Source organism: uncultured Psychroserpens sp., assembly GCF_947494225.1.
In the GTDB taxonomy this organism is placed as follows: domain Bacteria; phylum Bacteroidota; class Bacteroidia; order Flavobacteriales; family Flavobacteriaceae; genus Psychroserpens.
On sequence record NZ_CANLUG010000012.1, the window covers coordinates 1 to 42,011 of the forward strand.

At 33.9% G+C, this 42,011-nt stretch carries 45 protein-coding genes and 1 tRNA gene; 31 read left to right on the forward strand and 15 right to left on the reverse strand.

What is annotated here, in order from left to right; genetic code table 11:
* The coding region (locus Q0893_RS18865) for a T9SS type A sorting domain-containing protein (protein WP_299278709.1) at window positions 1-723 on the forward strand (723 nt) is incomplete at its 5' end.
* Between the two features lie 288 nt (window positions 724-1,011).
* Here Q0893_RS18865 and asnB read toward each other — a convergent pair.
* On the reverse strand, window positions 1,012-2,676 hold the full coding sequence (gene asnB / locus Q0893_RS18870; protein ID WP_299278712.1) for an asparagine synthase B: 1,665 nt from the start codon (window positions 2,674-2,676) through the stop codon (window positions 1,012-1,014).
* Window positions 2,677-2,926: 250 nt separating this feature from the next.
* Here asnB and Q0893_RS18875 point away from each other — a divergent pair, with 250 nt between their 5' ends.
* On the forward strand, window positions 2,927-3,457 hold the full coding sequence (locus Q0893_RS18875) for a DUF2911 domain-containing protein (protein ID WP_298904997.1): 531 nt from the start codon (window positions 2,927-2,929) through the stop codon (window positions 3,455-3,457).
* A 71-nt stretch (window positions 3,458-3,528) separates the two neighbouring features.
* On the opposite strand, the gene Q0893_RS18880 is transcribed toward Q0893_RS18875, so the two are convergent.
* Both Q0893_RS18880 and Q0893_RS18885 read right to left on the reverse strand, forming a co-directional pair.
* Window positions 3,529-4,161, reverse strand: a complete 633-nt coding sequence (locus tag Q0893_RS18880; protein ID WP_299278716.1) for a 7-carboxy-7-deazaguanine synthase QueE — start codon at window positions 4,159-4,161, stop codon at window positions 3,529-3,531.
* A gap of 29 nt (window positions 4,162-4,190) precedes the next feature.
* Complete coding sequence (locus tag Q0893_RS18885) at window positions 4,191-4,637, reverse strand: RidA family protein (protein WP_298904991.1); 447 nt, start codon at window positions 4,635-4,637, stop codon at window positions 4,191-4,193.
* A gap of 56 nt (window positions 4,638-4,693) precedes the next feature.
* Here Q0893_RS18885 and Q0893_RS18890 point away from each other — a divergent pair, with 56 nt between their 5' ends.
* The 14 genes from Q0893_RS18890 (at window position 4,694) to Q0893_RS18955 (ending at window position 18,924) form a co-directional block, all read left to right on the forward strand.
* Window positions 4,694-6,232, forward strand: a complete 1,539-nt coding sequence (locus Q0893_RS18890; protein ID WP_298904988.1) for a helicase HerA-like domain-containing protein — start codon at window positions 4,694-4,696, stop codon at window positions 6,230-6,232.
* Between the two features lie 40 nt (window positions 6,233-6,272).
* Window positions 6,273-6,836, forward strand: coding sequence for a hypothetical protein (locus tag Q0893_RS18895; protein WP_298904985.1), 564 nt, complete (start codon window positions 6,273-6,275; stop codon window positions 6,834-6,836).
* Window positions 6,837-6,848: 12 nt separating this feature from the next.
* Window positions 6,849-7,220 (forward strand): cupin domain-containing protein, encoded by a 372-nt coding sequence (locus Q0893_RS18900; RefSeq protein WP_299278720.1) that lies wholly within the window; start codon window positions 6,849-6,851, stop codon window positions 7,218-7,220.
* The gene (locus tag Q0893_RS18905) at window positions 7,221-8,048 is read left to right on the forward strand and encodes an alpha/beta hydrolase (RefSeq protein ID WP_299278723.1); all 828 of its coding nucleotides are present in this window, start codon (window positions 7,221-7,223) and stop codon (window positions 8,046-8,048) included.
* A gap of 17 nt (window positions 8,049-8,065) precedes the next feature.
* Window positions 8,066-8,818, forward strand: coding sequence for a pseudouridine synthase (locus tag Q0893_RS18910; RefSeq protein ID WP_298904976.1), 753 nt, complete (start codon window positions 8,066-8,068; stop codon window positions 8,816-8,818).
* Between the two features lie 4 nt (window positions 8,819-8,822).
* On the forward strand, window positions 8,823-9,692 hold the full coding sequence (locus tag Q0893_RS18915; RefSeq protein ID WP_299278727.1) for a LytTR family DNA-binding domain-containing protein: 870 nt from the start codon (window positions 8,823-8,825) through the stop codon (window positions 9,690-9,692).
* Window positions 9,693-9,923: 231 nt separating this feature from the next.
* Window positions 9,924-10,499, forward strand: coding sequence for a hypothetical protein (locus Q0893_RS18920; RefSeq protein WP_299278730.1), 576 nt, complete (start codon window positions 9,924-9,926; stop codon window positions 10,497-10,499).
* A gap of 6 nt (window positions 10,500-10,505) precedes the next feature.
* Window positions 10,506-11,258: a hypothetical protein gene (locus Q0893_RS18925; RefSeq protein ID WP_299278733.1), complete on the forward strand. Its 753-nt coding sequence runs from the start codon at window positions 10,506-10,508 to the stop codon at window positions 11,256-11,258.
* Window positions 11,259-11,267: 9 nt separating this feature from the next.
* Window positions 11,268-13,202, forward strand: coding sequence for a serine hydrolase (locus Q0893_RS18930; RefSeq protein WP_299278735.1), 1,935 nt, complete (start codon window positions 11,268-11,270; stop codon window positions 13,200-13,202).
* Between the two features lie 43 nt (window positions 13,203-13,245).
* Complete coding sequence (locus tag Q0893_RS18935) at window positions 13,246-15,375, forward strand: prolyl oligopeptidase family serine peptidase (RefSeq protein WP_299278738.1); 2,130 nt, start codon at window positions 13,246-13,248, stop codon at window positions 15,373-15,375.
* A complete protein-coding gene (locus tag Q0893_RS18940; protein ID WP_298904959.1) occupies window positions 15,368-16,273 on the forward strand; it encodes an alpha/beta hydrolase in 906 nt (301 codons plus the stop codon). The genes Q0893_RS18935 and Q0893_RS18940 overlap by 8 nt, the downstream gene beginning before the upstream one ends.
* A gap of 67 nt (window positions 16,274-16,340) precedes the next feature.
* Entirely contained in the window at window positions 16,341-17,429 is a 1,089-nt protein-coding gene (locus Q0893_RS18945) for an AraC family transcriptional regulator (protein WP_299278743.1), read from the forward strand.
* 71 nt (window positions 17,430-17,500) lie between these two features.
* Window positions 17,501-18,376: a hypothetical protein gene (locus Q0893_RS18950; RefSeq protein WP_298904954.1), complete on the forward strand. Its 876-nt coding sequence runs from the start codon at window positions 17,501-17,503 to the stop codon at window positions 18,374-18,376.
* A 125-nt stretch (window positions 18,377-18,501) separates the two neighbouring features.
* Complete coding sequence (locus Q0893_RS18955) at window positions 18,502-18,924, forward strand: VOC family protein (protein WP_298904953.1); 423 nt, start codon at window positions 18,502-18,504, stop codon at window positions 18,922-18,924.
* On the opposite strand, the gene Q0893_RS18960 is transcribed toward Q0893_RS18955, so the two are convergent.
* From Q0893_RS18960 to ffh, 3 genes are read right to left on the reverse strand one after another with little or no spacing between them, the layout of a single operon-like run.
* Window positions 18,910-19,620: a TIGR02206 family membrane protein gene (locus Q0893_RS18960; RefSeq protein WP_299278747.1), complete on the reverse strand. Its 711-nt coding sequence runs from the start codon at window positions 19,618-19,620 to the stop codon at window positions 18,910-18,912. The two genes, Q0893_RS18955 and Q0893_RS18960, sit on opposite strands and share 15 nt — an antisense overlap.
* 25 nt (window positions 19,621-19,645) lie before the next feature.
* Window positions 19,646-20,521 carry a bifunctional 5,10-methylenetetrahydrofolate dehydrogenase/5,10-methenyltetrahydrofolate cyclohydrolase gene (locus Q0893_RS18965; protein ID WP_298904947.1) on the reverse strand — a complete coding sequence of 292 codons (876 nt, stop codon included), beginning with the start codon at window positions 20,519-20,521 and terminating at the stop codon, window positions 19,646-19,648.
* A gap of 46 nt (window positions 20,522-20,567) precedes the next feature.
* Complete coding sequence (gene ffh / locus Q0893_RS18970; protein ID WP_298904945.1) at window positions 20,568-21,896, reverse strand: signal recognition particle protein; 1,329 nt, start codon at window positions 21,894-21,896, stop codon at window positions 20,568-20,570.
* Window positions 21,897-22,133: 237 nt separating this feature from the next.
* Here ffh and Q0893_RS18975 point away from each other — a divergent pair, with 237 nt between their 5' ends.
* From Q0893_RS18975 to Q0893_RS18995, 5 genes are all read left to right on the forward strand, one after another.
* A complete protein-coding gene (locus Q0893_RS18975; RefSeq protein ID WP_298904943.1) occupies window positions 22,134-22,649 on the forward strand; it encodes a sigma-70 family RNA polymerase sigma factor in 516 nt (171 codons plus the stop codon).
* Window positions 22,650-22,697: 48 nt separating this feature from the next.
* On the forward strand, window positions 22,698-23,594 hold the full coding sequence (locus Q0893_RS18980) for a FecR family protein (protein WP_299278753.1): 897 nt from the start codon (window positions 22,698-22,700) through the stop codon (window positions 23,592-23,594).
* 37 nt (window positions 23,595-23,631) lie between these two features.
* On the forward strand, window positions 23,632-25,902 hold the full coding sequence (locus Q0893_RS18985; RefSeq protein WP_299278756.1) for a TonB-dependent receptor: 2,271 nt from the start codon (window positions 23,632-23,634) through the stop codon (window positions 25,900-25,902).
* Between the two features lie 62 nt (window positions 25,903-25,964).
* On the forward strand, window positions 25,965-26,480 hold the full coding sequence (locus Q0893_RS18990) for a hypothetical protein (RefSeq protein ID WP_298904935.1): 516 nt from the start codon (window positions 25,965-25,967) through the stop codon (window positions 26,478-26,480).
* Window positions 26,453-26,998, forward strand: a complete 546-nt coding sequence (locus Q0893_RS18995; protein WP_299278760.1) for a YfiT family bacillithiol transferase — start codon at window positions 26,453-26,455, stop codon at window positions 26,996-26,998. Before Q0893_RS18990 ends, Q0893_RS18995 begins: the two co-directional genes overlap by 28 nt.
* Window positions 26,999-27,000: 2 nt before the next feature.
* Here Q0893_RS18995 and Q0893_RS19000 read toward each other — a convergent pair whose 3' ends face one another.
* On the reverse strand, window positions 27,001-27,684 hold the full coding sequence (locus Q0893_RS19000; protein ID WP_298904929.1) for a M15 family metallopeptidase: 684 nt from the start codon (window positions 27,682-27,684) through the stop codon (window positions 27,001-27,003).
* Window positions 27,685-27,714: 30 nt separating this feature from the next.
* Here Q0893_RS19000 and Q0893_RS19005 point away from each other — a divergent pair, with 30 nt between their 5' ends.
* The 10 genes from Q0893_RS19005 (at window position 27,715) to Q0893_RS19050 (ending at window position 35,318) form a co-directional block, all read left to right on the forward strand.
* Entirely contained in the window at window positions 27,715-28,314 is a 600-nt protein-coding gene (locus tag Q0893_RS19005; RefSeq protein ID WP_299278764.1) for an alpha-ketoglutarate-dependent dioxygenase AlkB, read from the forward strand.
* Window positions 28,315-28,692: 378 nt separating this feature from the next.
* Window positions 28,693-29,622, forward strand: a complete 930-nt coding sequence (locus Q0893_RS19010; protein ID WP_299278767.1) for an alpha/beta hydrolase — start codon at window positions 28,693-28,695, stop codon at window positions 29,620-29,622.
* A gap of 251 nt (window positions 29,623-29,873) precedes the next feature.
* Complete coding sequence (locus tag Q0893_RS19015; RefSeq protein ID WP_298904923.1) at window positions 29,874-30,734, forward strand: SPFH domain-containing protein; 861 nt, start codon at window positions 29,874-29,876, stop codon at window positions 30,732-30,734.
* Window position 30,735: 1 nt separating this feature from the next.
* A complete protein-coding gene (locus tag Q0893_RS19020) occupies window positions 30,736-30,933 on the forward strand; it encodes a hypothetical protein (RefSeq protein WP_298904920.1) in 198 nt (65 codons plus the stop codon).
* Window positions 30,934-30,942: 9 nt separating this feature from the next.
* Window positions 30,943-31,101: a hypothetical protein gene (locus tag Q0893_RS19025; RefSeq protein ID WP_298904918.1), complete on the forward strand. Its 159-nt coding sequence runs from the start codon at window positions 30,943-30,945 to the stop codon at window positions 31,099-31,101.
* A 1-nt stretch (window position 31,102) separates the two neighbouring features.
* Entirely contained in the window at window positions 31,103-31,609 is a 507-nt protein-coding gene (locus Q0893_RS19030) for a DUF1648 domain-containing protein (protein ID WP_299278773.1), read from the forward strand.
* Window positions 31,606-32,556 (forward strand): alpha/beta hydrolase, encoded by a 951-nt coding sequence (locus tag Q0893_RS19035; RefSeq protein ID WP_298904912.1) that lies wholly within the window; start codon window positions 31,606-31,608, stop codon window positions 32,554-32,556. Before Q0893_RS19030 ends, Q0893_RS19035 begins: the two co-directional genes overlap by 4 nt.
* Window position 32,557: 1 nt before the next feature.
* Window positions 32,558-32,737, forward strand: coding sequence for an Arc family DNA binding domain-containing protein (locus tag Q0893_RS19040; protein WP_298904910.1), 180 nt, complete (start codon window positions 32,558-32,560; stop codon window positions 32,735-32,737).
* A 544-nt stretch (window positions 32,738-33,281) separates the two neighbouring features.
* Window positions 33,282-34,541, forward strand: a complete 1,260-nt coding sequence (locus Q0893_RS19045; protein ID WP_298905006.1) for a DUF819 family protein — start codon at window positions 33,282-33,284, stop codon at window positions 34,539-34,541.
* A 51-nt stretch (window positions 34,542-34,592) separates the two neighbouring features.
* Window positions 34,593-35,318, forward strand: a complete 726-nt coding sequence (locus tag Q0893_RS19050; RefSeq protein WP_299278778.1) for a DUF4369 domain-containing protein — start codon at window positions 34,593-34,595, stop codon at window positions 35,316-35,318.
* Between the two features lie 53 nt (window positions 35,319-35,371).
* Here the strand turns inward: Q0893_RS19050 and Q0893_RS19055 are convergent.
* The 8 genes from Q0893_RS19055 to Q0893_RS19090 all read right to left on the reverse strand — a co-directional run.
* Window positions 35,372-35,445: transfer RNA gene (locus Q0893_RS19055), tRNA-Thr, on the reverse strand.
* Window positions 35,446-35,504: 59 nt separating this feature from the next.
* Entirely contained in the window at window positions 35,505-35,774 is a 270-nt protein-coding gene (locus tag Q0893_RS19060) for a hypothetical protein (protein ID WP_298904904.1), read from the reverse strand.
* 26 nt (window positions 35,775-35,800) lie between these two features.
* A complete protein-coding gene (locus tag Q0893_RS19065; RefSeq protein WP_299278783.1) occupies window positions 35,801-36,772 on the reverse strand; it encodes a type I phosphomannose isomerase catalytic subunit in 972 nt (323 codons plus the stop codon).
* A complete protein-coding gene (locus tag Q0893_RS19070; protein WP_298904898.1) occupies window positions 36,769-37,179 on the reverse strand; it encodes a 6-carboxytetrahydropterin synthase in 411 nt (136 codons plus the stop codon). Before Q0893_RS19070 ends, Q0893_RS19065 begins: the two co-directional genes overlap by 4 nt.
* A complete protein-coding gene (idi, locus tag Q0893_RS19075; protein WP_298904896.1) occupies window positions 37,179-37,703 on the reverse strand; it encodes an isopentenyl-diphosphate Delta-isomerase in 525 nt (174 codons plus the stop codon). Before idi ends, Q0893_RS19070 begins: the two co-directional genes overlap by 1 nt.
* Window positions 37,704-37,811: 108 nt before the next feature.
* A complete protein-coding gene (locus Q0893_RS19080) occupies window positions 37,812-39,785 on the reverse strand; it encodes an OmpA family protein (protein ID WP_299278787.1) in 1,974 nt (657 codons plus the stop codon).
* 10 nt (window positions 39,786-39,795) lie between these two features.
* Window positions 39,796-40,725 carry a type IX secretion system membrane protein PorP/SprF gene (locus Q0893_RS19085; protein ID WP_298904889.1) on the reverse strand — a complete coding sequence of 310 codons (930 nt, stop codon included), beginning with the start codon at window positions 40,723-40,725 and terminating at the stop codon, window positions 39,796-39,798.
* A 32-nt stretch (window positions 40,726-40,757) separates the two neighbouring features.
* A partial coding sequence (locus tag Q0893_RS19090; RefSeq protein WP_299278791.1) for a gliding motility-associated C-terminal domain-containing protein occupies window positions 40,758-42,011 on the reverse strand: 1,254 nt, incomplete at its 5' end.

Sequence of the window (42,011 nt, forward strand, 5' to 3'; positions counted from 1 at the left end):
TCATTTATTGGCGGACCGCTTAGTGATCTTAATGCTGCTGAATGTTCGGATATCTCTGATAATGCCGTAACTGTAATCCGTGAAGCTGCGGATGGTGGTACTGTTAGTCTTTCAAATGGAGATACTGAAATTTCAATTTGTGCTGGCGATGCAATCGCCGATCCATTGGAAGTTATACATGAAAATCCAGGTGCAGAAAATCTATCGTATAGATACGTCATTACAGATGCAAATACTGGTTTGATTTTAAACGTAGTGAATACGAACACAATAGACTTAGATGGTGCAGGTGCTGGTGTGTGCGAAATTTGGGGATGGTCTTATAGAGGCGTTCCTAATAATGGGCTCGATCAAATAGGTTTACCGCTCTCATCTTTAGATAACTTGGATTGTTCTGATATATCTGATAATGCAATTACAGTAACACGCCTAACAGGAGCAGATTGTGATTCATTAAGTGTAGATGAGTTTAGTTCAGATTCATTCAGTATTTATCCAAATCCTGCTAGTGATATTGTAAATATTAAAAACGTATCAAATCAATCGATAGATGCGCTAATTGAAGTTTATGATATTACCGGAAGACGTGTTTATCAAAATACATCAGATTTAAACAATGATTTACAAATTAATGTATCTGGTTTCGAAAACGGGGTGTACTTAATAAACATTACAGACTCAAATAATAATATTACAGTTACAAAGAGAATCGTAAAAAGATAATCGCGCTGTTAACCCAAGGGAAGGCAAGTCTTGTAATAAAGGCAACCTTCCCTTAATAAAATTCACCATGAAAAGTACTAATAAAAAACAATTTAGTCTTTATAATATTATATGGACTACCCTATTTACTATAGCAAGCGTTGTAGCTATTAATAGCCTTATTACCATTTATCATTTAATAGTGGTTTAAACTAATTTGAAATAAAAAATTTGGGATGGAGAGTAATACTATTCAGGGAAGTATTACTCAAAAAAAAGGAGCGCTTTTAGCCTCCTTTTTTGTTTTCATTAATATGCATCCTCATGGACTTTAGCAACAGCTCTACCTGATGGATCATTCATGTTTTTAAATGCTTCATCCCATTCTAACGCAATTTGTGTACTACATGCTACACTAGCCTCTTGAGGCACACACATAGCGGCGGCATCACTTGGAAAATGCTCTGCAAAAATAGAACGATAATAAAATTCTTCTTTATTTGTTGGCGTTTGAATTGGGAATTTATACTTAGCATTAGCAAGTTGCTCATCGGTAACTTCCATTGCTACAATATCTTTTAACGTATCAATCCAGCTATAACCTACACCATCACTAAATTGCTCCTTTTGTCTCCAAGCCACACTTTCAGGCAACATATCTTCAAAGGCTTTTCTTACCACCCATTTTTCCATGCGTTCTCCGTTAATCATTTTATCTTTCGGATTGATGCGCATCGCTACGTCCATAAATTCTTTATCGAGAAATGGCACTCGACCTTCAATACCCCAAGCAGCTAAGCTTTTGTTGGCTCGTAAACAATCATACATATGAAGTTTACTCAACTTTCTAACGGTTTCCTCATGAAATTCCCTCGCATTAGGTGCCTTATGAAAGTACAAATATCCTCCAAAAAGCTCATCTGCCCCTTCACCAGACAACACCATTTTTATTCCCATGGATTTTATTACCCTTGCCATTAAATACATAGGAGTACTAGCTCTAATCGTTGTGATATCATAAGTTTCTAATTTATAAATCACATCTCGAATAGCGTCTAAACCTTCCTGAATGGTAAATTTAATTTCATGATGAACTGTCCCAATATGATCGGCTACTTTACGCGCTGCGGCTAAATCAGGAGACCCTTCTAATCCCACTGAAAAACTATGCAATTGTGGCCACCATGCTTCAGAGGTATCATCACTTTCAATTCGCATTTGTGCATATTTTTTTGCAATTGCAGAAGTTACAGATGAATCCAAGCCACCAGATAGCAATACACCATAAGGAACATCACTCATTAATTGTCTGTGCACAGCAGCTTCAAGGGCTTCTTTAATTTTTGCAATATCAGTTTCATTGTCTTTAACAGCCTCATAATCGGTCCAATCGCGCTTATACCATTGTACAAATTCACCATCTTTACTTGACATATAATGACCAGGAGGAAATAACTCAATTTTAGTACATACACCTTCTAAAGCCTTTAATTCTGAAGCAACATAGAATGTTCCGTTTTGATCCCAGCCAATATATAATGGAATAATTCCCATATGATCTCTAGCAATAAAATATTCATCTTTTTCAGCATCATAAATGGCAAATCCAAAAATTCCATTCATATCATCTATAAAATCAACGCCTTTTTCTTGATATAGTGCTAAAATAACTTCACAATCACTTGCTGTTTGAAATTCGTACTTACCTTCAAATTGTTTTCTTAAATCCCTGTGATTATATATCTCGCCGTTGGCTGCCAATATAAGTTTCTTATCAGCACTTAACAAAGGTTGCTTTCCAGAAGCTGGATCGACAATTGCTAATCGCTCATGAGCTAATATTGCTTTCTCATTGCTATAAATTCCACTCCAATCTGGACCTCTATGACGAATGGTTTGAGCCATTTCTAATAATTGAGGTCTTAAGTCTTCAGATTTCTGTTTTAAATCAAACGCACATACAATTCCACACATAACTTTAATCTTTATATTTTATAATTATTATTTTAATTTGATAGTACAAATATGAGACCAAGATTATAATTATAAAACATTAAACTTAATTATGATTACATATTATAACTAAATACAGTAATTTACAACTAAAAATTAAGCACAAACAACTTTATGAAAGCTTTAACTTAATAATCGTAAAGTCTCAAGATTCTTTCCGACTCAGCATGCAATATTCAATTTTAGTTTCAATCAATAAAACCTAAATATTATGAAAAAAACAGCAGCTATTTCAACATTATTCATGGCATTTATGATGCTCGTATCATTTAACATGAATGCACAAAAATTTCCTGGCCTTGATAAAAGTCCATTAGACATTGCCTATTATAAAACATCGCGAAGCGCACCTCCTATTGCTAAGATTGTATATAGTAGACCTCAATTAAAAGGAAGATCATTAGCATCTTTAGCTCCAGATGGAAAAGTTTGGCGTACAGGAGCAAATGAAACAACTGAGATTACATTTTACAGCGATGTAAACTTTGGTGGAAAATCGGTAAAAGCAGGAACATATTCGCTTTTCACAATTCCTGGTGAAAAAAATTGGACTGTGATTTTAAATTCCGATTTATATACTTGGGGCGCCTATTCATATAACGAAGGAAAAGATGTTGCTCGAATAGAAGTACCAGTTACTTCTGGAAAAGATTCACTAGAAGCATTTTCAATTGCCTTTTCAAAAGGTAGCTTGAATTTGGGATGGGATACGTTACGTATTGCAATACCATTAAGTAAATAAGAGACTAGCCTGTTCAAAATAATTGCTTTTGTAATTAGACAGGAAAAGCCCTGAAATTTCAGGGCTTTTTGCTATGGTATATTTAAATATTTATGTGTTTGAAGTGATACTTTCCATTTTGGATTAGCCATAACATAATCTACAATTTGTGGCACTACTTTGTCACGTTTACTCCATTCTGGTTGCAAATATAGAATACAGTCTTTATTCACCTTGGCTGCTTGTTCTTCAGCAAAACGGAAATCGTCTTTATTATAAATAATACACTTAAGTTCATGTGCATTTTTATACACTTCTTCTGTGGGTAACTTCATTTTTTTAGGAGATAAACAAATCCAATCCCAAGTTCCAGACAATGGATAAGCTCCAGAAGTCTCAATATGTGTTTGCAGTCCCTTAGCCTTAAGTTGCTCAGTTAATGGTCCCATATCCCAGGTTAATGGCTCTCCACCAGTAACCACAATCGTATTGCTATATTTTGCCGCATTCTCTACAATTTTTTCAGCTTCTGTAGGTGGATGTAACTCAGCCAACCAACTTTCTTTAACGTCACACCAATGGCATCCAACATCACATCCGCCAATTCTCACGAAATATGCAGCTGTTCCTTTGTGATATCCCTCACCTTGAATCGTATAAAATTCTTCCATTAAAGGCAGTAGCAACCCTTTATCTATCTGTTCTTGTCGTTCTCTTCTTGTCATAGCTTGCAAATATAATTTAAAAGTTATACTTATTTCACAGCAATAACATCTATTTCAATACTAGCATCGACTGCTAACCCAGAAGCCGCAAATGTTGTTCTCGCCGGCTTATTTGGGAAATAGGTCTTATAAACTTTATTGAATGCTGCGAAATCATTAATATCTTTTAATATCACTGTGCATTTCACAACGCGATCCAAAGACGCCCCATGTTGCATTAAAACATCTTTAATGTTTTCGATACATTGTTTCGTTTCTGCTTCTATACCACCTTTAACCAATGTTCTTGTAGTATGATCCATTCCAACTTGACCAGCCAGAAATAAAAAATCATTGGTTTCAACAACATCGCTAAATGGAGCCTGTAGTTTTTTAGGCTCATGAGATTTATGAAATATAACGTCTTGTTTATTTTCCTTGCAAGAGTTCATTCCAAAAAGAAATATTAAAATTATAATAAGAGATCTATTTTTCATTTTAGTTCATTTTAAACTTGACTAAAATTACACTATTTTTATGCAAATTTTGAAATATGAGTAGAACGGACGATTTTTTAAAAGAAATCACAGAAGGAAATACGAACAAGGGTGACTATATTACGCTTGGTTCTGCAATGTTAGATGGAGAAACATTAACTAATGCTTATGTTAATGTACCGCTAAAGACGATGAACAGACATGGCCTAATTGCTGGAGCTACTGGAACAGGGAAAACAAAAACATTACAGGTTTTAGCCGAAAATTTAAGTGAACAAGGAGTACCTGTACTTTTAATGGATATTAAAGGTGATTTAAGTGGCTTAGCGCAGCCTAGTCCTGGACATGCAAAAATTGATGAACGTCATGAAAAAATAGGCATACCGTTTGACCCTAAATCATTTCCAGTAGAAATTTTGACACTTTCTGAACAAGATGGCGTTAGACTACGTGCTACTGTAAGTGAATTTGGCCCTGTATTACTATCGCGTATTTTAGATTTGACTGAAGCTCAATCTGGCGTTGTTGCCGTTATTTTCAAATATTGCGATGACAACAAACTACCCTTATTAGATCTAAAGGATTTCAAAAAGATATTACAGTATGCCACGCAAGAAGGTAAAAAAGAATTCACAGAGGCTTATGGAAGAATTTCTACAGCATCTACTGGTGCCATTCTAAGAAAAGTAGTTGAAATAGAACAGCAAGGTGGTGAACTTTTCTTTGGAGAAACTTCGTTTGAAGTTGATGATTTATTGCGTATTGATAAGAATGGTAGAGGCTATATAAATATAATTCGATTAACCGATATCCAAGATCGCCCAAAGTTGTTTTCAACATTTATGTTGAGTCTGCTCGCCGAAATATATTCTACATTTCCAGAGCAAGGTGATAGCGGTCGACCAGAACTAGTAATGTTTATTGATGAAGCTCATTTAATTTTTAACGAAGCCTCGAAGGCTTTATTGAATCAAATTGAGAGCATTGTAAAACTAATTCGTAGTAAGGGCGTTGGGCTATATTTTGTCACTCAAAACCCTACAGATGTTCCTGAGGCGGTATTAGGTCAGCTAGGCCTAAAAGTTCAGCACGCACTAAGAGCATTTACGGCTAAAGATAGAAAAGCAATTAAATTAACGGCTCAAAACTATCCAGATACGGCGTTTTATGATACAGCCGACGTGCTTACATCACTTGGAATTGGAGAAGCTTTAGTATCTGCATTGAATGAAAAAGGAAAACCCACTCCTTTAGCTGCAACGATGATGCGTGCTCCTATGAGTAGAATGGATGTGTTAACGGAGACCGAATTAGGAAGCCTTCTTGGTAGCTCTAAACTCGCAAAAAAATATAACGAGGAAATTGATCGCGAGAGTGCCTACGAAATGCTCAATAAAAAAATTGAAGTTGCAGAGGCAGAAGAAGCTAAAGAAAAAGCTCGCAAAGAACAGGAAGCGCTTAAAAAAGCTGAAAGTAAACGAAAAGCTTCGCGCTCTAGAAGTAGAAGCACTAGACAAAATCCTATTGTTAAAGTTTTGACAAGTCCTACTGTAATAAGAAGTGTTCTTGGTATTTTAACAAAAATGCTCAAATAAACCCCTTTCAAATTAATAAACATCATTTAACAGTCATTTCGTGAAAACGCATTTAAAATATTTTTCGGCATTAATTATAGTAACGCTTTGCATTCAAAGCTGTACAAAAGAAAAAAAGCAAGACCCTTTTCAAATAGGTAAACAACATATTGGTTTACTTTCAGATTCTACAATGGTTAAAGATTTAGACATTGTTTTTTCTAAAGACTCTATTGTTACTTCCATAAAAGGCGATGAATTTGCTGGCGATGACAATGATATAGAGATCTATATTGAAGGAAAAAAATCCCTTATCCTAACACCAAGCCAAACTTTAGACTCTACAGCTGTTATTAGCAGTGTTCAGATTTTAAATGAAAATTTTAAGACAGATAAAAACATTTCTACACTCAGTACGTTTAAAGACATAAAAGACAACTACAAAATTTCTAGTATTAATAATTTAATAAGTTCTATTGTGGTTTCTGTGAATGAGATTAACGCATCCTTCACTATTGATAAAAAAGAGTTACCTGCAAATCTGAGGTTTGATATGACTTTAAACATTGAAGCGGTTCAAATTCCAGATAATGCGAAAATCAAATACTTTATGCTACATTGGTAGTATTAAAAATTTATGTTGAGTAAAAAACCATACATCATTCAAAAGTCTCCATTTATTGTTCCAACCACAGATGGAAAACTAATTGAAGAACATTTTGGAAATGCAACCAATGGTGATGCACAACTAAGTATTGCTCATATGATTGCTCCTGCTGGTTGGAGTGAACCTTTTCAAACACCAGAATTTGATGAATACACCTACATTATTAAGGGGAAAAAGCAATTTAATATTGAAGGCGACATTGTTATTTTAGAGGCTGGACAATCTATTAAAATAGAGAAAAATACCAGAGTTCAATATTCAAATCCGTTCATCGAATCATGCGAATATATAGCCATTTGCTTACCCGCTTTTTCCATGAATTTAGTAAATAGAGAGGACTAGATGAAAGCATTTTTCGTAAAAATTATCGGTTTCTTCATTAACTTAATTAGTTTTATTTCACCCAGAACAGCAGGAAAAATGGCAATAAAGCTATTTTCGTCACCTCGAAAAATAAAATTAAAAGAAGTAGAAAAAGACTTTCTCGACACCGCTTTTACAGAAGATGTCAAGTACGCTGGCTTAAGTATTAGAACTTATAGGTGGCTAGGAAAAAATGACACGATCTTATTAGCTCATGGTTGGGAAAGTAACTCTTTTAGATGGAAACCTCTAATAGAAAAACTGAAGACTTTAGATTATAATATTGTGGCACTCGATGCTCCTGCTCATGGTCATTCTACAGGAAAACTTTTCAACGCCATTTTATATGCCGAATGCATCAATATTGTTGCAAAAAAATTTGAGGCTAATATTATTATAGGGCATTCGGTTGGAGGAATGGCTACTGCCTTTTTTCAACAAAAATACCAGTTGAAATCTGTAGAAAAGTTAGTCCTGCTAGGCGCACCTTCAAATTTTGTTGGTGTTTTTAGAAGATACGTTAATATGATGAGTTATAATGAACGTGTCTCCCAAACTATGAATGAACTGATTTTGGAACGTTTTAATGAGAAACCTGATTACTTTAATGCGGCACGTCTCTCTGAACATATTAAAGCGGACGGACTTATAATTCACGACGAATTGGACAAAATTATTCCGTACAATGACGCCGAAGACTTTAAAACTTTCTACAAAAAATCAAAACTTATCAAAACCAAAGGATACGGACATGGTTTGCGCGCCGAAGAAGTAAACGATTATATTCTCGATTTTATTAATACTTAGTTTTGTATTTTTGGCACATGTCAAATCAGTTAAAACGAATTAACAAATATCTAAGTGAGGTTGGTTATTGCTCACGTCGCGAAGCAGACAGACTTATTGATGCTGGTCGTGTCACCATTAATGGTGTTGTACCTGAAATGGGAACCAAAATTGCACCCAATGATGACGTTAGAGTAGATGGCGAACTCGTAAAAAACACTAAAGACAGTTTTGTTTATCTGGCTTTTAATAAACCCGTAGGAATTGTTTGTACTACCGACACGCGAGTTGAAAAGGATAATATTATAGATTATATTAATTACCCGAAACGAATTTTCCCTATTGGACGATTAGACAAACCAAGTGAGGGTTTAATTTTGTTAACAGATGATGGTGATATTGTAAATAAGATCCTTCGTGCTAGTAATAATCACGAAAAAGAATATATTGTAACAGTAGACAAGCCTATTTCTCAAACCTTTATTAATCGAATGTCTGGAGGCATTTATCTCGACGAATTAGGAAAAACAACAAAGAAGTGTAAAGTAAAGAAGATTAATTCGCACACCTTTAGTATTGTGCTTACTCAAGGTTTAAATAGGCAAATACGTAGAATGTGTGATTATTTAACTTACGATGTACAGACTTTAAAACGTATTCGTATTATGAATATCAAGTTAGACATGCCTTTGGGTAAATATCGTGAATTAAGCGAGGAAGAGTTTAAAGAACTAAGTCTATTGTTAGAAGACTCTCATAAAACTTTCAAATCTAGTAAACACAAATCATAATGTCATGAAAGATCTCATGAGCAAAATATCAAATTTCAAACTAAGTATTTTTATTATTGCTCTGGTATTTATACTTGCCGTGATTTTTGAAACATTTCAACAAATTTACTTTGTAACAAAGTACAATATTGTAGAGAATGTTTCTTTTTGGGATGTTCTAAAAAGTCAATTAAATAGCTGGGTTATATGGTGCTTAATGTCTATTGTTTTATTTTTTTACTCTAAATCTCAATCTCACAAGAAACTGGATAATGTTAGAATTGTTAACTATGTACTCGTTATTTTCGTCTTAGTATTCTTATGTATTTTTATAATATCCCTTAGTCGTCTCTTGTACTCAAATGACAATTTTAGTTTGGCCTTATTAGGAGAATACTTAACGTTCTTTATTTTTCAAAAAGCAACACTCTATACACTTGGCTACATTGCAATTGCCATGATTTTGCGTCTATACTTTGAAAATGAAAAGCTGCAAATTGTAGTTCAGGAGCTTTCAGAATTAAAACTTACCAATGCCAGACTTTTCAAAAAACTCAACTCTACAATAGATGAAAAAGCTACCGTTTTAAATATAAAAATTGGTAATAAACGTAAAATTATTCCTGTTGAAGATATTAGTTGGATAGAGGCCGATGATTACTGTGTAAAAGTTCATACTACAAATAATGGTTCTTATACTATGCGTAGTTCTCTAAAAGCCCTAGAAGAGAAACTGAGCACTAACTTTTTAAGAGTACACAGAAAAGCCATTGTAAATATGTCATTTGCAAAGGAACTTCACATTTCGGGGTCACCCAATCTTATTCTAGAAAACGACTTACAAATTCCTGTTTCAAAAAGTAACCTAAAAACAGTAAAAGATTTTCTTAATTAGGATTTTGTTAACCTAGTTTACTGCAAATTATAGGTAACTCTCTGCAATTACTTAACAAACCACAGACTTTTTTCATTGCTTTGATTAGGTTGATTTTCAATTCACATATTGAGTTCAATTGATTTTTTGAATTTAGTCTTTCTGAGTCTATTTCACACGACTAACTAACTTCTACTAAGAAAAGGATGTTGAGAGGGCTCAGTAAGACATTAACAACAAACACTACATACCATGAAAAACCCATTGTACTTATTACTTTTAATAGCATTCTTCACAACTTCGGCCTATGCGCAGTACGAATATGACGCCTCGGTAAAACATCCATATGGGCAACCAAACCCTGAAGCCCCAGAACAAATTAAAGATTATGAAGCTATGATAGGCTCTTGCAATTGTAAATCTACCAGTCGCAAACAAGATGGTACATGGAATGATGCCGAAGATATGATTTGGCGATGGAAATATATCATGAACGGAACTGCTGTTCAAGATGAAACATTAAAAACAGACGGTTCACATTCTGGTAGCATCAGACAATATATTAAAGATAGTAGTCGCTGGTATGTACATTGGTTCTCTACAAAAACTCCATCAACAAAATTCCCTGTTTGGGAAGGCAATAAAAAAGATGGTAAAATTAGTTTGTACAAAGAACAAAAGGCACCCAACGGCATGGAAGGTTATTTCCGATTAACCTTTTATGATATGAGTAAAACAGGATATAAATGGATTGGTGAATGGGTAGATAAAACCGAAAAAATAACATATCCAACATGGAAGATAGAATGTACAAGAACTGAAGACTAATTTATCATGACGACATTCAAAATTGTCTTAACCTCAATATCTTGCATCCTTTTTTTGAGTATCGAAAGTTTCGCTCAAACAAATGCTCTTATAAAACCGTCAGATACCAATGTACACATTGAGTCCTATACCTTGGTTTGGTCTCAGACAGTTATTGAAAGTAATGGCACCACAAGAAAAGGTATTAACACCATGACAGATAAAGTCATCGTTAATAGTGATAGTATTATTAGATCTATGCACTGGCAAGACACATCTAATAACACATACACAAAAACCGATGTCCTAAAAAAGCACAGTTTAGAACCATTATCTATAGATGTTAGATGGAATCCAGAGTATATACAACATACAGATGTTGTTAATAACACCTATATTAGTACGGCTTTAAGTCGTAGTACGAGCAACACCAAATTATCCATAAAGGAACTTGACGATACTGGTTTCACTTGGTCTTCAGACGGTTTTGCTCTTATAAGTATTCTTAACCAAGATATTAAAAACACATTTTCATTACAGGTAGTTCAAGGCTTACCTAAAAACCCAAGACTTGATATAAAATCATTTAAAATAGCGCATAAAGAAACACTTGATATTAAAGCTCTTGGAAAAATAGCTACGCAAAAAATAGAAGTACTCAACGCTGGAAATGTCAAGACAACATATTGGCTTTCAGATTCAAAACCATATATTGTAAAGGTATTGTTTGAACAGGATAATGGTCAAACAACCATTTGGAATGTTGAGTCTCTAAAATGATTATAAAGGATGACAACTAAATCAAATACTAATTGTTTGAAAAATGTGATTATGATCTTATTAGTCATAATACTTATGGCTTGCAATTCTGCCAAAAGTAGCGAAGACAATTTGAGTTATCTCGATCAAAATAAGATGAGGCTAAATGCAGGCTTGAAAGCTATCGAGAATAACACTTATGGTACTATTCATAGTGTGTTAATCATGCACAATAATGACATTATTTTTGAAGAATACTTTAACGGTTGGACAGAAGATTCTTTGCATATGATGCAATCGGCTACAAAAAGCGTCATATCCACGTTAATGGGAATCGCCATACAAGAAGGCTTTATAGACGATGTTAATCAAAAAGTACTTCCCTACTTTAAGCATAAAGCACCTGAAAATATTAATAAATGGAAAGAGGAAATGACGATTGAAGACCTCTTAACCCAACAGCATGGGTTAAAATGGCAAGAATCACCCTGGAATTCTCCCAACAACACTTGGCGAAAAATATTAGCGACTGAAGGCGATTGGTACAAATCAATACTGAGTTCACCAATGCAATGCGAACCTGGTACTCGTTTTAATTATAGTAATGCAGCCCCAGTTTTAACATCTGGAATTATTCAGGAAGCATCTAAAATGTCAATAGATAGTTTTGCAAAAACATACTTATTTGATCCCTTAAACATTAAAACCTATCGCTTTTGGGAAGGTAATGGAGGTGCAAAACATAATGGTTCAGCTTTATTGTTCTTAAAGTCAAGAGACATGTTAAAAATAGGTCAATTGTATCTAAACAATGGCCGTTGGAATGACAAACAAGTATTACCCAAATCTTGGGTAAAAAGAGCTGCTAAAACTCCAATCACTGAAAATCATCGAGATAATAGATTTTATCGCTTTGGCTATGGATATTTTTGGTGGAACACACCTGAGGCTATGGGAAGCAATCCTAAAACCAATACTAACATCTACTTGGCCAGAGGTGCGGGAGGACAATATATTATTGTAGATCCCGACAATAGTATGGTTGTCGTTATAACAGCCTGGGATTTACAAAAAGGAAATTACATCTTTGATTTATATACACGTTATATTCAACCACAAGTTCATAAAACAACCGCTCCAAACCTCTTTGCAGAAGGTGTCCTTTCTAAAAATGTAGAAACCTCAGCGACACTTATGCCTAGCAATCGTGAGTTTTATTTTGCTAAAAAGGATTCTTTTTATGCGAATAACCAAAAAAGCACAATCTATAAGTCTATTAGTATTGATGGAAAATGGTCTAAACCTGAAATAGTCAGTTTCTCTGGAACATATTCCGACTCGTCTCCCTTTGTAACACCAGATGGAAACAGAATCTATTTTTCCTCAAATCGTCCAATTAACGGACATACAAAAAAACAGGATAGAGATATTTGGTATGTTGAAAAAGAAAATAATAAATGGAGTGCTCCCAAACACTTACAAGTTTACAATTCTGAGAAATCTGAATATAGCCCTACCCTAGATAAACATGGCAATCTTTATTTTGGATCCTATCGTGATGGCGGTTTTGGATCTGGAGATATATGGGTTTCTTATTTAAAGAATAACACATATCAAACTCCTATCAACTTGGGTTCCAACTTAAACACAAATGGAGGAGAATGGGGAAGTTGTATTTCTCCAAATGGAGATTTCATTATCTATGAAGCCAGCGGAAGGGATCAAAATATAACACATGATGGCGATTTGTATATCAGTTATTTTAAAAATAATCAATGGAGTAAGTCCCAACATTTAGGCGATCTCAACTCTGGCGGAAGTGATTTGTCTCCTAAAATCCATAACAAGACCCTATACTTTGCGAGTAATAGACATGAAAATTTTAGAGTAGAAATGAACAATAACAATGTAGACTTATATTCAATCCATTTGGACTCAATTTCTGCGTTTAAAAAGCACGATTAAGAATTCGCCAAATTAAGAGAAAGCAAAATCTAACAATTATAAAATGAAACATTTAATTCTCATTTTTGGTCTAATAACCATCGTGTCCTGTCAAGAACCTAAAATGTCAATTCATTTTCCAATAAGTAAAACATCACCTGTTACAGACACTTTATTTAATCAAACAATTACAGATAATTACAGATGGTTAGAAGATTTAGACGACAAAGACACAAAAACCTGGATTGACGATCAAGAACGTTTCTATAATTCTCAGTTTTTAGAAGACAAAAAAAACGTTGGTGAAGTTTTCGAGAGTATGAATACGTTTCAAAATTTCACATGGCATGAACCTGTCTTTCAAAAAGGAGGCTATTTTTTCTACAGACGAAAGGATCCTGAGCGAAAAGCAGAGATTATAATTAAAAAAAAGGATTTAAAAGATCAAGGAACCATCATATTTGATCCAGAAAAAGAACTAAAAGAAAATGAGTCATTTTTAGGATTTCACGATGTAAGTGACAACGGTAACTACCTTGCCATATTACCTAATAAAGGCAGCTCCTCTTGGCACAGTATCAAAATTAAAGACATTGAATCAAATACCTATTTAACAGACACAATTGAAGGCATACAAACTATTGGTCCTTCAGGGAATGTTCTATGGAATGCCGATAGCAGCGGCTTTTTCTATTTGAGATTTGATGCACCAGACGCAGGAAAAGAATTAGCAACACCATTGTCGAACGCCCGAATAATGTTTCATGAACTAAACACCTCTTCAGAAAATGACATTTTGGTGTTTAATCAACCCGATAAACCAGACAACTACTTCATTCCGTATTTGAGTAATGACAAACAATATATTATCATTAAAGTAGTTAACTCTGACGCTCCTGGAAATGACATTTTTTATAAAGACGTAAGTAACTTAAAGAGCCCTGCAACAAAATTACTCGGAGATTCAAAAGCTCGATTTACGTTTGAAGCATCACAAGGAACAGATTGGTTTTTTAGCACGACTTTAGACGCTCCAAATAAAAAAATAATTAAGGTAAACATAAAAAATCCTGCGTCTCAATATTGGGAAACAGCGGTTAGAGAAACTAAGCATCCAATGAATACGATTAACAGAGTTGGAGATCGCTTTGTAATCAAATATATCATAGATGCTCATCAAGAACTTCATGTTTATGGTTTTGATGGCAACTTTAAAAACAAAATTAATTTGCCTAAACTCGGTTACATTGTTTTCTATCCTGATCATATAGATTCACCAGAAACTTTCATTGGTATTTTTGGACCATTTTTCCCTGCTGAAATTTATAAAATCAACAGCGAAACTTATACTAGTGAATTGGTATATCAAGGTTTTAAGGACAACTTAAATGACACTTACGAATTAAAACAGGTATTTTACAAAAGTAAAGACGGCACCAAAGTTCCTATGTACATCACCTATAAAAAAGGAATTAAACGCAATTCAAAAAACAAAGTTCTTTTGTTTGGCTATGGTGCATATGGTTCTGTTGGTTTCCCTGGATATTCTCCACAAATCCTGCAATGGTTAAATATGGGTGGTATATATGCTTATGCCAATATTAGAGGTGGTGGTGAATATGGTGAATCATGGCATAAAGGCGGTATTAAACAGAATAAACAAAACGCTTTTGACGATTTTAATTCTGCAGCCGAATGGCTCATCAACAACAAATACACATCTTCTGGAATGATTGCAGCAAATGGTATTAGTGCTAGTGGAAGTACTGCAATAGCTAGTGTTATGCAACGACCAGACTTATATGGCGCTGCACTTATAAGTGTACCCACTTTAGACCTTACCAGATTTCATTTGTTCACTGGTGGAAAAACCAAAATGAATGAATTTGGGAACCCCGAAATTAAAGAAGATTTGATGACAATTTTAAAATACTCACCTTATCATAATCTCAATACAATAGCATGCTTACCTCCTACTATCATTCAAATAGGTGAAAACGATCAAACGGCTGTACCAAGTCATGGCTATAAATTTGTAGCTGCGGCGCAGCAACAACAAGATTGTAACAACCCTATCCTTCTTAAAGTTTCAAGACATGCTGGCCATGGAAAAGGTACAACCATAGATGAGAGGAATTACACCGAAGCCGAAGAGCTTGTATTTATCTCTAAACACTTATCAAATCATGATTAGAACACTAACAATTCTATGCTTTACTTTTCATTTTTTAATAGGTATTTCTGCCTTCGGACAAATTCCTAATGCTAAAAAAGAACCTATAGAATTTAAATCCACAAGAGCAACAACACTTCGAGGTGACTTATGGTTACCGCTTAAAGTGAATACAAAAATCCCAATTATTATTGCTGTTCACGGTAGCGGAAAAACAGACAGAAATGACAGTTTCATACTTGAAATGGTAAAACAATATACTGCGAAGGGTATTGGAGTATTAACTTATGATAAAAGAGGTGTTGGCAAGTCTGATGGCACATATATTGGAAGTTATAGTAGTTCTATGATTATCTACGCAATGGATGTTATCGCGGCATATGACAAAATCAAACTAGACCATCGAATCGATTCTAAAAAAATAGGTGTTTCTGGTATTAGCCAGGCTGGTTTTATTATTCCGATAGTGGTTTCTATTTTAAAAAAAGACCTCGCTTTTAGTGTTGTTTATTCTGGCCCTACAGTGAGTATCTATGAAGAGAATGTCTATAGCGACCTAACTGGTGACACAAATGGAGTTCCTACCAAAAATAGTGAAGCCTATATTAAATCGGAAATGGACAAGCATCACTCTGCTGGTTATGATCCGTATCCATTTATTGAGGAAATGACTATTCCTTCTCTTTGGGTTTTTGGTTCACACGATAAAAACATCCCAGTGTACCAATCGGTTATTGATTTAGAAACGATAAAAAAACAATGGAACAGACCATTCGAGTGGAAAATTTTTGAGAATGCCAATCACTCATTAAAAAAATGTAAAACTGGAGGTAGTTGGGAAAAACCTACACCCAATACGACGCACGAACTTGTGTTTCCTTACGTAATTAATTGGATTAAGACTCAGTTGCATCAGTAATTTAGATAGGTAAATATTTATAATACTAAACTTAAAGAGCGGCAATTTATTTACTTTAGCTCCTAAGATGCAACAAACACCTTCTTTTGATACATGGACATCTGGATTCTTATTTGCAGTCGCAATGGGAATCTTTCTGTTCTTTATTTTAATAAGTAATAGGAATAAAAAAAACTATCCTATCGCTCTTTTAGTCCTTGCTTTCTCAATAACGTTATTTTCTTATGTGATGTTTTGGACAAACTATAGTTATACGTTTCCGTACTTTAATAGTTTTCAGTTTGTTGGACTCTATGCATCTGGTCCTTTACTTTACATATATATTCTAAAGCTATTTAACATAAAAAGTAACAATAAACTTCTCCATTTTATACCTTGTTTTATTTGGATCGCCATCGTACTATTAATCAATTCGAAGCACCTTTTCAATCATAATCTTCGTGTAGGTAAACTATTTAATTATGTCTCACATTACATGTACGTTATCATTCATTTATTGATATATCTCATGCTTTGCATAAGGGTTCTAAAACACAACAATAATAAAACAACCGAAGTCCAAAAAATACGTCTTAAATGGGTAAATACATTAATCTTACTCTTTGGCTTCTTTATAGCATCATATATCTCTTACTATGTTCTCGTTAACTTTTCGTTCTTTAATAATCAATGGGATTATATGATTTCAATTGCCATGTCCATTACGATTTATACCATTGGTTATTTTGTATATAAAGAACCTAAAATTTTTGATGGTGAGTTTTTTTCTGACTTATTCTTACCCATAGAAAATAAAAATGACAGCTTGGAGGATCATCTCATCAACGAGTTATATAATAATCTAGTAAACTATATCGAAGCAGATAAACCGTTTATAGATAATGATTTGCGCTTGGCACATCTTGCCGATCAAGTTGGATATTCTACTCATCTTCTTTCGAAAGTTATTAATAAAAAATCTGGCAAGAATTTCAACCAATTCATAAACGATTATCGCTTAATAGAAGCCGAAAAACTATTGACTTCGCCAAACAACTACAGCGTTAAAACGATTTACTTTGATGTAGGTTTTAACAATAAAGTTACCTTTTACAAAGTCTTTAAAGAAAAACACAATTGCACGCCTACCGAATACAAAAAGGCACATACTAATTAGTAAAATTTTATAATTACAAACTTACATGTGAACGTTTATATGTTGTTTTGAGTCATCTTAAAACGAACATTATGAAACATCTCCTTTTCACATTAATTGCAATACTCACTTTTACATTAAGTACTAAAGCACAACCTAATAGTCCGTATCAACCAGATTTTAATAATAAAAATTACGATAAGGTTATTGAAATAGCTCAAGAGCAACTAAAAATCAATCCTAAAGATTCTATGGCTAACTACTTCATGGGTTTTAGTTATTCAAATTTAAAACAACACAAAAAAGCAATTACTAATTTAGAGATTGTGAAAGAAAGCGGTCTTATAGGTCCTGCGATTCTCTTGAGACTTGCTCAAAGTTATACAGCCGAAAATCAAACCGAAAATGCACTCGTACAATTGGAAAAACTTGATAGTATGCAGTTTGGTTTTTACAAACGACTAGACCAACAAGAATTTGATGCCTTAAGAAACAATAAACGTTTTTTAAAAGTTCGAGAGAACATGTACAAACGAGCAAACCCATGCAAGTTTAATGAAAGCTATAGACAATTTGATTTCTGGTTAGGCGAATGGGATGTCTACGTACAAAATCAAAAAATTGCCGAAAGTAGTATTACCAACACGAATGGCGACTGTGGAATTTTAGAAAACTGGCGCCCTCTAGGAAGTAATGGAGGTAACTCTATAAGCTATTACGATGTTAACGATAAAACATGGAAGCAAAACTGGGTGGCTGCTGGAGGCGTTAGTCATTACGAACAACCAAAAACAGAAACCAATGGTGATATGCTCATGATAGCAAAAGGAAATGGGGTTTGGTACAGAATGACATGGTATTACAACAAAAACGACGACACTGTAAGACAGGTTCAAGAATCTAGCTCAGATCAAGGGCAAACATGGACCAATGCATTTGATGGTTTATACAAACGAAAATCAGAATGATGAGTTGATGGTTTACTCATGTGATGATGGCTTGCTAAAATGGATTAAATGCGTTTAGCAAGCCTTTTTTTTGAAATTCTATTTCAGAATTAAACATTATTTTTACGGGTAAATCATTTCCTTTTATGAAAACAACACCTCCTTTTCACATCGCCATTCCTGTTCATAATCTAAACGAATGCCGTGTTTTTTATAGGGATATCCTTGACTGTAAAGAAGGCAGACATAGTGAGCACTGGGTAGATTTTAATTTATTTGGACATCAGCTTGTTATTCATTTCAAGCCAAAATCAAATGATGATCTCCATACTAATCCTGTTGATGGAAAAGCAGTACCTGTGCCACATTACGGTGTGGTATTACCATGGGATGATTTTCAGAATTTTGCGAATAGGCTTGTAAAAAAAGGAATAACATTTATCATTGAACCTTATATTAGGTTTAAAGGACAAGTTGGTGAGCAAGCCACTATGTTCTTTTTAGATCCAGCCGGAAACGCGCTAGAATTTAAAGCCTTTAAAGATATTAATCAACTATTTGCCAAGTGATTTTCTTTGGAAATAGAATGGTAAATAAATGATAAGAAACAATGGAATAATAATCAATTGGCAAACTATAATATAATAGGGCCATTCTCCAAAATAATCCAATACAGAAGCTGATTTGGGTTTTTCATTCAGATAAAAATAGTTGGCCTCTAAAAGGTAATTTGCCATAATCATTAATACGATATAAATCTGCAAAGCAAAAAATGACTTAAAAACACTTTTAAGTTTAGGTTTCAGTTTAAACACAAAAACACTATAGAAGATCACAATAAGCAAACCTAAGTGTACAATCCAATATCTGAAATAATCAAAACTAGGGAAGCCTTCGGCAATATCTGGAGTAATAACGCCTTGTAATGTTCCAGCAATAATCCAGAATACCAATATCTCAAACATCCAGTATCGTCTATAATAGGTATATATCGGAATTAATATGCCAAGTAAACTACAGAGATATAATGGCAAGTCGGTTTTAAAATTATAGTCCTCAATAGTGATATAATAACAATGAAAACCAAGAACTGTAATAGAAACAATTAAGGCAATATAATGTACGAGACGTTGCTGTTTTTCTTTAGAAATTGATTTCGCGTAGCGTATTACGGCAACAGCAAAAATGACGGCTATTACAATTGGAAGGAGATGTTCCCAGCTTAAAATGAGCACGCGTTCTAAAGCAGTAAAGACTTTAATCATAGCGCAATATAAGTAAATAAGAAGATTACATACGTTGCTCGCGAGCTAGTAGTGTATTTTTAAGCAGCATAGCTATAGTCATTGGACCAACACCTCCTGGAACTGGTGTGATATAACTCGCTTTCTTGCTTACATTGGTAAAATCCACGTCACCAGTTATAATATATCCTTTAGGAGAACTATCATCTGGAACTCTAGTAATTCCAACATCAATTATAATCACATCATCTTTTACCATTTCGGCCTTTAAAAAATTTGGGACACCCAACGCCGAGATAATAATATCTGCCTGTGATGTAATTTGAGTAATATTTTTTGTGTGGCTATGTGTTAATGTCACTGTTGAATTTCCAGGAAAACCTTTACGTCCCATCAAGATACTCATTGGGCGTCCAACAATATGGCTCCTTCCAATAACAACGGTATGCTTTCCTTTAGTTTCTACACCATAGCGATCTAACAATTCTAAAATTCCAAATGGTGTTGCCGGAATGAACGTACTCATATCAAGTGCCATTTTACCAAAGTTTTCAGGATGGAAGCCATCAACATCTTTACTAGGATCTACAGCCATCAAGACCTTTTGCGTGTTAATTTGTGGTGGCAATGGCAATTGGATTATAAATCCGTCGATATCATCATTTTGGTTTAATTCTTCAATTTTGTCTAATAATTCTATTTCGCTTGTTGTGTTAGACATACGCACCATAGTAGACTCAAAACCAACGCGTTCACAAGCACGCACCTTACTACCTACATAAGTTAAACTTGCACCATCATTTCCAACAATTACTGCAGCCAAATGGGGAACTTTCTCTCCTTTGCCTTTCATTTTATCAACTTGTTGCTTGATTTCGTTTTTAATGTCGTTGCTTACTTTTTTTCCGTCTAGAATTACCATGTGTTGATTGTTGTGTATTTTAATTATATAAAAAAAGCATGAGTTATTATCTCATGCCTTTCATAGCTTGCATCATCGCCTTTCCTTTTCCACCTTGCATCATCTTCATCATTTTGCTCATCTGGTTAAACTGTTTTAAAAGTTGGTTGACCTCTTGAACTGAAGTTCCCGACCCTTTTCCTATACGTTTCTTCCTACTTGCATTAATAAGTGATGGGTTTGAACGTTCGGCTGGTGTCATTGAATGAATTATAGCCTCAATACCCTTAAAAGCATCATCATCTATATCGACATTCTTCATCATCTTTCCAGCGCCAGGAATCATACCTATCAAATCTTTCATATTACCCATTTTCTTGATTTGCTGTATTTGCTTCAAGAAATCATCAAATCCAAATTGATTTTTGGCAATTTTCTTTTGAATCTTACGTGCTTCTTCCTCATCGTACTGTTCTTGTGCTCTTTCAACAAGAGATACAACATCTCCCATTCCTAAGATACGATCTGCCATACGTGATGGATAGAATACATCAATGGCTTCCATCTTTTCTCCTGTACCAATAAATTTAATTGGTTTGTTTACAACAGATTTAATTGAAATCGCAGCTCCACCACGTGTATCACCATCTAATTTCGTAAGGATAACACCATCAAAATTTAAGATGTCATTAAAAGCCTTTGCTGTATTTACAGCATCTTGACCTGTCATCGAATCTACAACAAATAAGGTTTCTTGTGGTTGAATAGCACTATGGATATTAGAAATCTCATCCATCATGGCTTGGTCTACAGCTAAACGACCTGCTGTATCTATAATAACAACATTAAATCCGTTAGCTTTGGCATGAGCTATACCAGCCTGAGCAATTGCAACAGGATCACTATTTCCTTTATCACTAAAAACCTCAACATTAATTTGATCTCCTACAACATGTAATTGATCGATCGCAGCAGGACGATACACATCACATGCTACCAAAAGAGGGCGTTTTGTTTTTTTATTTTTTAGGTAGTTTGCTAATTTTCCTGAAAAAGTCGTTTTACCAGAACCTTGCAAACCAGACATCAAAATCACACTCGGATTTCCAGAAAGATTGATTCCTTCCGCATCTCCACCCATAAGCTCTGTTAGTTCATCCTTAACAAGCTTTACCATTAATTGACCTGGTTGAAGGCTTGTTAATACATTTTGACCTAAAGCTTTTTCCTTGACTTTATTGGTAAACTCTTTAGCTATTTTAAAGTTAACATCGGCATCTAGTAAGGCTCTACGAACTTCTTTTAAAGTTTCGGCTACATTGACTTCGGTAATACTACCATGCCCTTTTAAGACGTGTAATGCTTTATCTAACTTTTCACTTAAATTATTAAACATATGTTTATAGAATTTTAAAGATGCAAATTTAACGATTTGTGATGTATTTATAAAGCGAAGTTTGAAATTAAGCCATAAAAAAAGGATTGCTATGACCAACAATCCTTTTTAACCAACTAAAAACTAAAACTAACGGTTAAGTTTACTTAACGATTACTTATATTTTTAATAGAACAACTAAAACGTTAAAATTCCTACCACAATAATTTTTATAACTTAGCGCAACCAAAATTAAACATGTCAAAACCACTAAAGGACCATATTTGTGAAGAACAGTTGTTCTCATCTATTTTCAGAAAGTACTCGAAGGACTTGTATGACTTTCTTTATTATAAATTTGGAAGTCAGCTTAATCCACAAGATAAAATGCAGGAAGCCTTTGTAAAACTGTGGGAAAACTGTGCTAAAGTACCTCAGCATAAGGCTAAGAGCTTTTTGTTCACAACGGCAAACAACATGATGCTTAACGAGTTTGCGCATCAAAAAGTAGTTTTAAGACACCGGCAAATTAAACCAAAACACAGCACTAATATTGACCCTGAATTTCTTCTTCAAGAAAAACAATACAAAGAAAAGTTAGAGCTTGCAATTGCTAATTTAACCGAAGCACAACGTGTTGCTTTTTTAATGAATAGAGTTGAAGGAAAACGCTTTAAGGAAATTGCCGAAATCCTAGGTATTTCAACGAAAGCCGTTGAAAAGCGTATATATGGTGCCTTAAAAAAATTAAGACAAGATATTGACGAATTATAAAAGGTAGGAGTTTTTATACTTCAACTGTTATATGAGTGAATTTATATTATGAATAGAGAAAGCCTCATACAAAAATGGTTAGACCACGATCTTAATCCGCAAGAGCTAGAAGCATTCAAGCAACTTGAGGATTATGACGATTTAATGAAACTAAATCTAGAGCTTCAAGGGTTTAAAGCAAACGCTTTGGATACTGATGCCTCTTTAGATTCTGTATGGAATACGATTAAAACTACGCATAATAAATCGTTTAAACTTTTACCTACTTTATCTAAAATTGCAGCCATTCTAATTGTTTGTTTTGGAATCTACTATTTCACAACGTCATTAGACACCACTGCAAATACCTTAGCATCTGAATACAAATCGCTAGAATTACCTGATGCTTCTAAAGTTGACTTAAATGCTGTGTCTACACTTGTGTTTAACGCTTCTAATTGGGATGAGGATCGTAGTTTATCTTTAGAAGGAGAAGCCTTTTTTAAGGTTGCCAAAGGAAAAAAATTCACAGTAGAAACTCAATTTGGAAGCGTAACTGTACTAGGAACTCAGTTTAATGTGAAGCAGCGTAACCAGTATTTTGAAGTTACGTGTTATGAAGGGAAAGTTCATGTTAGTACAACTGAAATAGAAAAAACACTCCTTCCTGGAGATACATTTTTAATTATTGATGGGAATTATATTGCTACAGAAAAAGAAGAATTAACCAGTCCGTCATGGCTAAACCGTAAAAGTACATTCAAAAGTATTCCTTACAGGGAAGTTATTGCAGAATTTGAAAGACAATATAATGTGTCTGTAGAATTTAATAATATTGACGGGTCACAAAACTTTACAGGAAGTTTTATGCATAATGATATTGAAATTGCCTTAAAATCCATTACTTTACCGTTACAATTAAAGTATAGTAAAACGGACAATATCATTAGGCTAAAACGTGAGTAAAAAAGGTGTCTTCTATCTTTTTATAATCTTATTCTTTTTGAATGTAAACTGCATTTATTCGCAAAACAATTCAAAAACCAAACTTCTACTTGCCGAAATCATTATACATTTAGAGCTAAAATTCAACATCAATTTTACCTATTTAGATCAGACTATTGCTAACAAAACTGCAGTATTACCTGATGACGAATTATCTCTTGAAGACGCTCTAGAGTTTTTAAAATCTGAAACTAATCTAGACTTTATTATTCTTAATAAGACCAGTATCGTCATCTCAAAACGCTCTAATCCTTTCAGTAATTTTATTACCCAAAAGCTGGAGGAAGTCGTTATTACAAATTTCTTAACCAAAGGTATTTCCAAAAAGAGTGACGGTAAAATAAATATCAAAACTGAAGATTTTGGCATTCTTCCTGGACTAATAGAACCCGATATATTGCAAACTATACAGGCCCTTCCTGGTATTATTAGTGTTGATGAACGTGTCTCCAATATTAATGTAAGAGGCGGCACACATGATCAAAATTTAATTTTATGGGACGGCATAAAAATGTATCAATCTGGACATTTCTTCGGTCTTGTTTCTGCCTTTAATCCATATCTCACTAAAGAAGTTAATGTCTCAAAAAATGGGACTAGCGTTAAATTTGGAGATGGTGTTTCGAGTGTTATAGACATGCAGCAATCTAATAGCCTCGATCAAGATTTTATTGCTGGTGCAGGTTTCAACCTTATTCACGCCGACGGTTTTGCCAAAGTGCCGCTAAATGATCAAGCCGAAATACAAGTTTCTGCAAGGCGATCAGTAACCGATTTCATTTTTACACCAACCTACGACCAATATTTGCAGCGTGTATTTCAGGATAGTGATTTTTCTAACCCACAACAGGGAGGCTCTGAAGTGATTTCAAACAATGAGCGCTTTTACTTTTATGATATTGCTACCAAATTCTTATACGATATTACAGATCAAGATCAATTTCGATTTAACTTTTTGACCATTAATAATAATCTCACATATGATCAAAGGTCGAACGACAATTCTGAAACACCATTAAAAAATGAACTCATTCAAAATAATTTTGCCACTGGCTTTGAATACTTAAAATATTGGAACAGCAAACTTACTACAACAGCACAATTTTACTATACTAATTACGATTTAAAAGCTACCAATTTTGACATCGCCAATAGCCAGCGTACCAATCAAGATAATCGTGTTAATGATTTAGGTTTGAAGATTAATGCCACTAATCACATTGATGAGCATTTGAAATTACATGGTGGCTATCAATTTAGCGAGGTGATCATTAGTAATGCCGAAGATACCGATAATCCTTTCTCGGAAAGTTTTGTCAAGGAAGTGGTTAGAACGCATTCTATTTACGGCGAAGCCGAATTTACTTCTGCAAGCAAAAGTACATATGCTAGAATTGGTTTGAGAACTAATTTTATTGAAAAATTTTCAGAATTTTTCACAGAACCACGTCTATCTGTTAGTCATAAACTAAACAACGATTTTAGACTCGAATTCTTGGCCGAGTTAAAAAGCCAGACTGCTTCTCAAATTATCGACTTGCAAAATGATTTTTTAGGCATCGAAAAGCGTCGTTGGATTTTATCTAATAACGAAGATATTCCCATTATCAAAAGTGCTCAAGGCGCTGTAGGAATTCATTATAACAAAAACAAACTGCTCATTAGCGCAGAAGCATTTATAAAAGATATTGACGGAATTACCACAAGAAGTCAAGGGTTTCAAAACCAGTTTCAGTTTTCTAATGCCATCGGAAAATATCAAGTAAGTGGTATCGACTTTTTGATTAATAAGCAATTCGATTCTTTTAGTACATGGTTAAGTTACTCTTACAGCAAAAATGATTACGAGTTTGACGATTTAAATAACGGAAATCCTTTTCCAAATAATATTGATGTAAGACATACAGCTACGTTTGCAGGGACTTATGTTATTAACGATTTAAAATTGGCCTTAGGTGTAAATTGGCATTCGGGAAAACCCTTAACCTTACCCTTACAACAACAAGATGACACAAATACCTTAATAGAATACGCCTCTCCAAATAGCGATAGATTAAGCGATTATTTTAGGACAGATATTTCAGCAACTTATCAGCTAAAACTCACTAATAAAATGGATGCATCTATTGGTGCGTCTATTTGGAATTTATTGGATAGAAAAAATATTATAAACACCTATTTTGCCGAAAACACAGATGGTGATATTATTACGATTGAAAATTTATCTTTAGGAATTACTCCAAATATTAGTTTTAGAGTACGATTTTGAGGCATATGTTATATGCTAAACTAAATAATTAGTATTTTTAAATCAAACATTAACTATCTCAAATGAAACTACAACTACTGCTTACTACTTTTCTTTTATGTTCAATTTCTTTAACCGTTAAAGCTCAAGATTTTGAAATCCCAAAAGACGTCACTTTAAACACTGCTGAAGATTATAAAAAATATAATCAGGATGTGATTAATGGTATCAATTGGTTAGAGAATACACCCATAAACGAGAAAAAAACTAAAAGACAGAACGCGAGCGCTTTTTTAATGCTATGGATGACGGGATCACCAACGGTTTCAATAGAAGTGTCGTCATATGTGATTCCTCTAATTGAATCAAATCCAGACTTATTGATGACTTTTTTAGGAGGTTGGACGAAGTATGCTATTGAAAACCCTGACGATTCTAGCGCGTTCAATGGTAATTTAGCTGGTCTTAAAAGTCTAATTGAGGTTTACAAAAAAAATAAAGAAACAGGTATTGAAAAAGAACGAGCAATAGAAAAATTAATAAAACTAAAATCGGACGAAGATTTAGAAAAATGGTTGAAAAAGAAATTGAAAAATTAAAATTCCCAATTGGCAAGTTCAATGCACCAGAACACATCTCTTCAGAACTAATTGAGGATTGGATTAACGACATTGAACATTTTCCAAAGGCGGTTGAAGAGACCACAAAAGATTTAACCAGCGAGCAACTTAACTGGCCTTACAGACCTAATGGATGGAACATCAAACAAGTTGTTCATCATTGTGCAGATAGTCATATGAACAGCATTATACGTTTTAAACTAGCACTTACCGAAGACGCTCCAACCATAAGACCTTATTACGAAGATCGTTGGGCAAACCTTGTTGATGGAACTGATGACAATTTGGAAGACACTTTAAGTTTACTCAAAGGATTGCACGCAAAACTTGGTAAACTACTACGCAATTTATCATCAGAAGAACTCTCAAGAACGTTTGTGCATCCCGAACATGGCCAACGTTTTAGACTAGATGAAACTATTGGAACTTATGCTTGGCATAGCAATCATCATTTAGCCCATATCAAACAGGCGATTACATATAAAGGTGCGTTTTAATATTACTCTACTTCGAAGTCGAAATATGTTTTCGGAAATGGCTCCCATCGTAAGGTAAAATGCCACCATTCTTTTGGATAATTTCTAAAATTGTGTTTCAACATCACTCTTTGAAGTAACTGTCTATTGGCTTTCTGTTTCTTAGTTAAATCAGGATGGTCTACCCAAGATTCTTTTCCGAAGAAGTCATAAGGGCTTCCCATATCTAGCGGCTCATTAGTATTGGCATCAATAATAGTAAGATCTAGAGTACTTCCTCGGCTATGTCCAGATCTTGAGGCTATATATTCTTCTTTAAATAAATGCCGCTTTTCTACATTCGGATAAAACTGTTGCTTATTTATAGTATCGTTTAAATCTTTTGCCCAACGCATAAAATGATTCACAGCGCGTTGCGGTCTATAGCCATCATATACAAGTAAGCACAAGTTTTGATCTTGTAGTTCGTCTTGCACCTTTTTTAGAGCTTCAGCCGACTGTTTAGTTAAAATTAAAGTATTGGCTTTGTAACCAACAATGGTATCTCCAACAAAATTGTTTTTAGAATAATAACGCAGTTCAACTTCAATGTCTGGAATAACATCTTTGACATGTATAAACCCTTCAGGGAGTGCATTTTTTTCTTGAGTAGTAAACCCTAAAATGGCCACCAGAGCCAAAGGAATTATTATTTTGTGAATCTTCATGATATAGCTAATTTAGATAAAAATTAAATGATGGACTTATTTTCCGAAGAAAAAACACGATTAAAGTTGCCGAATGCGGAACTCATTTATATAGATTGTTTTTATAATTTGGATAGAGCCAATCATTATTTTGAAACTTTAAAAGAAACAGTATCATGGCAGCAAGATGATATCACAATTTTTGGAAAAACTCATAAACAACCCAGATTAACAGCACTATACGCCAATAATGATAAACCGTATTCTTACTCAAATATCATTATGCATCCACACCAATTTACTTCAGAACTGTCTCAAATAAGAACAGATATAGAACAAGAAATTAAACATCAATTTACCAGTGTCTTACTAAATTTATATCGAGATGGAAATGATAGTAATGGCTGGCATGCAGACAACGAAAAGGAACTTGGTAAAAATCCAATTATCGCATCTGTGAGTTTTGGTGCTGTAAGACCCTTTCATTTTAAACATAGACATCTTAAAACCGAAAAGTACCAGCTCAACCTAAACCATGGAAGTTTATTGGTAATGAAAGGAGAGATGCAACACTTTTGGTTACATCAAATTGCTAAGACCAAAAAAAATATTGGAGCACGCATTAATCTCACATTTAGAAGTATCATTTGAGATCAATTATATAAAAAGAAAAAACCAAGGTCCCTCAACCTTGGTTCTCCTAATTTGCTTTTTAAATATGTGGTAGATTTAGGGTCACTAAGCCATCACATATGCAAATATTAATTAATTAATCCATTGAACTAAAAACTAAATTTTAGTACACTTCAAATATAAAACTCTATTCTAATTTACAAGTTAAAATACACAATTAATCGATGAAATGCGCTTAATTTTAACATTTAAAGATGAAATATTGCATTTCATCGATGAAATGCAGTTTTGAAAATTAAAAAAATTTAGAGTTAGTGTCATAAAAAGACATAATTTTCGTTATGATTTTTAGTTAACTTTGGTACATCTATAATTGATATCATAAAAAAAACGACTATGAAATATTACATCGCTGTTCTCTTCTTATGTTTTAGCAGTATGCTCAATGCTCAAAAACCTAAGTTTGTGGCTCAAGAAGTAGCAGTAAATAAACTAATTGATGGTACCTTATTAGTCCCAAATGATGTTGAGAAACCCATACTGGCTATTATTATTGCCGATTACGGACCTACAGATAGAAACGGAAATCAAAATTTCTCCAATAATAATTCGTTAAAAAAACTGGCAGAATCTCTTTCCAATAAAGGCATAGCTACTTTTAGATATGATAAGCGTATTGTAAAGCAAATTCTTAAAAAGAAAATAGACCCTAATATTTCTTTTGATGATTTTGTATCTGATGCAACAGCTGTTATCGATTATTTTAAAGCACAAGAAAGTTACTCTAAAATTTATGTTATTGGTCATGGACAAGGTAGTTTGGTTGGTATGTTGGCCGCTAAAGATAAAGCCGATGGTTTTATTTCCCTTGCTGGTGCGAGTAAATCTATTGATGCAGTAATTACAGAGCAAATAACAGCAATGGATCCTTCGTTAGAGGCAGACACTAAGAAGGCATTTGAAAGTTTAAAACAAGGTCAATTAACTACGAATTACCCTCAAGCCTTGGGCTCAATTTTTAGAGCAGATGTTCAACCTTTTATCATGAACTGGATGCAATACAATCCTCAAGATATTATTAAATCTCTGGACATGCCTATTCTCATAATAAACGGGACTAAAGATTTACAAGTTTCTGTGGATGAGGCAAAAATTCTAAATCAATCTTCAGGTAAATCTGAAATAGAAATTATAAAGAACATGAATCATGTGTTATTTATTATTCCAGGTGATGAGCTTGAAAATTCCAAATCTTACAATGAGTCTTTTAGAAAAATTTCCGAAGAACTCGTAACAATAGTATCTAGTTTTATACTGAAAAAATAATATTCATTTACATACTAAATGTTAAAAACGCATCTCAAAGTCTGAGATGCGTTTTTACTAACTAACCAACCAAATGATAAATGTTACTCCGTTATATAAGGTAATCACTCCTTGTCTAACATCTTCATAAGCATTTACAATTTACATATAGCAAATGGCGTGCCAAACTCAATTTGCAGATTAAAAATATTTGATGTAAATTTGATATCAAAATAATATCATATTGAATTATTTAATTAAAACCTAATCAGATGAAAGAAGAGAAAATAATAGTCCCAGCAAACGGTTACTTGATGCTTTTTGTATTTCTTATATTATTCTTTGGATCAATAGTTACAGCCATTGCAACAGAAAACCCAGAGTATTTAATAATACTTCCAATAGCAATTATTATTGCACCCGGATTTATTATGGTACAACCTAATGGTTCTCGTGTACTATTGTTATTTGGAAAATATATTGGCACAGTAAAAAAGAATGGATTTTATTGGGTAAACCCTTTTTATACAAAAAAGAAAATTTCTTTACGTGCTAGAAATTTTGACAGTGAACGTTTAAAAGTAAATGATAAACTCGGAAACCCTATAATGATAAGTACAATTCTTGTATGGCGTGTACATAATACATATAAAGCTGCATTCGATGTAGACATCTACGAAAACTTTGTTCGCGTACAAACAGATGCTGCAGTACGTAAACTCGCAAGTATGTATCCTTATGATAATTTCGCAGATGAAGGCCATGACGAAGACATTACATTACGCTCTAGTGTAAATGAGGTAAGTAATGCCTTGGAAAAAGAGATTGAGGAACGTTTAGCTATTGCAGGAATTGAAGTTTTAGAAGCTCGAATTGGTTATCTGGCTTATGCTCAAGAAATAGCAAACGCGATGTTAAAACGTCAGCAGGCAACAGCTATTGTAGCAGCAAGACATAAAATTGTCGAAGGTGCTGTTAGTATGGTAGAAATGGCTTTAGAAGAACTTGGTAAAAAACAAATTGTAGATTTAGACGAAGAACGTAAAGCTGCAATGGTAAGCAATTTAATGGTTATTCTTTGTGGAGATAAAGACGCTTCACCAGTATTAAACACGGGAACACTAAATCACTAAAATGAATAAAAATCAAATATACAGTATTGCAATTGGTAGTGCCATAGGCAGTAGTATTGGCACTACAATAGGAGCCGTTATTGGTGATATAGCCATGGGTGTTGTTTATGGTTCTGCCATAGGAACAGGTATTGGTGTCGTATTAGCATTACTCGTATTTAAAGGTGATAATCAATCAAAAAATAACGAACAATCATAAGCTAAAAAGATGAAAGAATATAAAGTAGTTGTACCAAAATTAGGTCTTAGAAATAGAACTAAACATTTTGAAGATTTACTCAATCAATACTCAAGAGAAGGTTGGACCGTCAACACTATTACCCAAGGTTGGGGTAGCGTTATTTTTGAACGTGATAAAAACAGGTAAAATGAAAACGAATAGACCAAGAATAAAAGTCCCATATGAGACTTTAGACATGATTGTAGATTTAATAACAGTTACCATATTATTGTTACTTTTCATCTATACATTTATGTCATATTCAGATTTGCCAGATATTATTCCTTCTCATTTTAATGCAAAAGGAGAAGTTGATGGGCATAGTCAAAAATCTTTTTTATGGCTTTTACCAAGTTTTGGTCTTATCATGTTTGTGGGTTTATCTATTTTAAACAAGTTTCCACACATTCATAATTACATGGTTAATATCACAGAAGACAATGCTTTAAAAAACTATCGTTTAAGTACAAGAATACTGCGTTTTACAAATTTATTTGTCATTTTAATTTTTGCTGTAATAGCTTTTCACACCATTCAGTCTGCTAAAGGCAATCCTAGTAATTTAGGGTCGTGGTTTATCCCTGTTACAATTGGCATTAGCGTTATGCTTCCAGTTTTCATTTTAATTTATAGTAGAAAAATAAATAAATCATGATTGTAAGAATAATATATTTATATGTTGTATTCGTTTTAGGCGTTACTAACGCTTGTTTTTCTCAACAAGGTTTAATATCTGAGGATATTCTTCTAGAAAACGGAACTATTAAATTACCAGGAACGTTAACATACAACAGCAACTTAAACCAACAACCATTGGTGATTTTCGTTCATGGCTCTGGAAATGTCGATAGAGATGGTAATCAAGCTAGCGCTGGCGCCAATCCAAATTATATTAAGCAGCTTAGTGACAGTTTAGCTGTTCGAAATATTGCGTTTTATAGGTATGACAAACGATCTGCAACAACAGAAAATTTAGAATTAGTAATTAAAGACTCGCGGTTCAATTATTACGTTGATGATGTAAACATAGTCATCAATAGCTTTAAAGATGACAAACGTTTCTCATCTATAACGCTTATTGGTCACAGTCAAGGATCATTAGTTGCCATGTTAGCAGATCAGACACACGTAAGCAAATACATTTCTTTAGCAGGAGCTGGTCATCCCTTGGATGTTGCCCTTGTTAAGCAGGTGAGATTACAAAATGGAGACTCTATTGCTAATTTAGTAAAGTCACATTTCAACGAATTATCAGAAAAAGGATTTATAGAAAAGGTAGACCCTAACTTAATGGCTTTATTTAATAAACCTGCTCAACCTTTTATTTTATCTTGGATGAAGTATAATCCTATAGACGAAATTAAAAAATTAAAAATGCCTATATTGATTTTAAATGGCGATAAAGACATACAAGTATTTGTTGAAGACGCAGAAGTATTGCATAAAGCCAGCCCAAATTCCAAGTTAGTTATTATCAAAAACATGAATCATACGCTTAAAACTATAACAGAAGATACAGAACAAATGGTTTCTTATACAACACCTAACGTGCCTTTGTCTGAAGAATTAGTAACAACAATTGAAGATTTTATAAAACAATAAAATGTCAAAAAAGAAAGCATTTGCATTACGAATTAATGAAGATATGCTCAAGGCTATCGAAAAATGGGCTTCCGATGAATTCAGAAGTACCAACGGGCAAATTGAGTGGATGCTTATGCAATACCTCAAAGAAAAAAACAGAGCGCCCAAGCCAAAAAAAAATAACGAAAGCGATACTTAACAGTGTCGCTTTTTTTATGCGCTTTTATTTTGGTATTTTGCATATCTAAACTTTTTATATGAAGGCAGTTTCCAATTTCAGCATTTTATTTTTAATACTACTCTTATTTTCAAGCACATTACAAGCACAAACGTTAACCATAGAAAGCGTCGAAGAAAATAGCACTAAAGATTTTGCCATTCCCATTTCAGCAAAAAACCTCAGTTTTGACGAATTTTCATTTGTAGTCACCACAAAAGATTCTATTGCTAAAATAAAAGACATCCTTGGTCATGAAAATAAAGGATTGGTAAGTGAGATTTCGAATTATAGTGCCTTGGTAAAATTTAATTCTGAAAATGTATTTGCTTTAAATTCTGAATACCTCATTCAGGTTGTTATAAGGCCAGATGAAAGTTTTATTGACACGCCAATTTTAGAAATTAATAATCTTGAATTTTATAAAAATGGCCAAAAAATAGACGTTGATGTGATTAATAAGACATCAACAGCGTATATAAAACCTCCACTCTTTACAAAAGACACTATTGTATTTGGTTTACTAATGTTAGCATTAGGCTTTGTATTCCTAACTGAATCTATAAAATCAGATTTTTGGTCTAAGTTTTATAAAATTGTTCCTGGGTTATTTGTAGCATATATGTTACCTGCCGTTTTAACAACTACAGGTTTAATTGCTCCAGAGTGGGAAAGCATTTCAGATGATAAAACTATCGTAGAGCATGGCTCAAGTTTATACTACATGGCTAGTCGTTATTTATTGCCCGCAGCACTTGTACTTATGACACTAAGTATCGATCTAAAAGCCGTTTTCAACTTAGGTTGGAAAGCCTTAGTGATGTTCTTTACGGGTACGCTTGGTATTGTTATAGGTGGTCCGATTGCCATTTTATTAATTGCTGCCGTATCACCAGAAACCGTTGGAGGTGTTGGCCCAGACGCCGTTTGGAGAGGCTTATCTACGTTAGCGGGAAGTTGGATTGGTGGTGGTGCTAATCAAACCGCTATGTTAGAAATATATGGTTATAATCAACGATTATACGGCGGAATGGTCTTTGTTGATATTGTTATTGCCAACGTATGGATGGCGCTAATATTAATAGGAATTGGAAAACGAAATCGTATCAATAAATGGTTAAAAGCCGATACCTCGTCAATTGAAGAACTGAAAGAAAAAGTATCGACTTTTTCAGAAAAAGTAAAACGAAACCCATCACTTACAGATATAATGATTATTGGTGCAATTGCGTTTGGAACGGTTAGTATTGCACATCTATGTTCTGGATTTTTAGCACCTTTCTTTGAAAATATGGTAAACGGTATTGAAAACGAAACCACAAAAAATATATTCACATTCTTAGGATCTTCGTTTTTCTGGATGATTAGTATCGCTACCTTGATTGCCATACTATTATCGTTTACCAAAGCCAAAAATTACGAAGGCGCAGGTGCCAGTAAATTTGGTAGTGTATTCATTTATATTTTGGTTGCAACCATTGGTATGAAAATGGATTTAACTCTTATTTTTGATAACCTAGGACTTATTGCTATTGGTGCCGTTTGGATGTCTATTCATGCCATATTACTTATTGGAGTTGCCAAACTTATTAAAGCGCCATATTTCTTTTTAGCGGTTGGAAGCCAGGCTAATGTTGGAGGTGCCGCATCTGCTCCTATTGTAGCATCGGCTTTTCATCCATCATTAGCTACTGTAGGTGTTCTGCTCGCTGTTTTTGGTTACGCTATAGGAACTATAGCTGCTATAGGCTGTACTGCTCTTATGCAATTAGCTGCCGCTGGTTAGTATTTCACAAATAATTATGTGATATTTGCTCTCTTAAAATTTAAAAATTAAATGAAGTACTGCATTGTTATATTGATTGGACTTTTAATGGTTTCTTGTGGAAAAGAGGAACAACATGATTTTACACTTAATGGCCATGTCAAAGGTTTAAAAAAAGGGACTGTTTATTTACAGAAACAAAAAGACACCATCATGGTAACTTTAGATTCTATTGCTGTGAATGGCGACTCTAATTTTGTTCTTCATTCGGAGCTACCGGAACCAGAAGTTTTATTCTTAAAGTTAGACAAAAATGATAACGAAGATGGCACGATTGCTTTTTTCGCTGATAAGGGAATCACGGAAATTAGTTCTACTTTAAAGAAGTTTAATTTTGATGCTGTCGTAAAAGGCTCAAAACAGCAAACTGTTTTAGACGAATATTTAAATATGATGTCTAATTATAATGACCGAAATCTAGATATGATTAAAGAGAGTTTAGAATCTCAAAAAAAGAATGACACGAGTAAAACTAATGCTCTTAAAACAGAATTTGACAATTTATTAAAAAGTAAATATCGTTATACGATTAACTTTGCTGTGAACCATCGTGATAGCGAAGTGTCTCCTTACTTGGCTATTAGCGAAATTCCTAATACTAGTATTAGTTATTTACAACAAATTTATGACACGCTTACACCTCATATAAAAAGTTCAAAATACGGCAAACAGTTAAATGATTTTATAAAGGAGCGACAAGAAGCTCAAGACGAACTAGTGAAAGAAAACCAAGACTAGAGTCATCTATAAATAAAAAAAAATCCCAAACTTAAGTTTGGGATTTTTTTTTGAGCCGATGGAGGGACTCGAACCCACGACCTGCTGATTACAAATCAGCTGCTCTAGCCAGCTGAGCTACATCGGCTTTTTAAGAGGTGCAAATATAATATTGAAATCTAAATTTGCAAACACTCTTAAAAAAAATTATCCTAATTTGTTTAATTTATCAATTAAAGCTCTTCCTTTTTCTTCAAGCTCATTGTTAATTGCTTTGAAGTGTGCTTTTTTATTCTCAACACTCTTATCATTAACCTTCGCAATTAATTCGTCAAACGTTGCAATTGCTTCATCAATAATAGCCTCACTCTCTTTTGTGCCTTTATCTGTGTTGTTATATTCCCACACATAAACTGCTTCTATAATATCTCCTAAAACAAAATTAATGTCTTTTTTTAGGTCTCTAATATTTGCCATAATTTTAAAATTTATTTGCTACAAAATTAAACATAAACTTCTAATAGTTTTGCATTAGTAGCTGTTATTTTATAGGTTTTTATCACTGCGGGAAGTAGTATAGTTTCCCCTGCTTTTAATAACTCAGAACCATGTTCCGTTTCGATAACTACCTCACCTTCAACACACATATAAATAAAAAAAGAATCCTTGGTGTTTTGTTTCAATATCGTTTCTGTAACATGAAGCATACTCGTTGTAAAATAATTACAGCTTACCATTTCATTTGACTGGTTCTTTTTACGCTCATAACTAACTCTGAAATTATCTTCCATTTCAAAATCGAACGCGTCAATGGCTAAATCATTATGCAACTCCCTTTCGTTCCCTTGGTCATCAACACGATCCCAGTCATAAACTCTATACGTTATATCACTTGTTTGTTGTATTTCGGCAAGCATAACACCTGCTCCAATAGCATGAACGCGACCAACTTCTATAAAATAAGTGTCTCCTTGTTTTACTTTGTCGAAGTTTAAAATCTCCGTAAGCGTTTTATCATCTAGGTGTTTAAGATATTTTTCGGCTGTCATTTCTTGATTGAAACCAACAATTAAATTGGCATCATCGTCAGCTTGCATAACATACCACATTTCTGTTTTTCCAAAAGAATTATGGCGCTTCGCAGCCAATTCATCATTAGGGTGCAATTGAATAGATAAGTCTTCTTTGGCGTCAATAAATTTTATGAGTAACGGAAATTTATTTCCAAATGTTTTATAATTCCTATCGCCTAACAAATCTGATTTGTAATGATCAAGAAGCATTTTTAGTGTTTGTCCTTTTAATACACCATTTAGGACCACAGATGTGTCGCCTTCTACATCACTTATTTCCCAACTTTCTCCAACATTAGGTAATGTAGATGTTTTGTTAAGTAGTGATTTTAACTTCTGTCCACCCCAAATCTTGTTTTTCAAAATGGGTTGGAATTTTAAGGGATATAATTCAGTTTTCATTCTCCAGAATAGCTTACAAAATTACGTGGTGTTTCATACAGCGTAACTTCAATCTCGAAATCCTCATTCAACTTTGGCTTGATTTTATTATAAATAACAACCACTATATTTTCGGCAGTAGGATTTAAATTTTTGAATTCTGGGACTTCTACGTTTAAATTTTTATGATCAAAAGCATCTTCAACCTCAGATTTTATAATGTCTTTTAATATTTTCATATCAACGACATATCCTGTGTCTTTATCAATTTCTCCAGTTACGCTTACAATAAGTTCATAGTTGTGACCATGATAGTTTGGATTATTACACTTTCCGAAGATTTCATCATTCTTTTCAAAACTCCAGTCGCTACGATATAAGCGATGCGCTGCATTAAAGTGTGCTTTTCTACTAACTGTTACTCGCATTACTTGATGATATTAATGTGTTCGTAAAACTTATCGAAAATGATTTTAAACCATGCCGTATAAAGTTCTGGGTGAAGTTCTATATCTACTTTAACAGCTTCTATAGGCATCCACTTCCATGCCTCGACTTCATCTGAATTAATCAATGGCTCTTTGTTATAATGCCCTATCATCACATGATCAAATTCATGCTCTGTTAATCCATTATCAAAAGGTGCTTTGTATATAAACGAAATTGTCTCTTTTAAATCTACAGAAAATCCCATTTCTTCTTGTAAACGACGCTTTCCAGCTTCAATATTTGTTTCACCCACTCTTTGGTGACTGCAGCATGTATTAGTCCATAATAACGGAGAATGGTACTTATGTTTTGCACGTTGCTGTAACATTAGTTCGTTATTATCATTAAAGATAAATACTGAAAATGCGCGATGTAAGATGGCTTTTTCATGAGCTTCCATTTTAGCCATTGTACCTATCTGCTCGTCGTTTTCATTTACAAGAATTACATGTTCTTCTGTCATAGCTAACAAAAATAACAACTAAATGTTAAAAAAAATACTAGAAACAAAAAAGCTGTCCATAAATAGACAGCTTTTAACTTTTATTTAATAGATATTATGGTGTCTAGATTAATTTTCTGGACACTTTTGACCATTAATACTCGTTACGATAAACTCACTACGTCTATTTAGTTGATGTTCTTCTTCACTACATGACGAGTTATTTGTTGGTTCACAACCACAATCGTTAACCAATCGCGATTCACCATAACCTTTAGCCGTTAAGCGATCTGCTGCAATACCTTTATCAATAAGATACTGACGCGTAGACTGTGCTCTATTTTCGGATAATTTTTCGTTATATGCTGCTGGGCCTCTACAATCTGTATGACTTCTAACATCGATTGTAATGGTTGGATATTTGTTCATCACAGCTAATACTTTTTGTAGCTCAACTTCGGCATCATAACGAATATCATATTTGTCAAAATCAAAATAGATAATCGGAATGTCCAAAATTTTAGCTAAATCTGCACATGGCTCTAAAGCTACTTCATCTTTTTCGAGCAATAATTCTATTTCAAGTTTTTGTTTTTTCTTAGGAGTTGAAAAACGCTTTTCATCTGATGCGTAGGTATTTTTTTCTCCTCGAACTAAAAATTCCATTTCGCAGGCTAAGCCTTCAAATTTATATGATGCATCATTTCCAACTGTCATTTGCTGTAATTGATTTCCATTGCCATCAAATAAAGTCACAACGGCTCCTGCCAATAGTTCCATTGTCTCCTTATCTCTAACAGTACCTTCAAGTACCTGTTCACATTCTGGAATTGTAAAACTATAAATATCATCGTCTCCCTTACCACCTTCTCGATTGGATGTAAAAAAGCCCTCTTTCGTTCCAAGGTTTTCATAATAACCAAAATCATCCATAGAACTATTTATTGGTCGGCCTACATTTTCAAGAGACATTGGCTGGTTTAAGGCCCTTTTATTTTCAAAATCACGAATAACAAAAACATCTAGTCCGCCTAAACCATTAAATCCATTTGACGATAAATACAAATCGCCTTCAGAATTAATAAACGGAAACGTTTCATGGCCTTCAGTATTTACAGCAGCTCCAAGATTAACGGGTTCTCCCAAAGTGCCATCATCATTAATATCGACTTCAAAAATATCTGATTTCCCTAAGGTACCAGTCATATCAGAAGCAAAGTACATTTTTGTTCCTTGCACATTGATTGTTGGGTGCGCAACGCTGTATTCATCACTATTAAAATGAATCGATTCAATGTTATCCCATTCACCATTGTCATTTAGAGTCGCTTTGAAGATTTTTAAACGATTGGTACCGTCTTCACTATTTTTATACTTTTTATTGTAATAATTATTACGTGTAAAATACATGACTTGATCATCTGGTGTAAAAGCTACGGTAGATTCGTGATATTTAGTATTTACATCATTATCAAATTTCGAAACGTTGCTATAAGTACCATCTTCTTGTTTATCTGCTGAAAATAGATCGAGGTAAGGTTGTTCGTTCCATTTATACTTTTTACCGCCACCACGAGACGATGCAAAAACAAGTTGGTTTTTATATTGAGTAGACCCGAAATCTGAAAGTTCAGAATTAATATCTAAATTATAAACTTCGAAATCTCTACTGGCTTCATCAATCATTGCAAGGTAATCCACGGTTGAAGAAAAAGCTCTTCCTCTTAAATCACTTCTATCTTCAGAAGCAAATTTTTTCATCCATTTGTCAGATTCTGAATAGTTTTCGATCGATTTTAGAGCCTGAGCATATCTAAAGTAATACTCTGGATCAATACCATCAACATCCATTTTCATGAGTTCTCCATACCATTTAGCAGCTTCTTCCATTTGATTGTTGAAATAGAATGAATTGGCCAATTTTTGTAGTAAATCCACAGATGTATAGCCATTTTCAGCAACTTCTAAAAGAATCTCACTTGTTTTCAAGTAAGCTAAGTTATCATACTCTTTAGACGCTTGTCTAATTTTTCCTTTTTGAGCGTATCCCATTGAAAAAACCAAGCTCAACGTTAGGATACATATAATTTTGTGTGTGTTCATAATCATTTTTTTAGAAGAATCTTGGTGATAATATTCGACCTACTTTCTGTAATTCAAAACGTAGCATAATTTCATGCGAACCGCTATTATAATTATTTAAATTAGTGGTTGTTGCGTCATAAGAATAACCAATATATAAGCCATCCGTCACTTGAAAACCAGCTAGACCACTAACTGAATCATCCCATCTCCATGCTACACCTAAAGTGAATTTCTTATTAAACAAGAAGTTTGCCGACACGTCCGCAATTAACGGCGCTCCTGAAACGGCTTTCACCAAGGCTGCTGGTTTCAGTTTAGTATTTTCACTAAGATCAAACACATAACCTGCAATGAGGTAATAGTTCATTCGTTCCTTAGCTACAGATTCCTGAAAATCATCATAATGCTCTGTAGTTAAAAAGTTAGGTACAGATAAACCAATATACCATTTTCTATTATGCAAATACAAACCGGCACCTATTGTAGGTGAAAACAGGCTAATATTTTGATTAAATACGGCATCAGGATTTTGGAAACGACCTCTACTCCAATCTGTATCGAGCAAATGGGCACCAGCTTTAGCTCCAAAAGATAATTTGGTTAGTGACTCATTCAATCGAATCGTATATGAAAAATTAGCGTCTATATAAGTCTCATTTGCCGGACCTAAAGCGTCATTCACAATAGATAAACCTAAGCCTATTTTGTCATTTCTGAGTGGCGCATGGATTCCAAGAGTTTGCGTTTGAGGCGCTCCATCTATTCCTACCCATTGTGTTCTATGTAAACCTGTAACACTCAACACTTCTCTTTGTCCAGCGTAAGCAGGGTTAACACTCATCGTATTATACATATACTGGGTATATTGAGGGTCTTGCTGCGCAAAACTAGTATTAATGGTTAGTGCACAAAACACTAACAGTATTAATCCTTTTACTAATGATGATTTTTGTATCATTTTAATATTGTTTTTAATCTTGCCGTTATTAATTATCTGTTTATGTATAACCATCCTACTCTTGGTTCAGAACCATTTCCTAAATCAATCACATAGTAGTATGTACCAACTGGTAGCTTATCTCCTTGACTAAGAACAGCTCTTCCATTTGAAGTACCATCCCAATCATTTCTATAAGCTCTTGTTTCATAAACAATATTTCCCCATCTGTTATAAATCTCTAATTTATTATTAGGGAAAGTTTCTATACAATCGATAACAAAGAACTCATTAACTCCATCTCCATTTGGAGAGAATTCGTTGTAAATCGTTAAACATATCGGATCTACACCAACTGAATCACTATTATTATTTTCATTCTGATCGTCTCCACCAGCAAATTGAGTAATCGTAGCTGTATTTAAATAATCACCAAAGCCTAAAACTTCAACAGTTATTTGTAAAACTTCAACTTGACCTGGATTTAATTGTCCGACAGTCCATTCTCCATCAATCTCAGAATATGTTCCTGCCGTTGTAATGGCTGAAACGAATGTATATCCACTTGGAAGAATGTCCTCTACCACAACTCCTGTTGCTGTTACAAACCCTTCGTTTGCCACTGTTATTGTGAACGTTACTTCATCACCAATTAATGGCTCGGCAATATCAAGTTCTTTCGTTACTGATAATTCAAAATCAGAATCTGTCATAGTTTCTGTTGGATCATCTTCCGTATTTCCATCAGTATCGTCTCCATCATCACTTGTATCAGTTGTAGTGGTTCCATCTGGTCCAGTTCCATCTGCTACAACACTATTTATCAATCCACCAGCATCAACATCATCTTGTGTAATTGTATATGTTGCGGTATATGTTGCTGTTTCACCAGCAAGTAAATCACCTTCTGCACTACCTTGATCTGCACTTACAAATATTGGACCAGAATCAAGTGTTAAAACAATACCATTTGCATCTGTAAACGTATCTACAATAGTTACATTATCTAATGTCACGTTTCCATCGTTGGTTACTGTTATCGTATAAGTAATAACATCTCCTACACCTACAACACCATCACCATTATCTAAAATATCGGCAACCTTAACAACATTTAATGACGTTGTTTGTGGTAAATCTGTATCCGTTGGATCATCTGGTTCTCCATCTCCATTGTTATCTGTATCGGTTGGATCGTTTGGATCATCACTATCATCAGTCACTGTCCCGCCTTGTGGATCATTTCCAGTTGCCGTTGCTTGGTTAGTCACAACACCTGCATCGATATCGGCCTGAGTAATTACATA

What these genes read in the sequence shown, in the direction of transcription:
- asnB (WP_299278712.1), bottom strand. Translation starts at nt 2,676, where the DNA reads ATGTGTGGAATTGTATGTGCGTTTGATTTAAAACAGAAATCTGAAGAC.
- Q0893_RS18875 (WP_298904997.1), top strand. Translation starts at nt 2,927, where the DNA reads ATGAAAAAAACAGCAGCTATTTCAACATTATTCATGGCATTTATGATG.
- Q0893_RS18880 (WP_299278716.1), bottom strand. Translation starts at nt 4,161, where the DNA reads ATGACAAGAAGAGAACGACAAGAACAGATAGATAAAGGGTTGCTACTG.
- Q0893_RS18885 (WP_298904991.1), bottom strand. Translation starts at nt 4,637, where the DNA reads ATGAAAAATAGATCTCTTATTATAATTTTAATATTTCTTTTTGGAATG.
- Q0893_RS18890 (WP_298904988.1), top strand. Translation starts at nt 4,694, where the DNA reads ATGAGTAGAACGGACGATTTTTTAAAAGAAATCACAGAAGGAAATACG.
- Q0893_RS18900 (WP_299278720.1), top strand. Translation starts at nt 6,849, where the DNA reads ATGTTGAGTAAAAAACCATACATCATTCAAAAGTCTCCATTTATTGTT.
- Q0893_RS18905 (WP_299278723.1), top strand. Translation starts at nt 7,221, where the DNA reads ATGAAAGCATTTTTCGTAAAAATTATCGGTTTCTTCATTAACTTAATT.
- Q0893_RS18910 (WP_298904976.1), top strand. Translation starts at nt 8,066, where the DNA reads ATGTCAAATCAGTTAAAACGAATTAACAAATATCTAAGTGAGGTTGGT.
- Q0893_RS18915 (WP_299278727.1), top strand. Translation starts at nt 8,823, where the DNA reads ATGAAAGATCTCATGAGCAAAATATCAAATTTCAAACTAAGTATTTTT.
- Q0893_RS18920 (WP_299278730.1), top strand. Translation starts at nt 9,924, where the DNA reads ATGAAAAACCCATTGTACTTATTACTTTTAATAGCATTCTTCACAACT.
- Q0893_RS18925 (WP_299278733.1), top strand. Translation starts at nt 10,506, where the DNA reads ATGACGACATTCAAAATTGTCTTAACCTCAATATCTTGCATCCTTTTT.
- Q0893_RS18930 (WP_299278735.1), top strand. Translation starts at nt 11,268, where the DNA reads ATGACAACTAAATCAAATACTAATTGTTTGAAAAATGTGATTATGATC.
- Q0893_RS18935 (WP_299278738.1), top strand. Translation starts at nt 13,246, where the DNA reads ATGAAACATTTAATTCTCATTTTTGGTCTAATAACCATCGTGTCCTGT.
- Q0893_RS18940 (WP_298904959.1), top strand. Translation starts at nt 15,368, where the DNA reads ATGATTAGAACACTAACAATTCTATGCTTTACTTTTCATTTTTTAATA.
- Q0893_RS18945 (WP_299278743.1), top strand. Translation starts at nt 16,341, where the DNA reads ATGCAACAAACACCTTCTTTTGATACATGGACATCTGGATTCTTATTT.
- Q0893_RS18950 (WP_298904954.1), top strand. Translation starts at nt 17,501, where the DNA reads ATGAAACATCTCCTTTTCACATTAATTGCAATACTCACTTTTACATTA.
- Q0893_RS18955 (WP_298904953.1), top strand. Translation starts at nt 18,502, where the DNA reads ATGAAAACAACACCTCCTTTTCACATCGCCATTCCTGTTCATAATCTA.
- Q0893_RS18960 (WP_299278747.1), bottom strand. Translation starts at nt 19,620, where the DNA reads ATGATTAAAGTCTTTACTGCTTTAGAACGCGTGCTCATTTTAAGCTGG.
- Q0893_RS18965 (WP_298904947.1), bottom strand. Translation starts at nt 20,521, where the DNA reads ATGGTAATTCTAGACGGAAAAAAAGTAAGCAACGACATTAAAAACGAA.
- ffh (WP_298904945.1), bottom strand. Translation starts at nt 21,896, where the DNA reads ATGTTTAATAATTTAAGTGAAAAGTTAGATAAAGCATTACACGTCTTA.
- Q0893_RS18975 (WP_298904943.1), top strand. Translation starts at nt 22,134, where the DNA reads ATGTCAAAACCACTAAAGGACCATATTTGTGAAGAACAGTTGTTCTCA.
- Q0893_RS18980 (WP_299278753.1), top strand. Translation starts at nt 22,698, where the DNA reads ATGAATAGAGAAAGCCTCATACAAAAATGGTTAGACCACGATCTTAAT.
- Q0893_RS18990 (WP_298904935.1), top strand. Translation starts at nt 25,965, where the DNA reads ATGAAACTACAACTACTGCTTACTACTTTTCTTTTATGTTCAATTTCT.
- Q0893_RS18995 (WP_299278760.1), top strand. Translation starts at nt 26,453, where the DNA reads ATGGTTGAAAAAGAAATTGAAAAATTAAAATTCCCAATTGGCAAGTTC.
- Q0893_RS19000 (WP_298904929.1), bottom strand. Translation starts at nt 27,684, where the DNA reads ATGAAGATTCACAAAATAATAATTCCTTTGGCTCTGGTGGCCATTTTA.
- Q0893_RS19005 (WP_299278764.1), top strand. Translation starts at nt 27,715, where the DNA reads ATGGACTTATTTTCCGAAGAAAAAACACGATTAAAGTTGCCGAATGCG.
- Q0893_RS19010 (WP_299278767.1), top strand. Translation starts at nt 28,693, where the DNA reads ATGAAATATTACATCGCTGTTCTCTTCTTATGTTTTAGCAGTATGCTC.
- Q0893_RS19015 (WP_298904923.1), top strand. Translation starts at nt 29,874, where the DNA reads ATGAAAGAAGAGAAAATAATAGTCCCAGCAAACGGTTACTTGATGCTT.
- Q0893_RS19020 (WP_298904920.1), top strand. Translation starts at nt 30,736, where the DNA reads ATGAATAAAAATCAAATATACAGTATTGCAATTGGTAGTGCCATAGGC.
- Q0893_RS19025 (WP_298904918.1), top strand. Translation starts at nt 30,943, where the DNA reads ATGAAAGAATATAAAGTAGTTGTACCAAAATTAGGTCTTAGAAATAGA.
- Q0893_RS19030 (WP_299278773.1), top strand. Translation starts at nt 31,103, where the DNA reads ATGAAAACGAATAGACCAAGAATAAAAGTCCCATATGAGACTTTAGAC.
- Q0893_RS19035 (WP_298904912.1), top strand. Translation starts at nt 31,606, where the DNA reads ATGATTGTAAGAATAATATATTTATATGTTGTATTCGTTTTAGGCGTT.
- Q0893_RS19040 (WP_298904910.1), top strand. Translation starts at nt 32,558, where the DNA reads ATGTCAAAAAAGAAAGCATTTGCATTACGAATTAATGAAGATATGCTC.
- Q0893_RS19045 (WP_298905006.1), top strand. Translation starts at nt 33,282, where the DNA reads ATGTTAGCATTAGGCTTTGTATTCCTAACTGAATCTATAAAATCAGAT.
- Q0893_RS19050 (WP_299278778.1), top strand. Translation starts at nt 34,593, where the DNA reads ATGAAGTACTGCATTGTTATATTGATTGGACTTTTAATGGTTTCTTGT.
- Q0893_RS19060 (WP_298904904.1), bottom strand. Translation starts at nt 35,774, where the DNA reads ATGGCAAATATTAGAGACCTAAAAAAAGACATTAATTTTGTTTTAGGA.
- Q0893_RS19065 (WP_299278783.1), bottom strand. Translation starts at nt 36,772, where the DNA reads ATGAAAACTGAATTATATCCCTTAAAATTCCAACCCATTTTGAAAAAC.
- Q0893_RS19070 (WP_298904898.1), bottom strand. Translation starts at nt 37,179, where the DNA reads ATGCGAGTAACAGTTAGTAGAAAAGCACACTTTAATGCAGCGCATCGC.
- idi (WP_298904896.1), bottom strand. Translation starts at nt 37,703, where the DNA reads ATGACAGAAGAACATGTAATTCTTGTAAATGAAAACGACGAGCAGATA.
- Q0893_RS19080 (WP_299278787.1), bottom strand. Translation starts at nt 39,785, where the DNA reads ATGAACACACACAAAATTATATGTATCCTAACGTTGAGCTTGGTTTTT.
- Q0893_RS19085 (WP_298904889.1), bottom strand. Translation starts at nt 40,725, where the DNA reads ATGATACAAAAATCATCATTAGTAAAAGGATTAATACTGTTAGTGTTT.